The 57671-nt window shown below is 39.7% G+C and carries 56 protein-coding genes (1 of these 56 only partly in view); 19 read left to right on the forward strand and 37 right to left on the reverse strand.

The genetic code is table 11. From position 1 onward, the window contains the following. The 3 genes from RWN13_RS06465 to zapA form a co-directional block, all read right to left on the reverse strand. Nucleotides 1-1096, reverse strand: partial view of an endonuclease MutS2 gene (locus RWN13_RS06465; protein WP_314061648.1) — the 5' end (the start) only. The gene continues 1268 nt to the left of window position 1, outside the view; 1096 of the gene's 2364 nt are visible here — the first part of the coding sequence; its start codon is at nt 1094-1096; its stop codon lies off the left edge, out of view. A 172-nt stretch (nt 1097-1268) separates the two neighbouring features. After that, nucleotides 1269-1814 carry a CvpA family protein gene (locus RWN13_RS06470; protein WP_314061649.1) on the reverse strand — a complete coding sequence of 182 codons (546 nt, stop codon included), beginning with the start codon at nt 1812-1814 and terminating at the stop codon, nt 1269-1271. A gap of 45 nt (nt 1815-1859) precedes the next feature. Next, complete coding sequence (gene zapA / locus RWN13_RS06475; protein WP_314061650.1) at nt 1860-2312, reverse strand: cell division protein ZapA; 453 nt, start codon at nt 2310-2312, stop codon at nt 1860-1862. Nucleotides 2313-2649: 337 nt separating this feature from the next. On the opposite strand from zapA, the gene rnhC reads away from it, so the two are divergent. After that, nucleotides 2650-3567 carry a ribonuclease HIII gene (rnhC, locus tag RWN13_RS06480; protein WP_314061651.1) on the forward strand — a complete coding sequence of 306 codons (918 nt, stop codon included), beginning with the start codon at nt 2650-2652 and terminating at the stop codon, nt 3565-3567. 81 nt (nt 3568-3648) lie between these two features. Here the strand turns inward: rnhC and RWN13_RS06485 are convergent, their stop codons facing one another. The 6 genes from RWN13_RS06485 to RWN13_RS06510 all read right to left on the reverse strand — a co-directional run bounded on the left by RWN13_RS06485 (nt 3649) and on the right by RWN13_RS06510 (nt 6911). Continuing rightward, a complete protein-coding gene (locus RWN13_RS06485; protein WP_314061652.1) occupies nt 3649-3975 on the reverse strand; it encodes a DUF1292 domain-containing protein in 327 nt (108 codons plus the stop codon). An 81-nt stretch (nt 3976-4056) separates the two neighbouring features. Next, complete coding sequence (ruvX, locus tag RWN13_RS06490; protein ID WP_314061653.1) at nt 4057-4479, reverse strand: Holliday junction resolvase RuvX; 423 nt, start codon at nt 4477-4479, stop codon at nt 4057-4059. After that, complete coding sequence (locus tag RWN13_RS06495) at nt 4476-4745, reverse strand: IreB family regulatory phosphoprotein (RefSeq protein WP_314061654.1); 270 nt, start codon at nt 4743-4745, stop codon at nt 4476-4478. Before RWN13_RS06495 ends, ruvX begins: the two co-directional genes overlap by 4 nt. A gap of 181 nt (nt 4746-4926) precedes the next feature. After that, entirely contained in the window at nt 4927-5964 is a 1038-nt protein-coding gene (locus RWN13_RS06500; protein ID WP_314061655.1) for a peptidylprolyl isomerase, read from the reverse strand. 171 nt (nt 5965-6135) lie between these two features. Beyond that, complete coding sequence (locus RWN13_RS06505) at nt 6136-6483, reverse strand: YtxH domain-containing protein (RefSeq protein ID WP_314061656.1); 348 nt, start codon at nt 6481-6483, stop codon at nt 6136-6138. Then, a complete protein-coding gene (locus tag RWN13_RS06510; RefSeq protein WP_314061657.1) occupies nt 6483-6911 on the reverse strand; it encodes an HIT family protein in 429 nt (142 codons plus the stop codon). Before RWN13_RS06510 ends, RWN13_RS06505 begins: the two co-directional genes overlap by 1 nt. A gap of 209 nt (nt 6912-7120) precedes the next feature. Between RWN13_RS06510 and RWN13_RS06515 the strand changes: the two genes are divergently transcribed. The 4 genes from RWN13_RS06515 to trmB all read left to right on the forward strand — a co-directional run bounded on the left by RWN13_RS06515 (nt 7121) and on the right by trmB (nt 10779). Continuing rightward, nucleotides 7121-7861 carry an ABC transporter ATP-binding protein gene (locus tag RWN13_RS06515; protein WP_314061658.1) on the forward strand — a complete coding sequence of 247 codons (741 nt, stop codon included), beginning with the start codon at nt 7121-7123 and terminating at the stop codon, nt 7859-7861. Beyond that, complete coding sequence (locus RWN13_RS06520; protein WP_314061659.1) at nt 7861-9081, forward strand: ABC transporter permease; 1221 nt, start codon at nt 7861-7863, stop codon at nt 9079-9081. Before RWN13_RS06515 ends, RWN13_RS06520 begins: the two co-directional genes overlap by 1 nt. 137 nt (nt 9082-9218) lie before the next feature. After that, on the forward strand, nt 9219-10001 hold the full coding sequence (locus RWN13_RS06525; protein WP_314061661.1) for a phosphotransferase family protein: 783 nt from the start codon (nt 9219-9221) through the stop codon (nt 9999-10001). Nucleotides 10002-10131: 130 nt separating this feature from the next. Further along, nucleotides 10132-10779, forward strand: coding sequence for a tRNA (guanosine(46)-N7)-methyltransferase TrmB (gene trmB / locus RWN13_RS06530; RefSeq protein WP_314061662.1), 648 nt, complete (start codon nt 10132-10134; stop codon nt 10777-10779). A 42-nt stretch (nt 10780-10821) separates the two neighbouring features. Here trmB and RWN13_RS06535 read toward each other — a convergent pair whose 3' ends face one another. Beyond that, on the reverse strand, nt 10822-11157 hold the full coding sequence (locus tag RWN13_RS06535) for a PepSY domain-containing protein (protein WP_314061664.1): 336 nt from the start codon (nt 11155-11157) through the stop codon (nt 10822-10824). A gap of 160 nt (nt 11158-11317) precedes the next feature. Continuing rightward, nucleotides 11318-11875 carry an NUDIX hydrolase gene (locus RWN13_RS06540; protein WP_314061666.1) on the reverse strand — a complete coding sequence of 186 codons (558 nt, stop codon included), beginning with the start codon at nt 11873-11875 and terminating at the stop codon, nt 11318-11320. Nucleotides 11876-12113: 238 nt separating this feature from the next. Between RWN13_RS06540 and pepA the strand changes: the two genes are divergently transcribed. The 4 genes from pepA to ytpR are packed head-to-tail and all read left to right on the forward strand — an operon-like array spanning nt 12114 to nt 14641. Next, entirely contained in the window at nt 12114-13190 is a 1077-nt protein-coding gene (pepA, locus tag RWN13_RS06545) for a glutamyl aminopeptidase (protein ID WP_314061668.1), read from the forward strand. Between the two features lie 8 nt (nt 13191-13198). Next, complete coding sequence (locus RWN13_RS06550; RefSeq protein ID WP_314061670.1) at nt 13199-13510, forward strand: thioredoxin family protein; 312 nt, start codon at nt 13199-13201, stop codon at nt 13508-13510. Nucleotides 13511-13529: 19 nt separating this feature from the next. Then, a complete protein-coding gene (locus RWN13_RS06555) occupies nt 13530-13991 on the forward strand; it encodes a universal stress protein (RefSeq protein ID WP_314061671.1) in 462 nt (153 codons plus the stop codon). Nucleotides 13992-14014: 23 nt separating this feature from the next. Continuing rightward, nucleotides 14015-14641 carry a YtpR family tRNA-binding protein gene (ytpR, locus tag RWN13_RS06560; RefSeq protein ID WP_314061672.1) on the forward strand — a complete coding sequence of 209 codons (627 nt, stop codon included), beginning with the start codon at nt 14015-14017 and terminating at the stop codon, nt 14639-14641. Between the two features lie 44 nt (nt 14642-14685). On the opposite strand, the gene RWN13_RS06565 is transcribed toward ytpR, so the two are convergent. From RWN13_RS06565 to RWN13_RS06585, 5 genes are all read right to left on the reverse strand, one after another. Beyond that, complete coding sequence (locus RWN13_RS06565; RefSeq protein WP_314061673.1) at nt 14686-15435, reverse strand: class II aldolase/adducin family protein; 750 nt, start codon at nt 15433-15435, stop codon at nt 14686-14688. 65 nt (nt 15436-15500) lie between these two features. After that, nucleotides 15501-15752, reverse strand: a complete 252-nt coding sequence (locus tag RWN13_RS06570) for a hypothetical protein (protein ID WP_314061674.1) — start codon at nt 15750-15752, stop codon at nt 15501-15503. A gap of 135 nt (nt 15753-15887) precedes the next feature. Continuing rightward, nucleotides 15888-17258: a PTS transporter subunit IIC gene (locus RWN13_RS06575; RefSeq protein WP_314061676.1), complete on the reverse strand. Its 1371-nt coding sequence runs from the start codon at nt 17256-17258 to the stop codon at nt 15888-15890. A 51-nt stretch (nt 17259-17309) separates the two neighbouring features. Beyond that, nucleotides 17310-17609, reverse strand: a complete 300-nt coding sequence (locus tag RWN13_RS06580) for a PTS sugar transporter subunit IIB (RefSeq protein WP_314061677.1) — start codon at nt 17607-17609, stop codon at nt 17310-17312. Further along, nucleotides 17602-18084, reverse strand: a complete 483-nt coding sequence (locus RWN13_RS06585) for a PTS sugar transporter subunit IIA (protein ID WP_314061679.1) — start codon at nt 18082-18084, stop codon at nt 17602-17604. Before RWN13_RS06585 ends, RWN13_RS06580 begins: the two co-directional genes overlap by 8 nt. 198 nt (nt 18085-18282) lie before the next feature. Here RWN13_RS06585 and RWN13_RS06590 point away from each other — a divergent pair, with 198 nt between their 5' ends. Together RWN13_RS06590 and RWN13_RS06595 are read left to right on the forward strand one after the other, a co-directional pair. Further along, nucleotides 18283-19035, forward strand: a complete 753-nt coding sequence (locus tag RWN13_RS06590) for a DeoR/GlpR family DNA-binding transcription regulator (RefSeq protein WP_314061680.1) — start codon at nt 18283-18285, stop codon at nt 19033-19035. Nucleotides 19036-19050: 15 nt separating this feature from the next. Next, complete coding sequence (locus RWN13_RS06595) at nt 19051-20001, forward strand: 1-phosphofructokinase family hexose kinase (RefSeq protein WP_314061682.1); 951 nt, start codon at nt 19051-19053, stop codon at nt 19999-20001. A gap of 48 nt (nt 20002-20049) precedes the next feature. Here the strand turns inward: RWN13_RS06595 and RWN13_RS06600 are convergent, their stop codons facing one another. The 6 genes from RWN13_RS06600 to RWN13_RS06625 all read right to left on the reverse strand — a co-directional run bounded on the left by RWN13_RS06600 (nt 20050) and on the right by RWN13_RS06625 (nt 28739). After that, a complete protein-coding gene (locus tag RWN13_RS06600) occupies nt 20050-20994 on the reverse strand; it encodes an HD domain-containing protein (RefSeq protein ID WP_314061683.1) in 945 nt (314 codons plus the stop codon). 77 nt (nt 20995-21071) lie between these two features. Next, nucleotides 21072-23750 carry an AAA family ATPase gene (locus RWN13_RS06605; protein ID WP_314061684.1) on the reverse strand — a complete coding sequence of 893 codons (2679 nt, stop codon included), beginning with the start codon at nt 23748-23750 and terminating at the stop codon, nt 21072-21074. Continuing rightward, nucleotides 23740-24972 (reverse strand): DNA repair exonuclease, encoded by a 1233-nt coding sequence (locus RWN13_RS06610; RefSeq protein WP_314061685.1) that lies wholly within the window; start codon nt 24970-24972, stop codon nt 23740-23742. The genes RWN13_RS06605 and RWN13_RS06610 overlap by 11 nt, the downstream gene beginning before the upstream one ends. A 139-nt stretch (nt 24973-25111) precedes the next feature. Further along, a complete protein-coding gene (locus RWN13_RS06615; RefSeq protein WP_314061686.1) occupies nt 25112-25456 on the reverse strand; it encodes a YlbF family regulator in 345 nt (114 codons plus the stop codon). Nucleotides 25457-25547: 91 nt separating this feature from the next. Beyond that, complete coding sequence (locus RWN13_RS06620) at nt 25548-26240, reverse strand: DUF2087 domain-containing protein (RefSeq protein ID WP_314061687.1); 693 nt, start codon at nt 26238-26240, stop codon at nt 25548-25550. A gap of 384 nt (nt 26241-26624) precedes the next feature. Beyond that, complete coding sequence (locus tag RWN13_RS06625; protein WP_314061688.1) at nt 26625-28739, reverse strand: PBP1A family penicillin-binding protein; 2115 nt, start codon at nt 28737-28739, stop codon at nt 26625-26627. Nucleotides 28740-28999: 260 nt separating this feature from the next. Here RWN13_RS06625 and RWN13_RS06630 point away from each other — a divergent pair, with 260 nt between their 5' ends. Continuing rightward, nucleotides 29000-29863, forward strand: a complete 864-nt coding sequence (locus tag RWN13_RS06630) for an RluA family pseudouridine synthase (protein WP_314061689.1) — start codon at nt 29000-29002, stop codon at nt 29861-29863. Between the two features lie 75 nt (nt 29864-29938). On the opposite strand, the gene RWN13_RS06635 is transcribed toward RWN13_RS06630, so the two are convergent. The 3 genes from RWN13_RS06635 to RWN13_RS06645 form a co-directional block, all read right to left on the reverse strand. Further along, nucleotides 29939-31465 carry a phosphomannomutase/phosphoglucomutase gene (locus RWN13_RS06635; protein ID WP_314061690.1) on the reverse strand — a complete coding sequence of 509 codons (1527 nt, stop codon included), beginning with the start codon at nt 31463-31465 and terminating at the stop codon, nt 29939-29941. 10 nt (nt 31466-31475) lie between these two features. Next, a complete protein-coding gene (gene argR, locus RWN13_RS06640; RefSeq protein ID WP_314061691.1) occupies nt 31476-31931 on the reverse strand; it encodes an arginine repressor in 456 nt (151 codons plus the stop codon). A 134-nt stretch (nt 31932-32065) separates the two neighbouring features. Next, a complete protein-coding gene (locus RWN13_RS06645) occupies nt 32066-32740 on the reverse strand; it encodes a hypothetical protein (RefSeq protein WP_314061693.1) in 675 nt (224 codons plus the stop codon). A gap of 332 nt (nt 32741-33072) precedes the next feature. On the opposite strand from RWN13_RS06645, the gene argS reads away from it, so the two are divergent. Beyond that, entirely contained in the window at nt 33073-34764 is a 1692-nt protein-coding gene (argS, locus tag RWN13_RS06650) for an arginine--tRNA ligase (RefSeq protein ID WP_314061695.1), read from the forward strand. A gap of 716 nt (nt 34765-35480) precedes the next feature. Here the strand turns inward: argS and RWN13_RS06655 are convergent. Beyond that, on the reverse strand, nt 35481-35966 hold the full coding sequence (locus RWN13_RS06655; RefSeq protein ID WP_314061697.1) for a QueT transporter family protein: 486 nt from the start codon (nt 35964-35966) through the stop codon (nt 35481-35483). Nucleotides 35967-36286: 320 nt separating this feature from the next. Between RWN13_RS06655 and RWN13_RS06660 the strand changes: the two genes are divergently transcribed. Both RWN13_RS06660 and RWN13_RS06665 read left to right on the forward strand, forming a co-directional pair. Then, entirely contained in the window at nt 36287-38812 is a 2526-nt protein-coding gene (locus RWN13_RS06660) for an AMP-binding protein (protein WP_314061698.1), read from the forward strand. Between the two features lie 136 nt (nt 38813-38948). Beyond that, nucleotides 38949-39911: a diacylglycerol kinase family lipid kinase gene (locus RWN13_RS06665; protein WP_314061699.1), complete on the forward strand. Its 963-nt coding sequence runs from the start codon at nt 38949-38951 to the stop codon at nt 39909-39911. 34 nt (nt 39912-39945) lie between these two features. Here the strand turns inward: RWN13_RS06665 and RWN13_RS06670 are convergent, their stop codons facing one another. The 4 genes from RWN13_RS06670 to RWN13_RS06685 all read right to left on the reverse strand — a co-directional run bounded on the left by RWN13_RS06670 (nt 39946) and on the right by RWN13_RS06685 (nt 45021). After that, the gene (locus RWN13_RS06670; protein ID WP_314061803.1) at nt 39946-42483 is read right to left on the reverse strand and encodes an ATP-dependent RecD-like DNA helicase; all 2538 of its coding nucleotides are present in this window, start codon (nt 42481-42483) and stop codon (nt 39946-39948) included. 249 nt (nt 42484-42732) lie between these two features. After that, entirely contained in the window at nt 42733-43362 is a 630-nt protein-coding gene (locus tag RWN13_RS06675) for a histidine phosphatase family protein (protein WP_314061700.1), read from the reverse strand. A 33-nt stretch (nt 43363-43395) separates the two neighbouring features. Beyond that, the gene (trmL, locus tag RWN13_RS06680) at nt 43396-43902 is read right to left on the reverse strand and encodes a tRNA (uridine(34)/cytosine(34)/5-carboxymethylaminomethyluridine(34)-2'-O)-methyltransferase TrmL (protein ID WP_314061701.1); all 507 of its coding nucleotides are present in this window, start codon (nt 43900-43902) and stop codon (nt 43396-43398) included. A gap of 267 nt (nt 43903-44169) precedes the next feature. Then, nucleotides 44170-45021: a methyltransferase domain-containing protein gene (locus tag RWN13_RS06685; RefSeq protein ID WP_314061804.1), complete on the reverse strand. Its 852-nt coding sequence runs from the start codon at nt 45019-45021 to the stop codon at nt 44170-44172. A 111-nt stretch (nt 45022-45132) separates the two neighbouring features. Here RWN13_RS06685 and RWN13_RS06690 point away from each other — a divergent pair, with 111 nt between their 5' ends. Beyond that, nucleotides 45133-45771, forward strand: coding sequence for a copper homeostasis protein CutC (locus RWN13_RS06690; RefSeq protein ID WP_314061702.1), 639 nt, complete (start codon nt 45133-45135; stop codon nt 45769-45771). Between the two features lie 183 nt (nt 45772-45954). After that, on the forward strand, nt 45955-47466 hold the full coding sequence (locus tag RWN13_RS06695; RefSeq protein ID WP_314061703.1) for a helix-turn-helix domain-containing protein: 1512 nt from the start codon (nt 45955-45957) through the stop codon (nt 47464-47466). 35 nt (nt 47467-47501) lie between these two features. Here the strand turns inward: RWN13_RS06695 and mgtE are convergent, their stop codons facing one another. The 4 genes from mgtE to RWN13_RS06715 are packed head-to-tail and all read right to left on the reverse strand — an operon-like array spanning nt 47502 to nt 51356. Beyond that, entirely contained in the window at nt 47502-48851 is a 1350-nt protein-coding gene (gene mgtE, locus RWN13_RS06700) for a magnesium transporter (RefSeq protein WP_314061805.1), read from the reverse strand. Nucleotides 48852-48881: 30 nt separating this feature from the next. Beyond that, a complete protein-coding gene (locus tag RWN13_RS06705; protein ID WP_314061704.1) occupies nt 48882-49784 on the reverse strand; it encodes an RluA family pseudouridine synthase in 903 nt (300 codons plus the stop codon). Between the two features lies 1 nt (nt 49785). Next, nucleotides 49786-50604, reverse strand: a complete 819-nt coding sequence (locus RWN13_RS06710) for an NAD kinase (RefSeq protein WP_314061705.1) — start codon at nt 50602-50604, stop codon at nt 49786-49788. A gap of 35 nt (nt 50605-50639) precedes the next feature. After that, a complete protein-coding gene (locus RWN13_RS06715; protein WP_314061706.1) occupies nt 50640-51356 on the reverse strand; it encodes a GTP pyrophosphokinase family protein in 717 nt (238 codons plus the stop codon). A gap of 308 nt (nt 51357-51664) precedes the next feature. Between RWN13_RS06715 and RWN13_RS06720 the strand changes: the two genes are divergently transcribed. Continuing rightward, entirely contained in the window at nt 51665-52255 is a 591-nt protein-coding gene (locus RWN13_RS06720; RefSeq protein ID WP_314061707.1) for a CYTH domain-containing protein, read from the forward strand. An 80-nt stretch (nt 52256-52335) separates the two neighbouring features. Then, nucleotides 52336-52986: a DsbA family protein gene (locus RWN13_RS06725; protein WP_314061708.1), complete on the forward strand. Its 651-nt coding sequence runs from the start codon at nt 52336-52338 to the stop codon at nt 52984-52986. Nucleotides 52987-53028: 42 nt separating this feature from the next. On the opposite strand, the gene pepF is transcribed toward RWN13_RS06725, so the two are convergent. The 3 genes from pepF to RWN13_RS06740 all read right to left on the reverse strand — a co-directional run bounded on the left by pepF (nt 53029) and on the right by RWN13_RS06740 (nt 57445). Further along, complete coding sequence (pepF, locus tag RWN13_RS06730; protein ID WP_314061709.1) at nt 53029-54837, reverse strand: oligoendopeptidase F; 1809 nt, start codon at nt 54835-54837, stop codon at nt 53029-53031. Between the two features lie 52 nt (nt 54838-54889). Further along, nucleotides 54890-56080 carry a competence protein CoiA family protein gene (locus tag RWN13_RS06735; RefSeq protein WP_314061710.1) on the reverse strand — a complete coding sequence of 397 codons (1191 nt, stop codon included), beginning with the start codon at nt 56078-56080 and terminating at the stop codon, nt 54890-54892. A 99-nt stretch (nt 56081-56179) separates the two neighbouring features. After that, on the reverse strand, nt 56180-57445 hold the full coding sequence (locus RWN13_RS06740; protein WP_314061711.1) for an NCS2 family permease: 1266 nt from the start codon (nt 57443-57445) through the stop codon (nt 56180-56182). Nucleotides 57446-57671 lie beyond the last annotated feature (226 nt).

Here is a 57671-nt window from a genome sequence, read left to right on the forward strand (position 1 = left end):
TTCCCTCTGCCGCCGTAATCGGCAAGCCAGACTGTCCCATTAACTGCAACAAGCCCAAGGTTTTTAAGGTGATCGTTTTACCACCCGTGTTAGGTCCTGTGATCAGGACCGCCTGGAAACCCTTGCCAATCGTAATATCATTGGCAACTACCTTTTCAATCGGAATCAATGGGTGACGCGCCAAATGAAGGTCAACTTGTTTAACCTCACTTAAGGCTGGCACCACCGCCTCGTACTTTTTACCAAACTCTGCCTTTGCTTGAATAAAATCCAGTTTTCCAAGGACATAAGCGTTATGCAAAATTTCTTGACGATAAGGAGCTAACTCATTAGATAATTCTCCTAAGATTCGCTCAATTTCCTGACGTTCTGCTATTTGATGCTGACGCAATTTATTGTTTAGTTCTACCACTTGTTTTGGTTCCACAAAAACCGTTTGACCGGAGGCACTTTGATCGTGAACGACTCCTCCAAACATGCTGCGGTACTCGGATTTAACTGGAATCACGTAGCGATCATTTCGCATAGTCACAAGAGCATCACTAAGATACTTGGCATTTTTTCCACGAATCAAATTATCCAACTGCTCCCGAATACTTTGTTCACTTCGCCTAATTTGCGAGCGAATGGTTTTTAAATCCGCTGAGGCTTCATCCGTAATCCGCCCATCTTCTTCCACAGACTCACGAATCCTACGAGACAAACTGGGAATCGTCACCATTTGTTCGACCCACTCATAAAGACGATGTAACTCTATTTCAGCGTCCCTTAAGTCTTCAAAAAACCGAGTCAATTCGGAGGTTGTTTGCAAAACACGTCCGACTTGAGCAATTTCAATCCCATTTAACATGGCGCCAATCTCAATTCGTTTCATATGAGGACGAATATTCTCCAGTTTAGGTATCGGAATACCACCACGAAGACGTAAAATCTTAGCGCCGTCCTCAGTTTCCAATAACCAACCAGCAATCGTCTGACGGTCACTAACCGGTTCTAAAGACAAAACTTCCTCTTGTCCAAGTGCTGTTCTGGTCAATTCTTTTAGTAGAGCCTTAATTTTTTCGAACTCCAAGGTTTTTAATATTTTTTGATTCATTTCTTCACTTCCATTTCTTAGGAGGCTGACTTCCTAGTTAATTGACTGAAATCCCCTCAAACACCTGATAAACACTCCTACTTTTATGAGACAAGCTAGCTAGCAGAATAAAGGAAAAAGCCCCACTTTCTCTATCCTAAGAAAAGCCGAACGATTCCCGTTCAGCTTAATATTACCCCACTGCATTCAACCACCAAATAACCACTTGATTTGAAAAATAAGGGGTACTGTCAACAATAAAACGAGCAATTCCACTACTTCTGAACAGATTCTGAATAAAATCTACTGGAATCATTGCTAAAACTGACAGAGCAAAAAAGAGTCCCACATAAACAATGACGAAACTTAAAATACCCCCACCAAGTAAATTAACTTGTTTAACCAATGGAAAAAATGTCAAATTATGGCACAATATACCAATAAAACGAGTGATTAACCAACCGATGAACAAGATCAGCAGAAAAGCCAAACCAGCATAAAAGGCCTCGTCTAACTTAAATAAACTATCTCCTTCAAAGAAAACCAATTTGCTATCGGGAGTGGGTGCCGGATAGGGAACCAACAACTCAATTTTTTTAGCCAAAACTAAATAATACTTTTTAGCCATGGCTAATGACAAGATGTAGCCAACCGTTAAGATAATTTGCATAACTAGACCGCGACGAACACCCGTGTAAAATGCCACCGCTAGAGCGATAATAATAACTATTGTTAACATATATTTAACCTTTTCCTTTTTAAGTCTTTGTTCGGCTCCTTTGTACTACCCTTTTTTATTAGAGAGCTTAGCCGCATTCTGTTGTATCTTTTCAATCACTTGTTGATTCATGATTTTTTGTACATCGACAGGCGAGATGTTCTCTGTTTCTTTTCCCGTACTTGCCAAGGCTTTTCTTGCTTGACTTTCCATTTCATCATAACGCTGCAACCGAGATTCTAACTCTTCAACATGTCTTACTTTTTCACGTAGTTCACTGATTTCTTTTTCTAAATATAAGATTTTTTCTTCTTTTTTCAATTGATCCGAAATTGAGTTAATCGCCAATAATATTGACGCTTGAGCTAAATCCGTATTAGGAGAGAGTGCCATAATTTCTTGCAGCTGATCATTCGCAAGTTCTGTGACAATATCCATATGAGTTTTACTTTCACTGCCAATAATAGTATATGTGTTATTTGCGATTTTCGCTTTATATCTTTTTTTCTCTTGAGACATACCGAATCCTCCATTATTCTATCTATATATCCTGTTATAAAATTGTAAGGCACTTTTCCTTAGCCAACTAACAACTAATTTAGGCACCCCCTACAATTGTTCCCTTTTGTGAGTGGATATATCTGTCCGAATGAGTCAACGGAATCCATATATCCATAGTTTACCATGGATTTTTCCGATAATTACATAAAAAACCCTGATTTACGCTTATTTTAAACCTTTATCTATTATAAATTAGATTAATTGAATTTACAAACCCTATTGACCCATTTGAGATTTCTCTCAAAATTGTTTAGAATAGAAAGAGAGGATACTTAAGGAAAGAAGAGGACATTACATGACAAATTCATGCGTTATTAAAGTTTCTCCTGCTACCATCAAGAAGATGGCCGCTCATTATCAAGGAAGTTTTAAAGCAAAGACACCACCTTACGCTGAATTTTCAGCCAAAATCGGCGGTTTAACAATTACAGCGTACAACTCTGGAAAAGTTATGTTCCAAGGAGCTGGCGCTGAAGCCGAAGCCAGTAAATGGGGAGAGTTGGCTAGTGGCACACCGAAAAAAAATTCGACAAGCACTAGCTTACCAAAAGACTTTGCTAACTGGTCCGTTGTTGGAAGTGATGAAGTCGGCAATGGTAGTTACTTTGGCCCAGTGGTTGTTTGTGCCACCTATGTTGAAAAAAAACAAATGCCTTTATTAAAAGAACTAGGTGTCCGTGATTCCAAAGAATTAACGGATAAACAAATTCGCTTAATCGCCAATGACATTAAACTGGCAGTCCCATATCATGAGTTAATCGTCACCCCAGAAAAGTACAACCAAATTCAGCCGGACTATAATGTTAATCGCATGAAAGTCGCCTTACATAATCAGGCTATTTATCTGTTATTACAAGAAATAGCCCCCATTAAACCCGAAGGCATACTAATCGATCAATTTACACCAGAAAATAACTATCGAAAGCATTTGGCACGAGAAAAAAATCAGGTCAAAGAAAAAATTTACTTCACCACAAAAGGAGAACAGTATCACTTATCCGTTGCTGCTGCCTCAATTATTTGCCGCGCTAGCTTTCTGGATGCCTTGGATCAAGCCAGTAAGGAATTAGGGATGGTTATCCCTTCAGGAGCTGGTCCAAAATCAGATGTGGCTGGTGCTAAACTATTAAAGCGTGGCGGAATGACTTTACTAGGTAAATACGCTAAACTCCATTTTGCCAATACTCAGAAAGCCCAGAGGAAATTAAATTAATTCCTCCCAGTTAACACTCAGACCTTGTCAACATATCAAAGAGACCGCCTACCGATATCGGTAGGCGGTCTCTTCTCTTAATTATGCTTGTTCTTCGTCTTCAATAAATGCGTTAAAGACTTCTTCAATCATGTCCCACTCAGCATCTGTTTCGATGTTACGTAAGTCACCTTCAGTACTGCCTTCAGCTTCGATATACTCATAAGCTAAAAGCTCAACTTCGACTTGCTCATCGTCTTCTTCAACCCCAGCTGGGAAAAGTAAAACGTATTGCTTGTTAGCAAATTCTTCTTCGCCATCAATCGTCAATAAAATTTCAAATAACGATTCAGTACCCTCTTCGTCAATTAATGTAATATACTCGTGGTCATGATCGTGATCATGATCATGGTTATGATCGTGTGACATCTATTTTTTCCTCTTTTCTCGTCATTACTTCAGCTTATATTATAGCCTAACTTAAACCATTTGCCTATTGTTATCAACCGATTAATTGCTATGTTTGTCTAAGTAGTTTTGTAAAATCATGACTGCGGCTAACTTATCAATCACTTTTTTTCGTTTATTGCGAGAAACATTGCCTTGTTCGACTAACATCCGCTCGGCCTCAACTGTTGTTAAACGCTCATCCTGATAAGCGACTGGTAAGCCAGAAAGCTTTTCCAATGAAGCGCCATAAGTCATGGAAGCTTCAGCCCGCGGTCCGATAGAATTGTTCATGTTTTTAGGTAAGCCAATGACAATTTGCGTCACGCGATACTCAGCAATCAACTCCAATACTCGGTCAAAACCGAATTCATCAGCCGCCTCATTAATTCTGATAATCTCTATTCCCTGGGCCGTCCAACCGAGAGGATCACTAACAGCAACTCCAACCGTTTTCGATCCCACATCTAAACCAATCATTCTCATTTAAATTCTATTCCGTGACCGGATAAATAATTTTTTACTAACTCTTCCATAATCTCATCTCGTTCGTGACGACGTATGAGATTTCTGGCGTCTTGATAGCGAGGAATATACGCTGGATCTCCTGATAATAAATACCCTACAATTTGATTAATCGGGTTGTAACCTTTTTCTTCTAATGCACGGTAGACAGTTGATAATGTCTCACTTACTTCTTGCTTACGATGATCATTAAAATCGAAACGCACGGTTTCATCTGTAAAACTCATCCATCTCCACCTCTTTTCTTTAAATAGTCATCTCCATTTTACAAGAAATAACGGCAAACTACAAACAATATCGTGACTTTCAAGCAGTTTGACCAGAACCTTAGTCAAATCTTCAACATTTTTTCATATTTGAAGCTCTTAAGCGTAAAAAGCCAAAGTATATTTCAACTTTGGCTTTACCTTATTTAGATTCTTCAGTTGAGCTTTCTTTGGCAGAACTTTCAGCTGCACTATCTTTAGTTGAGCTTTCTTTGGTTGAGCTCTCTTTAGCTTTACTTTCCTTAGCAGAGCTTTCTGCAGTTGAGCTAGCTTTGGTTTCTTCTTCGATATAGCCAGCAAGAACGCCTTTCAAGGCTTCGTCCTTGATCTTAACGTTAGCAGCCTTTAACTCTTTACTAATAACTTCTTGTTGGAACGCTTGGTCTGATAATTTAGCCGTTGTTGCAATTTCTTTTAATTCTTTTTTAAATGGTTCCATGTCGTTACCTTTGTCTTGTGGTTTAACCATTTTAACAATGTAATACGTCGTTGTTTCAGTCATACCATTGTTACCGACAACTGGAATTAATGCTGATACTTCATCTTTTTTCAATTTAAAAGCAGCTTCTTGCACTTCTGCCGGAACTTCGGTGGTTGTTGAATCAAATGTCACTTTGCCGTTTTCAGTACTTGACGGTGCTGTTGAATTTTCTTTTGCTAATTTACCAAAGTCATCGCCTTTGTTAGCTTTTTCCAAAACTTCTTTCGCTTTTGCTTCATCGTCCATTGCAATCAATTGAACTTCAACTTCTGGATGGAATGTTTTCCATGTTTCTTTTAAGTCAGCATCTGTTATTTTGATATGAGATTTCATCATCGCTTCAAAGGCTAAGCTTTTTTTCAATTGTGCTTTATAGGAAGCTTCGGTCATGCCGGCAGATTTTAATGCATCTTTAAAGGTATCTGCATCTCCATATTGCTCTTGTGATTCTTTATATTTTGCATCAACCTCTTTTTTATCCACTTTGTCACCAAAACCTAATTCAGCCACTTTAAAGATAATTGATGTACTCAACGCTTGTTGATTGGCATCTTGTGTTTTAATCTCATCAAAAAAGGCTTCTTGAGTGATTTTGCCGCCTTTCATTGTTACTAATTCTGTGCCGCTATTAGAGCAGGCTGCTAATGTAATCACGCTGAATAACCCTACAATAGCCAAGGCTAATTTCTTTTTCTTCATTATTGCACTTCCATTTCATTTTAATTTAATCCTAGTAAAAAATAATTCCACCTCAATAACTATACCATAAACGAGTACAGAAACAACTACCTCTCTCGTAGTTTTTAGAATGAAATCAAAGAAAATTCACGAAAAAGCTAAATTTGAATACAATATTCATAAAATAGACTTTCAATTATGACTATCTTCATTTTTTTTTAAGTCTTGATTAAGTTTCTCTAATTGTCTATTAATTTCCGCTAGTCGTGGCTCTGTTTTAAATTTGTAGGTCTCAACTGATTTTTGCGTCTCTTCCTTAAAGGTTGGAATCACCTGAGCCGCAGTATCTTTTAGCGTTGCCAAAGAATCTTGAAACTCCTTTAAGCTGTCGTTTAAATCATAAGTTAAATCGGTGGCTTCATCCACCTCATTGATCAATTTACGACGCGTTTCATTGCCGCTTCTTGGGGCAAATAAGAGACCTAAAGTTCCTCCAACAACTGACCCAAATGCTAACCCCTTAATAAATTTCCCCAGCATTATTGACTCACCTGCCCATTTATTTTTCCAGCCAAAGCAACCATTTCATCTGAAGAATATTGACTACTATTGTCAGCAAACCTCATACTAAAATCATCTTTTTTACTATATCGAGGCAATAGATGAATATGAGAATGGAAGACGGATTGATAGGCCAGCTCTCGATTGTTGTTGACCAGATTTAAGCCTGCCATTTCTGGAAAAGCTTTTTCAATCGCCCGGGCAATCTTCGGCACTCGAGCAAACAACTGACTCGCCACCTCTTCATCATATTCAAAAATATCTGTCACATGTTTCTTAGGAATAACCAAGGTATGACCTTTAGTGGTTTGAGTTAAGTCTAAAAAGGCGTAAACCACCTCATCTTCATACACTTTATAGCTAGGAATCTCTTTGTTGACAATCTTACAAAAAATACAGTTATCCATCAATTCATTCGCTCCTTTTCTACTTTGTTGGCCTTGCTTCAATCAAGTCATAGTCACGTTACCTCCTATAATAAAGGATACTTCTAGTAAAAGTCAAAAGCTAATCCTTATTAGATCATTAATTCCATCTTTATTCACAATAATAACGAACATTTTTCTCAAGGGACTATGTTATAATTGAAACAAGAAAAGTAATCGGAGGCAAATAAATGAGTTTAGTGATTAAAAATTTAACTGGTGGCTATGGCCATATCCCAGTCCTAAAAGATATTAGTTTTGACGTTAGCAAAGGGGAAATGGTTGGCCTAATCGGTTTGAACGGTGCCGGTAAAAGTACTACCATTAAAAATATTATCGGTTTACTGACCCCACAGAAAGGCCGAATTGAAATTGATTCAGAAACCCTTCAGGCCAATCCAGAAAGCTATCGGAAAAAAATCGGCTACATTCCCGAAACACCAGCTCTTTATGAGGAGCTAACCCTGAAAGAACATATTGAAGTTACCGCCATGGCTTATGATATTCCCGTTGAAGAGGCTCATCGCCGAGCAGCGATTTTATTAAAGACCTTCCGCTTGGAAAATAAACTAGAATGGTTTCCTGCTCATTTCTCTAAAGGAATGAAACAAAAAGTGATGGTTCTCTGTGCCTTTTTAATTGAGCCAAGTCTTTATATTATTGATGAGCCCTTTTTGGGGTTGGATCCCCTTGCCATCCACGCCTTGCTGGAATTAATGAATGAGATGCGCCAACAAGGTGCTGCGATTTTGATGTCGACACATATTCTAGCCACAGCTGAAAAATACTGTGACCGCTTCGTGGTTCTTCATGAAGGTAATATTCGAGCTGTCGGCACAATTGATGACTTGCGCCGTGAGTTTAATTTACCTGGCTCCTCCTTAGATGACATCTATGTGGCCCTGACCAACGAAGAAGGAGCTACCGCCTAATGCAACAATTTTATAAAGACCGTTTAAGCCGTCATCAAACCAAGCTTATCCGTTATTTAAAATATGTTTTTAACGACCATGTTGTCTTGATTTCCTCTTTTTTACTGGGAGGATTTGGCCTTTATTATTCTGACTTAGTCAAAACATTGGACAGCCGTTTTATTTTAGGAAAACCCCTAATTGGCTTAATTTGGCTAATGGCTCTCTTTACCGGTCACTTGGCCACCTTGATGAAAGACGCTGACAAGGTCTTTCTTTTACCAAAAGAACGGCAGATGACGGCTTACTTAAAAGCAGCTTACCGCCATTCTCTAGTTTTGCCCTTAAGTTTTCTGCTACTTGCTGCCGGCATCTCCATGCCTTTATTAGTAGCGGTGGCTCGCTCATCAATTTTAGATTTTGCTATATTCGTATTAATGTTATGGTTGCTGAAAGCTAGCCATCTACTACAACAGTTTAACCCTTGCTTTTTAGCCAATCAGAAGACCCAAAAAAAAGAACAACTGATTTGGCTTCTGCTTGCATTAGTCGCTATCATAAGCTCTTTATATCTACATAGTCTCGCTGGTTTGCTGGTGGCCATTGTCTCACTTATTATCCAGTTTTCAGCAACCAAAAAGACCTTTGCCACTAAAAACTTGGACTGGGAAAATATGATTAGCAACGAGCAACAACGAATGAAGCGAATTTATCAATTCATCAACATGTTTACAGATGTGCCAGGTATTTCTGGGAAAGTCAAACGCCGTAGACTATTTGATGGCTTGTTAAATAAAATCAAGAAGACCTCTGAAAACACCTATCTCTACCTCTACAGTCGCAGTTTTGTTCGGGGAGCTGAGTATAGTGGTCTATTTATTCGACTCACCTTAGTCGGAATCATTGTTCTTATTTTTCTAAATGAATTTATGTTAGTTCTGATTGTCTCTTTGGTCATTATCTACTTGATTGGCTTCCAAATGATTCCCATGTATGGTCAATTTGATTACATGGTTATGACTGAACTTTACCCTTTAAATAACCAAGCTAAGAAAAAAGCCGTTAATACGCTAGTCAGATTGTTATTGCTGATTGTCGGTGTTATTTTCAGCCTCCTAGCTTTGATTGTCCTGCCTAATAAACTGGACAGTTTAATGGTTATTGCTGCCATCTTTGTGGAAATTTTGTTATTTACAACCCTTTATCTACCAAGTCGTTTGCGAAAAATCGATCGCTTTTAGTACAAAGAGAGGTCAGAACTTGACGAACGCCACTTAGGGTTTTACAATGAAAGATACTAATAGGAATACTTTCCAATTTTTGGTAGTAAAGTACTTCCTCAAAAACTTATTTGAGACAAATGTTAGGTGGAGAAGATATGGTTGATTTTCAATTTGATAAAAACTGGTCTCTCCAACCGATCAAAGGAGATACTGGCAAAGCGTATATGGGGATTAATGATGAAGCTGAGAAAGTTTTTATCAAACGTAATTCATCGCCTTTTTTAGCCGCACTCTCCCTGGAAGGAATTGCGCCCAAATTAATGTGGACAAAACGAACAGGTAATGGTGATGTCTTAACTGCCCAAGAGTGGCTAGACGGTTACTTATTAAATCCCCAAGACATTGGTCAACGGCAAGATGTTATTCAGATCATGCAGCATCTCCACCAGTCCGAATCGTTAAAAAATATGTTGTACCGGGTAGGTGGTGTTGAAAAGCAGGCGTTTGATTTTTTAAGTGCTTATGCCCAGGAACTCCCTACTGAACTTAAACGAAATCATTACTTGATGCGTGTCTTCCGTTATTTGGAGGACCATCTCCCTGATTCAGTTGAAGTCCAAGCCTGTCATGGCGATCCCATCCATCATAATTGGTTAGTATCAGACAACGGCCGACTTTATCTCGTGGACTGGGATGCGACTATGTTAGCCGATCCGGCGGCGGACCTTGGTGCGATTTTAGGTCGTTACGTCCCTTTTGACGACTGGTCACAATGGTTAGAAACCTACGGCATCAGAGAACCAGCCAAAAGCATTGAGCGTATTTATTGGTACAGTGGCATGGACTTTTTGCAGCGAATCAAAATCAGCTACCTGCAACAAAATTTAAAACAGATGAACCAAGAAATTCTTTTACTCAAGGAACTTTTCAGCTATTAATGAAAAAGATTACCCTTTAACCTCACTCTCTGATATACTATCAGAGAGTTTTTATATGAGATATCATGTCACGAGATGTCTGATTTTCAGCATGAATGACAGAATAAACAGAACAAAGGAGCGTTACATTATGCGTGTTAGAAACAAACCATGGGCCAAAGAACAAATTGAGGCAAACCCGCAGTACGTGGTTTCTGAACCAGCTATTTGGCGTGGTCGCTGGGAAGAACGGTTTGGTAATCGTCATCCCTTACACATTGAAGTTGGGTCTGGTAAAGGCCAATTTATTTATGGAATGGCAAAAGCTCATCCCGAGATTAACTATATCGCCATTGAAATTCAGCAAAGTGTCCTAATCGATATTTTAGACAAACAACTAGCAGAACCCTTAGCTAACTTGCAATTATTACATGTAGATGGTGGCTCAGTGACCGATTATTTTACCCCTCATGAAATTGCCCAAGTCTATTTAAATTTTTCTGATCCCTGGCCAAAAACCCGCCATGCTAAGCGGCGGTTGACTTACCACACTTTCTTAAAAGGGTATCAAGAGATCTTGCCGCCAAATGGCGAGCTTCATTTCAAAACAGATAATCGTGGGTTATTCGAGTATTCATTGGCCAGCTTTTCTCAGTATGGCATGATCTTAAAAGAAGTCTGGCTTGATTTGCACGCCAGTGATTTTGAAGGCAATATCATGACTGAATACGAAGAAAAATTCTCATCTAAAGGCCAGCCTATTTATCGGGTGGAGGCTTATTTTCCAGAAAAAAATTAAAAAAGTGACTAACAAGTGGATTTACTTGTTAGTCACTTTTTGTTATAAACGATAAATATCCAAGACAGTCCCTGTATACGCATCTGCGATAAACTCATATTGGACCATTTCTAAATCTTCCAACCGAGTAATGCCGCCTGTATATGTTTTTGATTTGATGGCAAATTTTTGTAAAGGTTGCTTACTAAATTCAATCCATGAGCCTTCGATTGGACCTTCTTTTAGAAAAGCAGACTTAACATTTTCCAAAATAACATCAGCATTGATTGTCTTATTTTTTTTGATCCACAATGCGCCTACTACGCCACCTATAGTTCCGACAACTACCCCCGCTAATAAACCTGCTCCCAGATAGTCGTATTTTTCATCTTCAAACATCCCTTAAACCTCCTCTATCAATAACCTCAATTTATTACGTTGAGTTTATTGTAGCATAGTTTTAAAGTTTCAACCTCAATCAACTTACTTTTTTAGTGAGATTGATTTTTTTTGAGCACTTTTACCAACAGGCGTAAATCGACTAGCGATTACTAGTAAACTATTTATCAGTAAAGGCCAGTAACTTCTTATAGATGGGGATCATCTCAGCTTCACCACTCATTTCGGCAATTTGCTCAAAAGGGACCCACTTAATCCCATTAGTTTCGACTTTATTTTGAATGAGTGGTTCTTCTTCATCAGCTACAATCACATAGGCGACCGACAAATGCTGGTGAGCTGACACCCATTTTCCCTTTTTCAAATGACCAATAACAGGAATGATGTCCAAACTAGTAATCTCCCTTGACAGAAGTTCTAAATCTGTTAAGCCAGTCTCCTCTTGAGCCTCCTTTAACGCGACCTCACAAAAATCTGGGTTGCCATCCACATGGCCCCCTGTCCAACACCAAGTATTGTAAATCTTATGATGAATAAATAAGGTTTTTGTCCGCTCGCGATTGACAATAAATCCCGAACTGCTAAAATGAGCGATGGTGTTTTCTCGGGTTAACAGATTATCAAAGAGATGACAATAAGCTAAGAGTTGCTTTTTATCCTGTTCTTCTTGAAGACAGGTTGGCTGATATGCCTGGATTAACGCTTCGATTGAATTCATTTTGACCTCCTAAACAATTACTGACTTGATGTCATCTTTAATTTTAACATAGCTTCGTCTTTTCTACGCCACTAAAGGTCAATAACCATTGAAGATTTAATCACAACCAGAGGCTAAACGAAGGTAACTCGATTCTCTATGACTTTAAGAGAAATCCATGAAAAAAAAGACGGCTTGCGTTATAATGGAAAGTAACAAGTGAAAGTGAGGTGGGGCTCTGCAAGTTGCAGAGAATCATATGGAAGAAAAAACATTTCAACTGATTAAAAAAATGACAGAAGCTCAAGGTACTAGTGGTTTTGAAGATGACGTCCGCGATATCATGAAAAAAGAAATGGCCCCTTATGTGGATTCGATTGAATTCGATGGTTTAGGTGGGATTTTTGGCATTAAGAAAAGCAAAATCGAGAAAGCTCCTCGTGTGATGTTAGCAGCACATATGGACGAAGTGGGTTTTATGCTCTCACAAATTACGGAAAATGGGCTGTTTAGAGTCGTGCCTTTAGGTGGTTGGAACCCCTATGTGGTTTCGGCACAGCGCTTTACGTTAAAAACTCGCAAAGGGAACTATCCGGTCATCTCCTCCTCTGTGCCCCCACATTTATTAAGAGGAACAGATGGGCAAGCCAAAGTTGAAGTGACGGACATTCTATTTGATGCTGGTTTTGACTCAAAAGAAGAAGCTGAGCGCTTTGGCGTTCGCCCTGGAGACAGCATCGTTCCAGACGTGGAAACCATTAAAACAGCTAATGGTAAAAATATTATTAGTAAAGCCTGGGATAATCGTTACGGCTGTATCCTTGTCATCGAAACCTTGGCAGCCTTAAAAGATGTGGACCTACCTTTCACCCTGATTGCTGGGGCAAACGTTCAGGAAGAAGTTGGCTTGCGCGGTGCCCGTCCTTCCACTCACAAATTTAAACCAGATTTATTTTTTGCAGTTGACTGTTCGCCTGCCAATGATTTGGAAAGTAAAAAGGACACCTTTGGTCATTTAGGAGAAGGCTTCTTAGTTCGAATTTTTGATCCCGGTATGATCACCTTGGGGAGAATGCGTGAATTTATCTTGGATGTGGCTGAATCAAACAACATTAATCACCAGTACTTTGTCTCTAAAGGCGGCACAGATGCTGGCGCAGCACATATGGTCAACGATGGCATTCCAAGTGCCGTTATCGGCGTTCCTGGCCGTTATATTCACACCCATCAAACCATGTTTAGCATCAGTGACTACGAAGCTGCTAAAGAAATGGCCATTACCACCATGAATACGTTAACCGCAGATAAAATTAATACCATTATTTATGGAAAGTAGGTACCTAGATGATTATTCCAACTTCTCTTGAAGAGTTAGCCAGTTATGTGGAAACAGGAAAAAAAATATTTTTTTTCACCGCTGACTGGTGTGGCGACTGCGTTTATATCAAACCAGCCATGTCAGAAATTGAAGCTGAATTTCCTGATTATACCTTTGTTCAAGTCGACCGCGATGAGTATATCGACTTATGTGCAGAATGGAACATCTTTGGAATTCCCAGCTTTATCGTCATTGAAGATGGCAAAGAAATTGGCCGTCTAGTTAATAAACATCGTAAAACAAAAACAGAAATTGTGACTTTTTTAAACAGTCTCTAACCTAAGGAAGGTGAGTAACATGTTAGAATCACAAGAATATCAAGCCATTTTAGTCGGAATTGATGGCAGTGAACAAGCACGAGAAGCCTTTGATAAGGCCGTCTCTGTGGCCAAACGAAATCAGGCAAAAATAGTCGTTGCCCACATTATTGAAAATCGACTATACGGCAATATGGGATATTCCTTAACCAATGCCGATCTATTGCAACAAGAAACAGACCTTTCAAAAGACATGCTCAACGAATACAAAGATTACGCCCACTCGAAAGGTTATGACAACGTGGAAACTATTTTAGCCTTTGGCTCTCCAAAAGTGTTAATGGCAGAGGAACTACCAGAAAAATACAACATTGATTTAATTATGGTTGGACAATCCGGGCTTAGCGCGGTGGAAAAACTTGTCATGGGAAGTGTCAGTGAATACATCATTCGCCATGCCCCCTGTGACGTCTTAGTGGTCCGTCCGACTGTTAGTGAATAATACATTGATTAAAGGAGCTCAACATGATTTTTAGTTACAATAAAGAAGCCGTCGGCGATACTCTCTTAGTAATTGCCGCAAACGTTAAAGGACAAGAGGTTAATCAAGACTCACGTGGATTAATTACGCGAGTTTTTGTTAAAGAGACAGGCGAAACTGTCGGTTGGAATTTTTTTGATATTTCAACTAAACTGACGGATTTAAAGGGAAATGGTCAAGTTCACTTAACTAATGAGCAACTAGCTCTTTTAAACGAGCTATTAGCTGCTGAGGGCTTTTCAGAGCAAGTGACTGATGATCGTCTGCCAAAGATCGTAACAGGCTTCGTGAAGAGTTGTAAGGTCCATCCTGACTCCGATCACCTTTCCATTACCCAAACAGAAGTTGACAATGGAGACATTTTACAAATTGTCTGTGGCGCCCCAAACATTAAAGCTGGTTTAAAAGTCGTAGTAGCTAAACCTGGTGCTATGATGCCTGACGGTCTAGTTATTTGGCCTGGTGAATTGCGCGGTGAAGTAAGTCACGGCATGATTTGCTCGGCTCGGGAACTGCATGTTCCTAACGCCCCAGTCGCTCGAGGCATTTTAGAATTGCCTTTTGACAATGAAGTCGGCAAAGAGTTTATCGGCAGCAACTATATCTTATAACTAAAAGAGGCGAACTTAGGATACCCTGAGTTCGCCTCTTTTTATTAATCCCCGTCTGAGTCTGCCACAACATTGTTCCAAATTGGTTTGCGATTAACCAAGTCTGATAAATCCCCTACTTTGACCCCTTTAGAATAATAGCCATCCAAAAGGCCCATCTGTTGGAAAATAGTTTGCTTATAGGCAATATCCGCATTCCACTCAACCGTATCCAAAATAGACAATGCCTTATGAAGTGCTACCACACCTGTCTCACCTGGCGTTAAAATTAAAACACCATGGCTGTCTAACAAATATTCTTTAGGCAAACTCAAATCACTTTTTATTTTCCGGCTAACGATTTCAGCTAATTCCGGTGAACAATTGGGTTCAAAATCCAATACTTCAATTTGGGTTACTTTTTGAGTTGCTTCAGTCAAATTTGGTAAGTTCAAGTGGCTTGTTGCCCAAAACATGGCATTTGGCGCATGGGCATGAAACACGCATTTAATGTCTGAGTTAGCCTTATAAGCCGCTGTATGCATGTTGATCTCCCGTGTTAATTCGCCTTCGCCAGTGATAATTTCGCAGGTCTCTGGATTCACAACTAGAATTTGCGAGGGACTCACTTTCCCATGATAAGCCTCTGACATCATCGATGGCGTCATTATCAGGTAGTCCTCCCCGTCTGGGCCTCGAGTTTTAAAGGAAAAATTACCACCTGCTGTATTGGTATTTTTTCGGTAGTAAGTCAGTTCAATCACCTCTGCTAAAGCTTGTCGCTCTCTTTCAAATACAATACGACCATCATTCATTTTACCTTCCTCCTCTGCTCTTACAAAAACAATCTGTTACTATTTAATAACCAGGTTTATCAAAACTAAGACCTATTGGATTTTTCGCAACCCTTTTTTTCTCTAATCCCTTTCATAAGACCTTCTGTTCTTATGCGCTTTGCCTTTTGTTCCTCATCAAATGCTTTAAACAAACTATCGTATCCCTTTTGGCGAATCCAAAAGCTCACTCCTATCGTCACGAAAAAATAGAGTAGCTGTTGCGTATAAAGGCCTAATAAAAATAAGCCGATTGCTACTAGTAAGAGAGCTAACCACATCTTTTTTTTATTACTCATTAATCTAACCACCTGATTCTTGTCCCTCTGTAGTTTCTATTTAATAATCATCCCGTGGAACCTGGTGTCTAATTATTATTAGAATGCCGATAGGACATTTCTCATTTGCGACGACACCCTAAAAACAGGATCTTGCTATTTTCCTGAAGGGTGTGGCGCTTTTTTATAGCGTTGTGACGGCACCTTTGCTTTCATCATCTCTTTGTACAGCCAATAAAATAACCCGATGAAAATGATGGCTCCTCCAACAGCTAAAAAATCACCTTTAAATGCCTCTGCAAATAAGATTCTAAACTCGGGTCCTTCAAGAGAGGACCAAGTAATCTCAGTTCCCTTGGCCACCTCAACTGCCACAGTCTTATTCGCTAATCCCGTTAATATTGGTGCAAAGTAAGTGGCACTGTATAAATAAAGGGGACTGTAAATAATTCCCAGTACAATCATTCGATACAGATTGCCGCCTGTTAAAAGTAACCCACCAACTGCAATCGAATAATTAATTACTCCGGCTAGCGGTAAAACCCCATTGCCAGGTAATACTAAAGCATAACCAATAAATACTGGAACTATGATAATCGCCGTTACCCAGACTTCTGAACGACCAGCCAGTATCGGCCAATCCAAGCCAATATAGACTTCTCTGTCCTTAAAACGTGATTTCATTAACTCAGACATAGCGTCAGCTAAAGGCGAAAGGGCTTGCATAAACATCTTACTAATCATTGGAAAAAGAGTCATGGCCGTTGCCACTTGAATCGCTAAATTTAAGGAACCTGATATTCCGTATGCCCCAGCAAAACCTAACAGCAGTCCAATGATAAATCCCATCACCGAGTTTTCAGAAAAGATACCTATTTTATTTTTCAGCGCAGCCGTATCCGCTTCTTTATTAAAAAAGGGAATCTTATCCATTAATTTATTAACCGGCAACATCAAGACAGCTGAAATGTTCATGAGATGAGTGACCGTTACTAATGGAATACCTGTTAAGTCTTGAATATGCTTTTGAAACATATCTCCCATCTTCAACTCTAAAATGACTTGTACAACTGCTACAATAAATCCGGCAATCAAGCTGCCACTTATAAAATAAACCAAATAGGCGGTCAAGGCTTTTCCCCAGACATTCCACATATCGACGTTTAATGTCTTAGTCAAATTTAAGACCAACATCAAAAAATTGACGCCTAAGACCACACCGAAAAAGACAAAGGCATATGACCATGACCAAGTGATACTGGCTGCTCCCGTCCACCCTAAATCCAATGCCGGTAAAACGATTCCCGTATTGTTGGCTAATGCCTCCGAAGCTGGACTGACAGCATTTGACATAAACCCAATCACCATATTCATTCCCGTAAAAGCAATGCCTAAAGTAATAGCTGACATGAAGGCCCGCTTAAAAGGCATCTTTGCAATCAGCCCTAAAACTAAGATAATCACCGGAACAAAAATAGCCGACCCTAAATCCAAGATATATTGTACAATGGATTGAAATAATTCCATTTTTTCACCTTCTCTTCCTTTTTAACTTTTTCACAAAACAACCTCTCCCATTTAAATCGTCTTGCTCACAATTTCCTGATAAACCTCTTCCATCCCCATCCCGGTTAAAAATGGAACCCCAGGAAAAACGTCAACACCCAGTCGTTCTGCTTCAGCTATGACTTCTGCATCAGGCTGCGCAATATAGACATAGATATCAGTACGAGGCAATTCACTTAGAATCGATTTATAATCAACTGCCTCTATCTGACAATTGACTCGATCCTTTTCAAACAATCCCTTAATTTTTTCTGCAATAGTGGTACTTGTAGCAACACCACTTCCACATGCTACAACTAACCGTTTAGTCATAATTAAGCACTCCTTCTCTTAAATAAACATCTAATACCTCTTTAAGACTGTCTCTACTAGTTGCTTCTTGGTAAGTTTGGACAAACCCTTCATTCATAAACAACATCATTAACGATGACAATAAGCCCACTTGTTTTTTGCCATCAGCCATACCTAAAAAGAAAAAATCCTTTGTTAACAACTCTTGACCGTCCCCCATTTGTTTCACCACTATGGCCTGATCCAGCCTGGTAATAAAAACAAACGGAGTTAAAATATGTTCAGGATTTCCATGTGGCAAAGCGATGTTGAGATACTGTGTTATGAGTCCCGTTGGAAATACTTCCTCTCGTTTAATCAACCCCCCGACATATGACTCTGTGACATAACCTAACTTAGCAAGTTTTTCACCAACGACTTGAAACAATTCACTTTCAGACACAACCTTTAAGTGAAATTCCATTAACTCTGGTTGAAACATCTCTGAAATTTCCAATTTCTCAGCCCTCCCTGTAACTCTTTTATCGATATTGTTTAACTTTGTTGTTCTCAGTTAAATCATACAACGTTAAATTCTAAATGTCAACGTTTTCAGGTTGTTTTTTTTTAAAATAGCAGTATAATAATAGTTAAGTCAAACAAAGTTGGACAAACATAGTCAAAATAATGACTTTTTCGAAAGGAGTACTAGCAAATGTTAAAAGCTGAACGTCAAGATAAAATTCTGGAACTATTAGATCAAGAAACGTTTATGACTGTCATTGATTTGGCAAAATTAATTAATGTCTCTGACATGACTATCAGAAGAGATATTCAAGAACTTGAGAAAAAAAAGAAATTGGTTAGACTATACGGGGGAGCACAAAAACTAAATATTAAAGAGATTGAGTTGCCGACAGACAAAAAAATAACTCTTCATATTGAGAAAAAGGAATACATTGGAAAACTGATGAATACCCTTATCCAAGAGAATGATGTGGTTTACTTAGGTGCGGGAACCACCATCTACTACGCGCTCCCGTTTATTACTAAAAAAAAATTATTAATTGTTACCAATAGCTTAATCACCTTTAATTACTTAATTAATCACACCACCTATAAAATCCTGTTAACCGGTGGAGAATTTTTGCCGACAACCGAAGAATTTATTGGTAAGCATGCTGAAAGTATCTTTGATACGTTAAATATCGATATTTCCTTTGCCGCCACCAATGGCATCTATAATAATAACATCACCACATCCAATTCACTTGAAGGAGAGATTCAACGGGCAGCATTCAGAAGTTCAAAAACAAAAATTATCGTCGCTGATAGTACTAAATTCAACACTTCAGACGTCTTTACCTTTTACAAACTAAGTGATTTGGATGCCGTCATCACAGATAATCAGTTGACTGAGACCCTCTTCAATCACTACAGCGAATTTGGAAAACTAATAAATAAATGAAAGTTGGCCACATATATGATTCTGACAGTTACTCTTAATCCCTCAATTGATTACCTTTATGCCAAAGATACCTTCACTTTAGGGGCTCAAAATCGCTTTACTGCTCCTGTCCGCATGATCGGTGGTAAAGGCATCAACGCAGGCAGAACCGCCACCATTTTAGGGTCTAAGGTCTTTGTTACAGGAGTGTTAGGAGGAACCAATGGTAAAATCGTGGAAAAACTTTTAAGTGCAGAAACATTTAAGCACCATTTTTTTCCTGTACCTGGGGAAACGCGCAACGCGATTACCATCATGCATGATCAAGGAATCCAAACAGAAATTGTTGAAGAAGGCCCGGAAATTGATCCCATAACCGAAAGAGCTCTTTTTGATTATGTCATCACCATGTGTCAACAACACCCTGACATCTCCGTTATCTGTCTGTCAGGCTCAGCTAACTCAACAAATGAGTTACTTTATCATGAATTGATTCAACTCATTTCCCATCATTTTCAAGACAGAATAAAGGTACTGGCGGACATCTCTGGGAACCAATTGAGGAATACCTTAGCCTCTGAAACTTTGCCTTTTTTTATCAAACCCAATTTACCTGAGTTTGGGGAATTGTTAGGAATTCCCCTCCACTCAAAAGCGGAAGTCTTCGATTATCTCAATCATCCCTTAGTTAAGCCGATTCCACTCCTATTAGTCTCCTGCGGCGAAGACGGAGCAGTGGCTAAATACAACGACTGCATTTACGATTTAAAGGTGCCGACCATTGAGCTCGTTAATCCCACTGGATCTGGTGATGCCACTGTTGGCGGTATCGCTTATGCTCTTGATCGTCACTTTGAGATTGAAGAGGTTCTTCGGTATGGCATGGTTAGCGGTGTTGCAAATGCCTTGGAAGAGGCTGTTGGCTTTGTTCAGCCTAACATCATTGCAAAGATGTTAAGCCAAGTTACCATTTCCATTCAATCGTAGACTATTGTCAAAAAAGCTCGAACTCTATTAATAGAGTTCGAGCTTTTCTTATTTAACATTTGGCAGATAGAAACTGCGATTATCCATGCCGAAAATTCGTTCCGTGTATTCTCCTGGCGCAATCGATTTTAAGGAACCTAACATCATTTGAATTGAGGCATCCATATTATCAATTTGATGTAATACTTCAGCTTCCAAAATACGAGGGCGAACTGGTGAACCATATTCCAGTAAGCCATGATGAGCTAAGATCATGTGTTTTAACACAATCACGTCTTCAGATCGCTCATCTAATTTCAAGGTTTGACAAGCTTTGGTAATCTCTTCATCCACAATCACTAAATGACCAATCAAATTACCAGCTAAGGTGTACTCAGTTGAAACGGGACCAGACAATTCAATGACCTTACCTAAATCGTGTAAAATAACACCGGCATAAAGGAGAGAGGCATTCAGATCTGGGTACTCTTTACAGATTGATTTAGCCAAGCGCAACATGGAAACAGTGTGATACGCCAAACCACCAGCAAAGGCATGATGATTTCGTTTAGCCGCCGGGTAATCAAAAAACTCAGATTGATATTGCGTCATTAAATGGCGAACAATGCGATTCCACGTAGCATTGGTAATTTCAAAAATAGTTTGATTGATTTCCTCGACCATCTCATCCCGTTGCATTGGTGCTTTTTCCATGTATAAGTGAGGCTGATTTGGTTCTTCATCCGTAGCTAGGCGCAGATGAATGATCTTGATTTGAGGATTACTTTGATAGACTTCTCGTTTGCCACCTAAAAAAACAACTTTACCAGGGACAAACTTCGAAATTTCATCTTCAGAGGCGTCCCAAAATTTACCATCAATCGAACCCGATGTGTCTTGGAAAGTAAAGGCAATAAATTTCTTTCCATTTTTGGCGATTCTAACATCTGCCTGTTTAACTAAGACAAAAATTTCAAAACTTTCGTCGACGGCTAATTCTCTTAATTTTTTCATACGAGCTCCTCCTATTTTCACACACTCTTAACCTTTGTCCATGATCTTATATCAAAACTGACTCACAAAGGGTTTCGTTATAATTGTTCCACTTGGTACTCTTTTTCATTGGCATATGCCAACAATTCTTGATCTGAGGTAAAACAAATCACTTGAACTGTTTCACTTAAGCGTCCCAATAATTGGAACAAACGCCGCTTGCGATGAGTATCGTAATGCAACCATCCGTCATCTATTATAACAGGCGCAAGCTGATCTTGGCTATGAAGTTGAATAAAGGCCAAGCGAATCGCCATGTAAAGCTGATCTCGCGTCCCCGTTGACAATTCACCCAATTGTAAACTTTCTTCTTCTTTCGTCACAACGATTAATTTGCCAGCGTCCATTTGACATTTATGGTAGGCACCTAAGGTTAATTCCTTGAAATAAGTACTCGTAGTTGCCAGTAAAACAGGCAATTGTTGGGTCGCTAAGAAATCTAATATATCCTGCATAACCGTCTCACTGACGCGATAAGTCATCCAATTTTCCGCTAACTGTCTTAATTCTGACTCGCTATTTTCTTGTTGCTGATACAACTCACTTAGCGTCCCATTGGATTCCTGTTGACGTATGGTAAACTTAACCTCTTGCAAATGCTGAGCAGTATCCTCATTTGCCTGCTTAAGCTCTCTAGTCTTCTGATCCTGTTTATGAGTCTTAGCCAGGACGTCAGGCAAACGGTAATCCGCCTTTAAGTCAAAGACCTCTTGAATTTGTCTCGTCAAATGTCCAACTTCAATTAATTGATTATTGCGTTCCTCTTGGCTGGCGAGAATGACGGGCAGTTCTTCAATCGTCTCCTCAGTAATCTTCGGAATCAACTCATTGATTTCCTGCAGCACCTCAACCTTACGCGCCCTCACGTCATTCAAAGGCTCACGCCAACGATGAATCCCTTGATTTTGCTCCGCTACAATTTGTTGCTTATTTTGCATCTCTTTATTAAATTCAACCAACTTACGAAAGACCGAATCTAACTCTTCTGACTCAACTGGCAACCATTCTGACATAAATTGAATGTCACGGCGATTTTTAGCCAAAGCTTCTCGAACATCACCTAATTCCAATAACGCCGTTTCCCGCTCCTTTTGAACAGCCACTAAGCGATCTCTTAGAGGAAACTCAAATAACCAACTGGCCATAGGTTCCGTCTCTTTAAACTGATACGTTTCGGCTAAAGCCACTTTTTGATACGTAATATTAACTAATAACTTTTGGGTCACTTCCAATTCAGCTGCTAGTTTTTCAATCTGCTCATCTAGCCTTGCAGGTGGTTCACTTACCTCCGCTGTTTCTTTCTGAGCTGCCCTCCAGCCAATCAAGACTGCAATAACACCCGCAACGAGACATACCAACAAGCCTAAAGGTAATTGCTTCATGACCATTAAAACCAATCCGACTGAGGCCACGATCAAAGCCACCATGTAACGCTGAATAATTGGTGGCTGCACCTCAGCTCGAGTTCGCTGACCAATAATAGTTGGATCCGGATGTTGCAACTGATCCAATGTCTTCATCTGCTGATCAAAGGCCGTTTCCTGAATGTGAAGAGCTTCTTCTAACTCTTTTTCTTTCTCAGACAATGCCGTAATATTAACTTTCGTCGGCTCATCTGGCGACCAATTTTCTTCTTCATCTGGCAAGTTTAACTGACTTTTTAATTGGTACAACTCTGCTTCCCTTTTGGCCAAAACCTCAGTTAGCCAACGATGACGGTTAAGAGCACTTTCCACCGTAGCTTGTTTCCCAGTCAAAGCTTGAATCTCCGACTCATTTTTCAAATAGAAAAGTGAGGCCGGACTTTCTTGACTCGCTAATAATTGCTCTGTCTTAAGTTCCTGATAGTGCTTCTCCTGACTAAGTAAAAACAGATAATTCTCATAGGCTTTGGCAGCCTTGGCCATTTTCTCTGCTTCAACTTGATCCTCTTGTCGATAATTAGTGATGCTGATTAACTGTTTGCGCTCTTCGTACAAAGGAAATAACTGTTGCTGTTTTTTTAATCGGTCTAATTCTGCTTCTGATACCTTTAGTTCCTTTTGCCCTGTTGCTAATCGTTCTTCAAAATAGTTAGCCGCTTGCAATTGTTTGCGGTACTCTTTTTCACTCTGTTCTTTCTGATTAACCCGCTGCTTAAGTTCTTGATAATCCGCTAATTTCTGATTAAGCTCTGGCAATCGGCCTGTGGGTTTATACAGTTCTTGCTGACGTTGTTGTAACAATTCTTTTGTTCCTAACAACCGTTTACTGCCAGATAAGCCAACAGCCAACAATAAATTTTGCAACCGCTGCTCACTTAAGTTTTTGATTTCCGTCAACTGCTCTTGTTGCAAGCTAAAGGCTTCATCAAAAACTTCTAAGGTAAGAGGATATAATAACTCCCTTAAGGTATTCTCATCGCCAATCTGCCCTTGATTCAAGTAAACATGTGCTTTTCCACGATTAGTCGTTTTAATCCGCTCCACCATAATTTCACCATGAACCGGGTGCTCAAAAATAACACGTCCACCATACAAACTGTTCCTTTTTGGTGTATAATCCTTAAAATTTTGGCGTTTGTGTGGAAAGCCAAATAAAATTTCTCTAATAAACTGGTAAATCGTTGATTTACCGGCCTCATTATCCCCATGAATTAACTGGAAAGTCTGATCCAATTCAATCACCTTGTCTTGCCATTTACCAAAACCGACGATCTCCAGACGCTTAATGATCATCTTTGCCACCACCTAATTCACGAACTAATAGCTCCTCAGCTTCTACCACCAAGTCCTGTCTTAACTCTTCATCTAACTCCACCAAGCGACTTAAGTCTGCTTGTCGATATAAATCACCCATTAACCCATTAAAGGATTCTTCATTTAAATAACGTCGGCTTAGTTGAGAAATCAACTCACGAGTGACGCCTAAAGGCAGTTCAACTCGCTCTTCATCAAGTTGTCGTTTAATCTCAAAAGGCCAGACTAGCTCTTGACTATCACCTAATTCGGACTGGAGGTAACGCAACAAACCACCATTTCGCAGTTCCATTTCCAGTGACTGCTCCAACTCAGTGTTCATCCCCAATAGAGTAATACTGGTCAGTTGAACCATAGGTGACGCCGCACCTTCTTTTAAGGAACTGGCCAATTGTTGCAACAATTCCTTTGTGGTGGTTAACTGACTTAACTCAACTGTCATAACGTCCCAGCTAACTTGATTTAAAGGATACCACTGATAATGCCAACCCTCTGATCCAGTTTCAATCATCAGAAAGCCTGCACTATTAGCCTCTTTCTTAGTGTGCCCTAAAGGACTGCCAGGATAGATCATCAAGGGATCCTCGCTAATAACCATAGGCTGATGAATATGACCAAGGGCCCAATAATCATAGCCTTTAGCTTTCATCTCACCTAACGTAAAAGGAGCATACTGTTGAGTTGACTGGCTCTTTCCTTGTTGGCCATGATACATGCCAATATGATAAACAGCCTGACTGTCTCTGGTAGGAAACTGAGAGACCTTGCTCTCATTAATCCAGCGTTCTTCATAAGAAAAGCCGGAAATAGCGACTTTTTCCTGTTGTTTCGTCGTTATACAGTGAGTGGTTACCTCTTGCTCTTTTAGCAGCACCACGTTCTCAGGAAACTCAAACCAATAGTTATCCGGTAAATAATAGTCGTGGTTGCCAAAACTCATCACGACCGGTATTTGATGCCTATTTAAGCGATTCATCGCGTTTATCAATAATTGTTGTGTCTGGATAGTCACCACAGAATGATGGAAAGTATCACCTACTATTAAAATAAAATCAACATTTTCCGTAATAGCTTGCTGTACCACTTGTTTAATCATCTTTTCATGTTGTTCCACTAATTCAGCTAATAAGCGAGCTGGGAGCTTTCCTAAGCCTTCAAAAGGTTGATCTAAATGCAAATCTGCTAAATGAATAAATTTCATCAAAAAAACTCCTTTCACTCTTTCAATCATACTGATTTTCAGCCTAAATTACTAGTGTCTATCGAATAAATAGCCAGAAAAATAACAATAAATAAAAAAAGCCCTTGCCAAAATGACAAAAGGGCAACTGACGACTGGACTAGTCAGCGTATAATTCTTGAATTGGTTTCATGATAATGCGATTTAAGTCATTCACAATCATGCTGAAAGTTTGTTCTTTGGTCATCAAATCGTTGATTAAACCTGATTCTTGAACTTTTCCAGCTAATTCTTGTGCTTGTTGAGCATCTTCATCAGAAAATTCTTCACCTTGCATTTGTTTTTGTTGTAACTCAACTTGCAAGTTTTGGAATTGCTTAAATAATGCATAGGCCTCTTCATCGGCTTTAACTACATCAAAGGCTTCTTTCAATGCCAAGAATTCTGGCAATTGGCGAATTTCTCTTTCGATTTGATTCGCACTATCGTAAATATTAACTGTCATAGATGTCATCCTTCTCTCTTCAATTTATCTCCTTAATTGTAACATTCTTTCATTTCAATTCAAATATTTACTTAATATTCTCAGGATTTCTTTAGATTGCCCAATAAACTTGACCATCCTTTGTTCGTCCCAAAAAACCATATTCAACCAAATAACGACGAATGCTAACATAATCATCAAACATTTGACTGGCAAGTTCATTGACTTCTCGTTCGGTGTAATTGCGGTTCAAGGTAAATCTTTTCATTAATTCCTGAAGCAAGACAATTTTCTTTTTTTCTTTACTAGGAATAATCCGTGCCCGCCCATCAGCACCCAAATGATTGTTTAACGTTTCGACACGGAACGACTCACTAATCTCAAATCGTTGATCCCTTTCAGTCATCTGCCCACTCCCTTTCTCTTTATCCAGTAAACTCATCATCGCATTTAAAACCATTCCTTGACGGCACTTTTCACGTAGCTTAAACCGGTGATTACGAACTGTTGCTGGAATCACATTCATGCGCTGAGCAATTTCTTTATCTGTCAGTCCTCGGGCAAACAATTTGAAGACCTCATGTTGAATTTCAGAAAGCCCGGTTTCTTTACGGTCCAGTTCTAACAAAGGCTGTAACGCATTACCATGACTGTTTTTAAGATGGTTGATCATATGGTGCTCTGCCGTTTCGAACAAGTCACCGAAGGGATAAATCACCCCATCTTCATAACGTGCTTCGCAATGCAAACACCTATAAGCCCCATCTTTATGTTGATAACCTCTTTGCAAATCAACATAATCCATCTCCATCGCCTCCATTCACATGATTCGTTTGTTTATATACTAACATTTTTTATTTTGTTTGTAAACAGTCCGATTATTACTATCTTCGAAATGTTCCTGCTAACCTCTTGTGAACGGTCAAAAAGAGGCTGAGATAATAGTCCCAGCCTCCGATATTTTTACAAACATTGTGCGATAGGCGCGCTCAAAAAGACTGCTCTCTTCGATTTCCCTTGTCTCTATTTGCTACCGTTGTTCTTGCGTTTTAATGCGTAGAGACAAAGGACAATGTAGTAAAGCAATAAGAACAACGAAGCTTGCCTAGTGCTCGGAGCATGCGCTTATCTGTGATGAGTTGTCCAACGAGGAAACAAAATGACTTTATGTCCCAGCTTGTTTCCTATCTTATTGTGTAAAGTTATTCCAAAGGTCTTTCAAGCCATCTTTGACTTTACCAGCCCCGTCTTTAATTTGGCCACCCCAATATTCAGCGCCCTCTTTGACTTTTTTGCCGAACTCATCCAAGCCAGCTTTAACCTCGGGTGTTGCTTCTTCTTGAGCTTTGATACTTGCATCTTCTACATTAAAAGGCGTGCCTGGCGAATGAGACAGGATGCGCTGAGTCTGATCTTTAAAGATTGGCGAAATTCCTTGACCGCCCCCACTTTGCAAGAAGTGAATGTCACTGCTTTCGTCAAACCCGATCCAACTGGCAACTACCACATCTGGCGTGTAACCAATTATCCATTGATCTTTCGATTGAGAATCCACGTTAACACTTTCAGTAGTCCCTGTTTTCCCAGCAATGGTATAACCATATGGCTGAGCACTATAGCCTGTTCCAGAACTAAAGACACCTTGCAGCATGCTAGTCATCTCTTCCGAAACTTGTGGCGTAGTGATTTGCTTCTCTTTAGCATCTTCATTATCCCAAACAACTGTACCAGCTGAATCAACAATTTTACGAATAAAGTGAGGGGATTTTTGTTTACCTTGATTAGCAAATACCGTATAAGCACTGGCCATTCTAAGTGGCGAGGTTCCCTTGGTCATACCACCAAGCACAATCCCCGGGTACTGATCTTTGTCGTCTAAAGCAATGCCAAACTTTTCAATTTTTTTCGTTCCTTTTTCCAAGCCAATTTCATTTAGCAACCATACTGAAGAGGCATTTAAACTTTCTGCCAAAGCTTGGTACATAGGGACTTCTCCCCGATAAACTTTATCGTAATTTTCCACGTTATAAAAAGACATGGCTTCGTCTTTTAAGATCGAATCAGGGGAATAACCTGACTCCAAAGCCGCCGTATAAACCAAGGGCTTCATTGTCGAGCCTGGTGATAAACTGGATTGAGTCGCACGGTTAAACCCAAGATAGGTGTGCTCTCCTCGGCCGCCTACTACGGCTTGAACGCCACCTGTTTTAGGATTAATGGCAATTGAAGCTCCTTGGACTATTTCCCCATCAGCCGCATTGGGAGGAAACAACACATCTTGACTAAAGGTGGTATTCATATCCTGCTGATACTGCTGATCTAAGGTTGTATAGATTTTATAGCCCTTATTTAGCAAATCAGCATCTTTGATATTAGCCACACGTTCGGCTTCACGTATTACTTCATCAAAAAAGTAAGGGTACTGATTATCTTTACGAGAATCCATGTAGTTGTCCGTTACAATCAAATCATCCTTCATTAATTGATCGGCTGTTGGCTGATCTAATTTTCCATTATCAACCATCAATTGAAGCACCGTATCTCGACGATCCATGGCATTTTCCTTGTAGTCTATCGGGTTATATATGCCCGGTCCCTTTAACATCCCTACCATCACAGCCGCTTCATCAATCGTTAATTCAGCAGCGGATTTGGCAAAATATCTGTGGGAGGCATCTTCCACTCCCCAAACACCGTTGGCAAAGTAAGAACTATTTAGGTACATCTCCAAAATTTCGTCTTTGGTATACTGCTTCTCAATCTCGATTGCCAAAAAAAGTTCTTTGGCCTTTCTATTCAAAGTTTGATCCAAGGTCAGATAGGCATTTTTAGCCAACTGCTGAGTGATGGTACTCCCACCACCAGTGATTTTTCCTTTAGTTAAAATCCCGACAGCCGCTCGGCCAATCCCTCTAATATCAAAACCGCCATGCTGATAAAAACGTTTGTCCTCTGTTGAAATCAAGGCATCAACAAGATACGGAGACATTTGAGTAAGAGGCACAGAAGTTCCCTTTTGCCCATTCAAGGTTCCCGCTTCATCTCCGTCCTTGTCATAGATCGTCGTGACCTGTGACACCCCTTTTTGCAAAGTTCCCACATCCGAACTTTTTGCTAGATAGAATAAATAAATACTGGTCACTAGTACCACCACTAAACCAACTAACAAGATGATTTTATTTACCTGATATTTTTTCCATATCCGTTTACGCCAATGATGGAATTGGATTAAATATGGTTTTAACCAAATCCAGACTTTTTTGAAAAAGTCGGCAATCGTTACACTTATTTTTTTAAAATCCATTAAATCCCCTCTTTTACTCACTATATTTTAGCATTTTTCTTGAAATTTTCATTAATTAAACCAATCTATTTTCATTTTTAAGCTTAAATTAGTTTCTATCTCTAGTTTAACACAGATTTTCCCCACTGTTATAAGCCCAAGGACTGAATTCATTCTCAGCCTGGTCACAATCATAGCATGAATTTATTAATATTTTATGGTACAATTCATAAGAATTATGTAAATTTAATGATTATTCTTATCAGAATGGGGAAAATACAATGGAAGTAAAGTTAACTTTACCTGACAATACCGAAACAACCGAACTTCGAGAGCTACTGGAAGAAACGTGGCTAGTACCACGTAAAGTCCGTCACTTATTACGCACCCGTAAAAATGTGGCCGTCAATGGCGAAGTCACCCAATTTCATTTGGAAGTTAAAGCGGGAGATACCATCACCTTAACATTTGAAGATAGCGACTACGGTCAACCCGACTTAGAATTGGGCAATGCAGAACTCGTTACGGTGTTATTTGAAGATGAACACATGCTAATTGTCAATAAACCTTACGGCATGAAGACCCATCCCAATCAACCTTCAGAAAACGAAACACTACTCAACCATGTGGCGGCTTATTTAGCGCCTCAAAACCTTTTTCCATATGTGGTTCATCGCCTAGATAAAGAAACCAGCGGCGCTATCTTAATCGCTAAAAATCCCTTTGTCCTACCTATTCTTGGCCGGATGTTAGAGGCCAGAGAAATCAAGCGAACATACCAAGGAATCGCCAGTGGCAGTATGAAACAAACCTATCTCACCATCAATAAAAAGATAGGTCGTGACCGTCACGACAAGCGCAAGCGCTTAGTCAGCGATCATCAAGGACAAACGGCGATCACTCATGTAACAGTTGAAGAAACTAGTAATACTCAAAGTTTTGTTAGCTGTGTTCTTGAAACCGGTCGAACCCACCAAATTCGCGTTCATTTGCAAAGTATCGGCCACCCACTTGTTGGAGACCCTCTTTACAATCCAAGACCTCAAGAAGCCGACAGATTAATGCTTCATGCTAGAAGTCTGTCACTGGTACATCCCTTTACCAAAGAATTAATCGATGTCAAAGCTGAACCTGGACTTTGGTAGACCCAGTTACCTGAAGATTCCTTCCAAGGACTAACCCAAAAAACTCTTAAGGAGATTCCTTAAGAGTTTTTTGGGTTAGTCCGCTATTATTTTTTCTAAAGCCCCCAGATTTAGTCCATCGTAAGCTGCAAAAAAGTGACTAAGGGTCTCAAAGACCAATTTATTTTTACCCAATTGATCATTTTCGACTTGCAGGACAAGCAAAGGTTCATGAAGGCTCATTCTCAAGAGAAACCAGCCTGAACCAAAGTGGCCACGAACATCGCCACGAATTCCCTCTTCATTTTCCGGGTCAATCCTCAAGCCAGGTCTGTCTTCTATAAAAGTCGCCATCCCCTCAATCACTTGTTCTCCATAAGAACGATAGTTTTCTGAGTCTATCTTAAAACGCACTTCCTGAGCTTCCGCTGGCTGTTTCAAACTGCTGATTAATTGGCCCAAGGTTTGACCAGAAGCTGCTAATTTAGGAAGCAACATTACTATTTTAGCAATGACATAGGCCCCATCGTCCAAGAAATAATTTTCTTTAAAGGCAGCGTGACCGCTAGTTTCAATTGCCAGCTCAGTCTGAACCCCTTCTTGATTTAACTTGACAGCCTGATTAATTACATTACGATAACCACTAATATATCGGTATTGCTTGCCGCCTAGCTCTTCAATAAAGGTTTTCAAATGACTGGATGTTGGAGAATTGGTCACAATCGTTGTCCCTGGATAATCGTCGAAAACAATTTTTGCCAAAACTGCAATCAAATTGTTGCGATTTAACACATTTCCATCTTGATCCACAACTGCCGCCCGATCCACATCCGTATCAAAAATAACGCCTAAATCGGCCTTGACCTTTAGGACAGCCGACTGAATACTAGCCATGGCTTCTTTATTGTCAGGGTTTGGCATATGATTAGGAAAATGACCATCGGGGTCTAAAAATTGGCTACCTGTCGTATCAGCACCCAGTACTTCCAAGACTTCCTTCGCGAAATAACCACCTGCACCATTTCCAGCATCAACAATAATATGAAACCCTTTAAGTGGTTGTTGAGCCCCTCCAGGAATGCCCTGTCTAATTTTGGCAACTAAGTCTGCCGCATACAATGGAATCAACTGGCGTTCCTCGACTGACCCTTTCTTTAAAGGCAGATTAAAGTCTTCGGCAAAAGCCACAATCTCATCAATGTCTTCGTGTTCTGCGCCCCCACCCTTAGTAAAAATCTTAATGCCGTTAAAATAATAAGGTAAATGGCTGGCGGTAATCATCACCCCACAATCGCAAAGATAATCGGTAAACTGTGTGGCCATAAACATGGCCGGTGTTGTGGCTAAGCCGACATCAATCACATGTACACCCACACTTTCAAAGCCATTAATCATCGCTTCTTTCAATTCAACTGCCGATAAGCGACTATCATGACCGATGGCGATTTTTAACTGACCTTCCATCAGTTTTGTCGACAATTCCTTGTTAACTGCTAACCACTTAACCATCCCCAAAGCGATTTTTTTAGCTTCAACTGCCGTTAAATTTGCTTCCTCCCTTGCTGTTGAAATGGCGATGCCACGAATATCTGATCCATTTTTTAATGTTTGCAACTGACTCATACTATTCCTCCTAGTCTTCCATATAAGTTAATATAAGGTCATGCAGTTCAGTAGCTGCCTGATTACTCTGAGTGATGATCGCAATCGTATCAGCCCCAGCAATGGTTCCAGCCACCCCATCCAATTGAAGCTCATCAATAATCGCTGCTAACATATTGGCTGAGCCTAAAGACGTTTGAATCACCACGATAAATTGAGCTAAAGTCACACGTTCAACAGAATCGGCCACCATTTCTTTAAAGCGCTCACCATTGACCGGTTGATTTTGTTCGATGATAACGTATTTAACTTCGCCACGACTCCCATGACCTTTAACAATTCCCAACTCGCGGATATCTCGAGAAACAGTCGCTTGAGTGGCTTGAATACCTTCCTGATTAAGTCTGGCAATTAGCTCCTCTTGAGTTTCAATATCATGGGTTTGGATAAGTTTTTTGATAATGCCTTGTCGGCTACTCTTCTTCATAGTTCACCCCACCTATAATTTGTCAATTTTATTATAGCAAACTTAAAGCTTCCACGCCCCTATTTACTGAATTTAACACAAAACAACAAAAAAAAGACCATTATTCATGCTGAGCAATAATAATCTTTTGTTTTTTAATTTTCAGTTAAAATATGGGATTCTTTCATGTTGTCATAAAAATCTGAAAAATAGCGTAATTCCTTTTTTACTTTAATATCGATAAAAACAAACAATCCCATATCCCAATAAAAATCATTAATATGATCTAAAATTATATCGCAATCGTTGATTTTTTCAAACCAGTCAATCGTATGTTCCGTTGTGTAAGTTAGTTGCTCAATCGTATCTCGAGTAATTAATAATTTTTGATAAAGGCGATTAAATTCTTTTTTATCCATAAAGCTTTTTCTAGAAACGTATTTTTTAAATGACTGTTCTTTCATAATCCTAGCTGAATAGCCATTAAAAATAGTTAATAAGCGATTATTTTCCATTACCTCAAATTCTTCCAAGTTGTTCACTCCAACAAATCCAATGTAAGATAAATAATTAATAAAAGTTTCTTCTGAAACAGGCATCATCATTTGACGGTTAGGTTGGCAAATAAACTCATACGAGTAAAGGGACGGTTTATGAATGTTAATTTTCTCAAAAATGAATTTTTCTTTCAATGTGTCACCGTACTTGGACATCGTCTTCTCAACTATGCGACGATCAAGCGCTTCGCTTATACTGACTTCAATGTTAATCGAACCAATTTTATTTTTCTGTCGCTCTGGCTTAGCCGAGAAACTAATACTAATTTTCATTAATTACCTCCTGAAGGTCTAAAATTTAACACTATGAGTCCCCACTCATAACCTTCTTTTAATTCATCCCTTTTTCGAAAAACATGGATAATAAAAAGCATTCCTGTGAGATATAATACCACTGATTTACCAGATAATCAATCAACAACACTCGGTTTTCTTAATTTATCTTTACACGCAAGAGATAGTATTTCCCCCTTATTTTTGTTATAATGTCAATGTCTATTATTAAAGTTTCAGAAACTTAATGAAAGCAACTCATTTCCCCCTTATTTCAAGGGAAATATCTGACTGCTTTTTTATAAATGTACAACTACTTGGAGGTTTAACTGATGAATGAAAGAAATGTAGTAGCAAATGCCTTACACCAAGTCCTAGCTGACCATCTAACCCTTGATGAGATTCTAACTCTCTTGGAAAATCCTAAATCCAGCCAACATGGGGACGTGGCTTTCCCAGTTTTTTCACTTGCTAAAGTGTTACGCAAAGCACCTCAAGCAATCGCAACTGATTTAGTTGCTAAAATCCCTGCCGACAGTTTTGAAAAAGTTGAAGTGGTTGGCCCATATATCAACTTCTTCCTAAATAAAGGACTGGTCAGCCAAGGGACACTGAAAAATATCATTACTGAACAAGAACACTACGGTGATGCAGCAATTGGTGAAGGCCGTAACATTCCCATCGACATGTCCTCACCTAACATTGCCAAACCAATGTCCATGGGTCACTTACGCTCAACTGTCATTGGAAATTCCCTTGCCAATATCCTAACGAAGATTGACTATGCGCCAATCCGCATTAATTACATCGGCGATTGGGGCACACAGTTTGGCAAATTAATCGTGGCCTATAAAAAATGGGGAAGCGAAGACGCCGTCAAAGAGGCGCCAATCAAAGAATTATTACGACTATATGTAGATTTCCATGAAGAAGCTGAAAAACATCCTGAACTGGAAGATGACGCCCGTTTGTGGTTTAAAAAATTAGAAGATGGCGATCAAGAAGCAACCGCTCTTTGGAAATGGTTCCGCGAAGAATCACTGAAAGAATTCCAACGTATTTATGACATTCTGGAAATCGGCTTTGATTCTTATAATGGTGAATCTTTCTACAATGATAAGATGGATCAAGCCGTGGCTATTTTGGAAGACAAACAATTATTGGAAACCAATGAAGGCGCGGAAATTGTTGATTTAGAAAAATACAATTTAAATCCTGCTCTGATTCGCAAGTCTGACGGTGCCACCCTTTACATCACTCGCGACTTAGCATCTGCTCTTTACCGTAAAAAAGAATACGACTTTGCTCAAGCCCTTTACGTGGTCGGCAATGAGCAGTCCACTCATTTCAAACAATTAAAAGCTGTTTTAACAGAAATGGGCTATGATTGGTCTGAGGATATTCACCACGTTCCATTCGGTTTAATTACTAAAGACGGGAAAAAATTATCTACCCGTAAAGGCAAGATTATCTTACTTGAAGAAGTTTTGGAAGAAGCCATCAGCTTAGCTAAAACACAAATAGAAGAAAAAAACCCAGACTTAGCTAACAAAGACGAAGTGGCAAGACAAGTAGGGGTTGGAGCAGTTATATTCCATGATTTAAAGAATGACCGTTTAAATAACTTTGATTTCTCACTAGAAGAAGTCGTTCGTTTTGAAGGCGAAACGGGGCCATACGTCCAGTATACCCATGCTCGCTGCTCATCTATCTTGCGCAAAACGAACTGGGCACCTCAGAAGGATGCCGACTATACACTAAATGACACGGAAAGTTGGGAAGTCATTAAATTATTACAAACTTTCCCACAAATCGTTCAACGTGCCGCAACAAAATATGAGCCTTCAGTTATTGCAAAATATGTCATTCAGTTAGCTCAATCTTTTAATAAATACTACGCCCACGTTAAAATTGTCAACGACGATGGCCAACAAGATGCTCGTTTAGCACTTGTTTTCTCTGTTAAGACCGTTTTAAAAGAGGGGTTAAGATTACTTGGCTTAAAAGCACCTGAAGAAATGTAAATAAAAGCAGGAAGGAATAAAGAGCATCGTTGCTCACGGATTCCTTCCTACTTTTTTATTCCAATTAATTTCGGTTCGTTCTCTACAAGTGATAACTGATAGAATGTTTCCACCACCTCATCAGGGTCCGGCTAATAATTAAATAATGAAACTTAAAGAGATATTTTGTCACTGGTAGTCTCACTATTTTTTTGATTGTTGCTGACCTAAACGTGGCGTTTACGTAAAAAATAAAATTTTGATTTAATCACTAGAACTTCCCTACTAACAACTAACATAACTGCCCCTAAAAAAACTCATCAATCTTATTATTCGTTATTTAACCCATGTCGTCTGGGTGTGTACATCGTTTTTCCCTCAAGATTAGATGGCTCATAAAAAAAACACGCTAACACTTTTTGACGTCCTTTGATCAATTAATCTTAGGGAACCAATCCATTAACAACTTGGATCCTTCCACCTACTAACTTTCAGACTGATACCATGTAGTCAGTATAAAAAAATTAAAAGGGATTGAAAAAGCAAGATTAGCCACTATTTAGTGTAATCCACTCTAAATAGTGGTTAATCACAAAAAAATGGTGAACTTTGGGGTGAAAATGTCAATCTTACCTTTTAGTTAGCTTCTGTTTAGAAGTCCCTTTCCAGCAAACATCACAGATAGAGAATCAAAAAGCCTAAGACGAAATGTCTTAAGCTTTTTTGATTGATAGCCACTATGTTAAATCAATTTGCTGACCGATTAAGTACATAATGGGTGCTGAAATACTCATAATTACGAGTTCACTAAGAGCTGTTGTACCGAAAGTCAGCCAAAAAGGAACCTCTATCGCAATATGGAGCATCCATGCAATCATAAACATACTGATCGTAAAGAAAATCGTGTTGAAGATCATCCGTTTTTTGATGTCAGTGACATACTTGCTAATAATAGCTGTTAGTCCCAGTGCCAGAAAACTCTGACCGCCTCCAAATACGACATCCAGCCAGCCAAACTCTGAAAATAGCATGTTATAAAGGACAACGCCCCCTAAAACACCCCACATAAGTTTTTTGTTAAAGACGACTAGATGATTCAAACTCTCTGACACTCTAAATTGAATAGGACCTTGCGCAAAGGGCGTAATCATCGATAACGCCAAATACATCGCAGCCACTATGCCATTTAACACCAGTATTTTTGTTTTTTTACTACTTATCATTTTTCTACCTCCTCCGAGTTTTGATGACGCGGGATGGTTGACGAACCGCGATACTACAAAAAAGTAGTACTTCAATATATTACACTAATTAAGCCAAATAAGCTACCTTGGATCTCAGCCTTCTTTTTACTTATCAATCCTGCTTCTTTAGTAAACTTTTCTTAAATCACCTCATAAATCCCCCTCGAAATCAAAATTAGGTTGCTGACTTGAGAAATATGACGCATAATGAAACGACTACTAGATTTCCTATGCCCACATAACTGATATGGTTGGGGAATTATAATGGGATTGATAGAGAAAAGGACGAGACTATACATATGAATATCTATTCACTAATAGCACAAAATAATGCAAACAACTTACAAAAAATTGCCTGCACATTTTCACAAGACAAGGGCACTTGCCATCTTACCTACCAAGAACTATTAAATCAAGCGGACTTATTCGCGAAGATATTAACTGATAGCGGTATCTTGCCAGGAGATCGAGTAGCACTTGTCTCGGAAAACGCACCAGAGTGGAATGTGGCTTTTCTAGCTATTCTAAAATTAAATGCAACAGCAGTCCTAATTGACGCTTCACTGACGGGAAGTGAAATTACCAACCTGATCGAACATTCAGATGTGAGTGCGGCCTACACGTCCCCAAAGATCATGGAAAAATTAAAGGAGCATCTGGGAACCATTCACCCTGTCTTTGACTTGATGAATCAGAGTCAAGTTTACTCTGGTTTTCCCAGTCAGTCGCCAGAGTTGGTTAGTGAGGGTGACCCAGAAGTTGCCACGATTATTTTTTCTTCTGGTACCACACGCTCGGCAAAAGGAATTATGCATACCCACGATGCATTGATAAACTCAACAATGATGTGTGCAACCAGTAATCAGTTGGACCGAGAGGGTCGCTATTTATCCGTCATTCCTAACAGCCATGTCTATGGATTAGTCTGTCTGGTTCTAGCACCCATGCTCTTAGGTGCTGACAGTTTTTACATTGAATCAATGACTGCCCCAGCTATTAGAGTCGCTTTTGACAGCTATCAGCCAACTGTTTTCCCCTGTGTCCCGAAGGTCTTTGATTTATTTAAGACCCAGGCACTTATGACGATTAACAGCAAAAAAGTGACCAAGTTAATGTTTAAATTATTGTTTCCACTCTGTCTATTTGCCCGCAAGCGTGGCCTTAACTTGGGGAAAGTCATCTTTAAAAGCATCCATCAAGCTTTTGGTGGTGAGATTGACATCTTGTGTTCCGCTGGGGCCCCAATGCCTCAAGAAACTGCCGACTTTTATTTAGGCACAGGCTTTAATTTGCTGATTACTTACGGAGCCACTGAAACAAACATACCGACAATTGGCAATCGTGGGAATAATTTAACCGCTGAGACGTGTGGCAAACCTTACGATGAGGTGGAAGTAAAACTTAGCCCTCAGGGTGAACTGCTGATTCGATCTCCTTATATGATGAAAGGCTATTTCCGTGATCCAGTAGCGACAGCTAAAGCTTTTGAGGATGGGTGGTTAAAGACAGGTGATATTGGCGCCATCGATTCAAAAGGGAATTACCGAATCGTCGGCCGTTCCAAGGAAAATATCATCCTAGGGACAGGTAAAAAATTAACGCCAGACGATGTTGAAGCCGCCTATTGTAACATTTTAGGCATTTCGGAACTAGTCATTACTGGTGTTCCCTCTCCTAATGGTTATGACGAAATTCACGCCTTTGTTGTCAGAGATCACAGCGAACTACCCAAAGAGCGTATCTTAGAGGGAATCGCTGAAAAAACTGCCGAAGCTTCCCTTCACGTGAAGTTAACGAAAGTTCATTTTATTGAGGCCATACCCAAAACCTCCTTGCAAAAACCAAAGCGTTATTTATTAAAAAAAATAGCATTAGACGAAGTAGCTAACGAAACTCAACCCACAGAAAAAATAGTTACCTCCCAAGACATTCAGCAAAAAGTCATTCAACTAATTGCTCAATTGGGAGAAATTGATGCCAGTGTCATTTCCGCCACATCCAAACCATTTTCAGAGTTAGGTATGGACTCCCTAGCTGCCATCAATCTTGCCTTGGAGTTAGAGGACAACTATCACCTTAATGTGGAAGACGCCTTTCACCCTGAAATGTCCGTCGCCGATTTAGTCGGCTTTATTCAACACCCTAAGGACAAGCATAAACAAGTCAAAGAACCTGGCTCTGAACCGAAAGTCAAACGGAAAATCGACTACATCTTATTTAGATCAGCCTGTGTCTTAGCCCGTGTTTTTTACAAGGTGACAGTCAAAAATGACCACACCATTCCTAATAATACTGGTTATATTATTTGTGCCAACCATGTATCCAACTTAGATTATTTGTGGTTAACCGTTAATTTTAAAAAAGAACAGTTTCAAACCTTTTATTGTATGGCTAAACAAGAAGTCGTCAATAAAGCCGCCATTAGCCAATTATTGACTCGGATTTGTGGCATGATTCCGATTAACCGCGATCAAGCTGGCTCTGATTCTCTCCATCATTGCAAGGTTACCTTAAAAGCCAATAACGGCTTGCTGATTCATCCAGAAGGGACCCGCAGTAAAAGTGGACAACTTGGTTCCCTAAAAAAAGGAGCTGCCATGTTGGCGATTGATTCGGGAGTTCCGATTATTCCTGCCTATATTCATGGTGCCTATGAAATCTATCCACGGGGTAATAAATTGCCAAAGTGGTTCAATTTTTCTGAAATGCGCAAATACCCTGTCAACGTGGTTTACGGCAAACCAATTATGCCAACTGGCCTAACAGCTAAAGAATTAACCAAACAAGTGGAGGCAGCCATGATGGCCTTAGCCATTCAACCTTAAGTAAGAAAAGCACGATTCGTTGCAAGCGTCGTGCTTTTTCTATTCCTTAACTCTTATTTAATTTTCCCCCCCAAAAAAACTATTTTACTTAGCCTAAGTCTGATTGATTTGGTATAATATAACTCTGTGAAAGGAGTTGGACATCATTCAACTTGAACTGCATCTGATTATTAACCGAAACGCAGCTAGTGGCAATGCCGCTAAATCAGCAGATCAGGTCTTATCTGCTTTAAATGAAAAAAATATGCCTTACAAAACTTATACAACTGACTATCACGGTCATGCCATTGATATTGCTCAAACACTTTTAGAAACAACCTTACTCCCTTGGACTAAGACGCCTCCTCAATTATTTCCGCTTCTAGTGGTCTTAGGCGGCGATGGCACTCTTCACGAAGTCGTGAATGCCCTAGGAAATCGAGTCGATATTCCCATCGCTTACATTCCTTGTGGCTCTGGCAATGATTTTGCTCGGGGTGTTTCTCTTAGTCGCAATCCTCTGATTGCCTTAGACCATTTATTGGAAACCTTGGAACCCCAACCTTATCATACCCTTCACTATGTGGAAAACATTCAAGAAGAAGAAGGATACGCAACTAATAATGTGGGAATCGGCATCGATGCGGCCATCGTTGCCCGTTCATCTGCCTCAGCTTCAAAACAGACCTTAAATAAAGTTAAATTAGGCTCTTTGACCTATCTCTATGCAGCCATTCAAGTCTTGACCAAACAAAAAGGCTTCCCTCTAATGGTTGAAGTTAATGGCCAATCAATTGGCTTTGATAATGCCTTTCTCTGCACCACTACCAAGCATCCTTTTTTTGGTGGCGGCATTGCGATTGCCCCAGAAGCTGATGCTAAATCTAAAACGATCGACCTTGTGATTGTGGAGCGGATTCATCTCCTTAAACTCATTCGCTTAGTCATCCAACTCCTACAAAAAAAACACATGGCTTCTCCTCATGTTCATCATTTCAAAAGCCAACAGGTACGGATCGTATCTACCACCTCTCAATTTGGTCAAGCCGATGGTGAAGAACTAGGGTCTCGCCCCTTCGATATCCACTTTACAACTGTCCAACGCCTCTTCTGGTTGTAACAAAAAAACAGTCTGCTTAGCAAACTGTTTTTTGTTACATATAATCATAGGGCGATGCCTCATTCATACCGATTAACGGGTCGATTTCCAGTCCGACCACTTGTGACAGTTTTAAGATAAAGTTAGTTGGCTCTGAGGTACCTTCTGTTGTCTCCTCCTCAACACTAAAGAGGGAAAGCTCCTCCACCTCTGGTTTTGCTTGACGGGTGACGGCAATCTCTGTCAGCTTTTGCGGAGACTTTTCTTTGGTTGCAACAGGACTCGTTTGATACGCCACTTCTTCTTCCTTAACAAATCCTGCTTCAAAAGCTTCTAACTGGGTTTTGACGGTTAAAGTCATCATTTCAGCCGAGGTAATTCGTTCCTTCAAACTGGTCTTGCGGTTAATCCCTTCATTGTTGACACAGTCACGAAAGGCACTAACTTCTCCCATTAATATTAAAATATCCTTACTTCGAGTCAAGGCAGTATACAAGAGATTTCGTTGAAGCATGCGTTGATATTGCCGAACCATTGGCAATATCACCATCTTAAATTCGCTCCCTTGAGATTTATGAATGGAACAACAATAAGAGAGGGTGATTTTATTCCACTCATTCCGTTTATAGGAAACTTCGTTACTATCAAAGTGAATGACCAGTTCATCCACTTTGTCTTCCGATTCCTTGGCATAAATGATACCTACAATTTCTCCCATATCCCCGTTAAAGACATTGGTTTCCGGGCTGTTTACCAATTGCAATACTTTATCGCCAATTCGGTAAACTTTGTCATTCCATGCCACTTCTTTCCGTTGGCCATCCTCATTAGGATTAAAAATCTCCTGCATCATCTCGTTCAACTTATCAATACCGGCTACCCCGCGATACATGGGTGCCAACACTTGAATATCCTGAGCCGTAAAGCCTTTTTCTTTTGCCTTGGTCACGATTTGTCGAATCGTCTGCTCAATTTGATAAGCATTGGCGTTAAAAAAAGAACGATCTTTATGATTATTAGTAAAATCACCTGGCAACTGACCGTTTTTAATGCTGTGCGCTAGTGGAATAATACTGGAACCATCTTCCTGTCGGTAAATTTCAATCAGTTCTCGACTCGGAATTTCATTAATGCCCAATAAATCATGTAAAACCTGACCAGGTCCTACAGATGGCAGTTGGTCTTTATCGCCAACAAAAATAATTTGCATATTTGTTGGGATAGCTTTTAACAAGGTATTGGCCAACCAAGTGTCAACCATCGACATTTCATCGACAATCAACAAACCACCCTCTAATTCTTTGGCAGAGACGCTTGTATTCTTTTCTCGACCCGTAAGACCTAAAAGCCGATGAATCGTGCTAGCGGGCAAACCAGTGGTCTCATTCATCCGTTTAGCCGCTCGCCCAGTAGGTGCTGCTAATAAAATCGGAAAAATATCATTTTGATAGTCATCTATGTCCAAGGACAAGCCATTTAATTCAGCAAATAAGGTCACAATTCCGTTAATAACCGTGGTTTTACCTGTTCCCGGCCCCCCCGTTAAGATAAACATCGGAGATTTAACAGCCGCTCTCATGGCATCAATCTGTGAATCGCCATAACTAATCCCCAAATTCTTTTCCAATAGCTCAATTGCCGTCGTAATATCCTCATCAGCATATTTAATTTCCTTTTTTCGAGACAATAAACGTTGAACCGCTGTGCCAATCCCCCATTCAGCAAAAAACAAAGAATTTTCATAGAGTCGCGTACCCTCTTGTTGAATTTTACCTTCTTCTACTAAACGGATGATTTCATCTGCTGCTAAATCAGGCCCTATTTCAAAAGGACGGCTGTTCTCTAGGGTGCGGATTGCTTTACCTAACAACTCCTCCGCTTCAATATAAGTATTTCCTGTATCCAAGCAACTAGCCAGTAGTTCATGTAAAATAGCCGCCCGAATCCGTTGAGGAGAACTAGCTGCATACCCCATGTGCTCAGCTAGATTATCGGCTCGCTTAAACCCAATCCCCTCAATATCTTCCGTTAGTCGATAGGGATTTTCCTGAATAATTTCTAGTGTTTCCTCTTTGTATAATTGATAGATTGCCATGGCTAACTGGCTACCAAAACCATATTGATTAAGGCCAATCACAATCTGCTCCATGCCGTAATTCAAGCGAATCGTATCAGCAATCATTTGCCGCTTGGCTTGTGTCAGTCCTTTGACTTCCGCTAAACGTTCAGGCTGAGACATAATGACATCAATCGCTTCTTCACCTAAGACTGCCACCATGTTCTCTGCAGTCTTTTTACCAATCCCTGGAAAATTTTCTCCCGATAAATAGGCCACCAAGCCACTAGCTGATGTTGGCTTATCTTGTTGATAGGTTTCTACTTGAAACTGTTTACCATATCTCGGATGATCGACTAAATGACCACTAAAGCGATAAGTCTCCTCTTCTTGAATTTGGCCAAAGTTTCCTGTCACCACTATTTCATTTTCCAAGTAGGCGGTATTTGTTTCAAGGACTTTGACTAAAATGACCTTGTAAAAATTAGTGTCGTTTTGAAAAAAGATTGCGGCTACTTTTCCGCTGATAAAAGGCATGTCGTTCACTGTATCTGTCTTGGTCACTTAATCACCTACTTTCCAATTTCGTTCTCATACTATGATAATCCTTTGACTTTTGAAAGTAAAGAAACTCTCGCCCCACTTAAAGAATTGTCACCAAACAAAAATAGCCGTCTCAGCCAACAGGCTTGATCGACATGGACTATCCATTCTGCTAACAATGGAGATCAGCTCTTAAGTACCTTCCACTAGAAAATGGAAGGCCTCAGTCTGATCACCATTAGCCTACTTACTTAGATGACGGTCATCATTCCACAGCTTAAGTGTAAACGGCAACTCTTTTGTTGGATTCATCTTTAAAATACTCAGGGTATTATTGCCCAATCCGCCCATCTTTCGTGCATTTGCAACACTGGCACCGGCCAGTGTTTGGATACAGCCAGTCAATGTCGCTCCATGACTGACAAATAAAAGCGGCCCCTGTTCTTTTTCAGCAGCCTCTAAAATCAGCTTTTTTCCTCGTGCCAGCATCGCCTCATAAGGTTCACCACCAAAAGCGCTAGGGTCATAACGATTGGGGGCATAACGAAGCGCATCAAGGGTCTCACCATAGATATGGTGAGCTTCCATAATAGACGCCCCTTCCAAGTCTCCCATGCCAATTTCTCTTAAATCGTCTGAATATATAATTTCCGCTGGCACTTTGAGATAGCGCTGAATGCCCATAGCAGTATCTTTTGCCCGCTTTTGAGGACTAGCATAAATCCGCACAAAAGGAATCTCTGACAGATGTTTTCCCAAGCGTGCAATTTCCTCATAACTTTCAGGCAATAGGGGAGAGTCCCCTTCCCGACCTTGAAATCGCAAGGCCTGATTCCATTCCGTTCGTCCGTGACGAGTAAAATATAATTCCATTGACTTGCCCCCTCTCACTTGATTTAAGGAAATCTAATCTAATTTATCATTCTCATAGTGGTGAGCTACTTCTAAATTAGGAAACTCTTGCTGACGCAGGGCTTCATACACAACCAACGCTGCTGTATTTGATAAATTCAACGAACGAACGTGCTGATCATTCATCGGAATACGCAGACAATCCTCTTCTCGACTGCGCATAAATTCCTCAGGCAGTCCGGTAGTCTCTTTGCCAAACATAAAGTAGTGATCCTTACCATCATTATACGCCACTTCACTGTATATTCGATGCCCAAATTTAGTGATTAAATGCAACTCAATCTCAGGATTTTTTTCAAGAAAATCCAATAGATTTTCATAATATCGGATATCAACATCCTGCCAATAGTCCAACCCTGCTCGTTTGAGCTGTTTATCATCTGTTGAAAAGCCTAATGGTTCGATTAAATGCAGAGGGCTATTCGTTGCTGCACAGGTTCTGGCGATATTCCCTGTATTAGCAGGTATTTGTGGTTCAAATAGTACAATGTGATTTGTCATGATTGGTCTCCTTTAACAGCATCAAGCTGCCTTTGTTTCATTTGTCTGTCTTCTATATTAAGGTATATTCCTATTTTAGGCAAAAAAAAGAACGTATCGGCTCGGTGTCAATTCACTGCGAGTCGCTACGTTAGTGAAGCTTTTTTCACTAACTTTTATCAGAACAGGAATCTGATAAAAACTATCGAAAAATAACTTTAAAACTACTATAACAAAAGGATTTCCCTTTTGCAACCTTATTTTGTAATTTTCAGAATTGTAAACGTTTTATTTGCTACCAACTAGAATTAAGAGATCAATTGTGATTTTTTCAATTAACTGTGACTCAGTTTTTTGAAGCGATTCCGCTGAGGCTCCCCATTGAAGTGGAGACATTTTAACTAAATCCTCCTGTAATTTTTCAGAAACATCAAAAGTATACGTCAAACGCTCTTCTGAAATCAACGTCATTTCTTCTGAAAACTTTCTGACTACCTTCTCATTTGAATAGGATTGTTTAGCCACATCATCTGCGTAAAAAGCCTGCCTCAATTCCAATAAATAATTGGCTTCCGGTACAATTTTAATCAACTTGCCGCCATCTTTTAAGACCCGGCGAAACTCTCTGTAATGGCTTGGGGAAAATATGTTCAACAGATGACTTAAACTGTCATCATTAAAAGGTAGATTCGTGATATCCGCCACACACCAAAAGGCCTCTCCCCTTTGTTCGGTGGCTAAAGCAACACCATCTTTCGAAATATCAAAGCCAATTTTAGTTCCAGGAACCATTAAGCTAGCCAGCTCATTTAAGAAACTCCCTTCCCCACACCCCATGTCTACAATCGTACTGATCTGGTCCTCAGCTAAAATGGTCTCTAGTTTAGCTAATAGTGGGCCATATAAACCTGCTTGAATCATTTTTTGTCGATGGCTTAGCATCTCTTTATCGTAATCTGTTTTAACATGGTGATCCAAAAAGTGCAGCGTCCCTTTTTTTGATAGATCATAGTGGTGGCCCTGCTCACAACTCAATTGATAATTGCTTGCGCTAATCATCTTCTGCTGGCATTTTGGGCAACGAAACAAATTCAAATGGTCCTTTAAAAATAATTGACCACGATCGATTTTTTTTAACAACATTTCACTCGTTCCTTTCCTCGAAGATCCTTACCAATCATAACATAACTTCTCAAAGATATATGATACAATTAACCGTAAGACTAATTTATTTATAGGAGGAACATAACGATGCTAATCAAAGAATTTTGTGCTGAAAATTTCACTAATATACCTGCCGCTATCACAGCAGGCGCTAAGCGCATTGAACTGTGCGATAATTTAACCGTTGGAGGAACAACCGTTAGCCCCGGTGTGATGGAAGAGTCAATTAATTATTGTCACGAGCGGAATGTCACGGTCATGACTATCATTCGCCCTCGTGGCGGAAACTTTGTCTACAACGACACTGAATTAAAAATCATGCACACCGATCTTATCGAAGCAAAAAAACTAGGGACAGATGGTGTCGTAATTGGCTGTTTAACCGCCGACAACGAACTAGACGAAGAAGCCATGGAGCTTTTGTTGGACACTGCTGATGGCTTACAAATCACCTTTCACATGGCCTTTGATCAGTTGCCATTGCCAAAACAACTGGCAGCCATTGATTGGCTGGCAGAACGAGGCGTTACACGAATCCTGACTCACGGAGGCCCAGCAGGCACTCCTATTGAGGACAACTTTGATCATTTGCAAACCTTGATTGACCACAGCCAAAATAAATTAACAATTTTACCTGGTGGTGGCATAAACTATCAAAATGAGGAAACGGTCAGAGATGTTCTTAAAGTCCTTGAAGTCCATGGAACTAAAATCGTCGACCTTTAATTTATTACGACTTACCCTAATGGCAAACAGTCAAAGGCTTTTCGCTTGTTAACTTAACCCTTTTCCGCTAAGCTAAAGACATCATTTAATCAGGTACGACTAAAGCCTAAACAAAGTGTAGTGCCCCGTACTTCAAGTTCTAAGAAATATGAGGTGGACCTTTAAGTAAAAGGAGGGAAAAAAATGGATCAACTATTAGAGAAACGGGAACGGCGAGATCTCAAAATTCTGTCTTTACTTTATTCAGAAGAACGTTGGTGGAGTGCTGAAGAACTGGCGCAAAAAAGCGATTGTTCTGTCGGGAGTGCCAACAAATCTGTTAGTTCTCTTAGCCAAATGGCTGAAAATTTCGACAATGCCTTTGAAATAATCAGTCAAAAAAATCGCGGAATTATCTTGCTCGCTTCATCGAACTATTCGATTTCTCGTTTAGAAGGTCTCTATTACCAGGAGACCACCAGTTATCAAATTATTGACAAGATCTTCCAAGGCAATGACTTAACAATCGAGAAGTTAATGGACGATTTATTTTTATCTAAAAGTACCCTCTACCGCAAACTAAAATCGATTGATTTTGTTTTCAATAAAAATAACTTGCAACTAGATAAAAACAACTTAAAATTGATTGGCTCAGAAATGAACATTCGAGAATTTTTCTTTATCTTTTATTGGTCCATTGTCCGCTCCGAAAAATGGCCATTCACACATGTCAAAGAAGAGCTTTTTAGTTACCGCTTAAAGGAACTGAATCAAGAGACAGGCTTAACCTTGTCATCAGTTGAATTCCTGCAAATGCAATATCGAATGGCCATCAATTTTATTCAACATCAAAAAAAACAATTTATTACTGAATTGCCTGATAATGTCCTACTGGATCCTTATCGTTTGGCTTTTTTTAACAATATCGGTGAGGCCATGATTGCCAATGTCCCTCCTGCTTACAAAAAAAATGAATTCAACTATCTAGGGTTGATCTTCGCTACCTACCCTTATATGCCTGATACGCCAGATGAAGGCTACCTTCAGAAAATCGTGGACTGGTATAAAGAAACAAACAGTATGACTTATGCAGTCACCAACGAGTTATTAACCCAAGTTATGGAACGTTATCCAGATAATTCGCTAATTAAGCCCTTAAAACAACCAAAAGTAATGTTTATGCTATTTTCTACAGCTAGTTACGCCTTGCTTTTTCCAAATTTATATATGCAAGATGAACTGACCAACACTTGGCGCAAACAATTGAAACACTTTGAGCAACAAACGCCTCATTTTTATCACATTATAAAAGAGATTGTTTATGGCATTCAGCAGTCTGATCCTTATAAGGGAAGACTGATGCACCCGTTTTACAGTTTGTACTCTATTTTAAGTATTTTTTCTCAGAATTTTGATTTATATGCCTTTGAAAATACAGTTAAAATCAAATTGATCTGTGCCGCTGACCCAATAAGTGAAGTTTCCTTAAGTGACATGCTTCGTTCCCGAGTCAGCCATAACGTTATTATTGCCAAAAGTAATATGCGAGATGACACTAAGATCAAGTACGACTTATTACTGTCTGACATTAAATTCCCTCAGGGTCAAGGACCATTAGCCAACCACTCTTACATTTGGGATTTCCCACCTTCCGACCGTGATTGGAACAACTTGGACATTATTTTAGACGACATTATCAAAGAAAAAAACCATTAAAAAATGAGACTTGGAAAATATCCAAGTCTCATTTTTTAGATAAAATACTGCATAAACAAACTGGCAATATTAAAATAGATTAGCACACTGGTTAAATCACTTAAGGTCGTAATAAAAGGACCACTAGCCACAGCCGGATCAAAGCCCAGCTTATCCATCAACATAGGAATTAAACTACCAGCCAAATTAGCCACGGTAATCGCGCAAATCATCGCCATTCCGATCACAAATCCTAAGGGAAAATTCTGTTGCCAGATGCCCACCACCACGAAAATAGTAACTCCTGTAACCACACCTGTAATTAACCCCGTTAAAACCTCACTGAGAATCAAACTAAAAAAACCACTGTCTTTATCATCTTTTACAGCTAAACGACGAACAGCTACAGCCAAAGACTGGGTCCCAGCATTACCAGCCGTCCCAGTAATTAAGGAGATAAAGACAGCCAAAATACTGGCTTCACTCACCATCTCTTCATAACGCCCAATCAAGGTGGCCGTTGACATCCCTAAAAATAACAAGGTGATTAACCAAGGCAACCGTTTGGATGCCGCTTTAAAAGGATTTTCACTTGACTCCTCAACGTCAACCCCTGCCAAACCAGAATAATCACTAGCCGCTTCATCATCGATAACATCGATAATATCATCAACCGTTACAATTCCCAGTAAATGATCCTCGTAGTCGGTAACCGGCACAGCCAGGAAGTCGTAATCACGAATCGTTCGTGCCACATCTTCTTGATCATCCCCTACTTTTACCGAAATTACCCGTTCACTCATCAAGTCAGAGATCATCACATCGTCATCATTGACAATTAAATCTCGCAGGGAAATAACCCCTACTAAGACGTTTTCCTGATTGACTACAAACACATAATAAATGGTTTCCGCAGCTTTTGCTTCATTCTTAAGCAAATACATAGCCGATCGGACAGTCTGATTAGCAACAATCGAGACATATTCCGTCGTCATAATTGACCCAGCTGTCTCATCTTCATAATGAAGCAATTCTTTAATTTCTCTGGCACTTTCCGGATTCATCAAACTTAAATACTTAGCAACGCTTGTTTTATCCAACTGATTTAATGTATCCACTGCATTATCCGTGTACATCTCAGCCAGCATGTCAGCCACATAACTAGGCTTCATCTCAGTCAGATATTCCTCAACATCTTCTTCATCCTCTTCAATGACATCGAACATGTCCGCCATCTCTTTAGGTGAAAGATAGGTATAAAGTCGTTGACGTTCCGTTTCATTCAGAGATAAATAAAATTGGCCCTGTTCATAAATATGTAAATCAAAAAACAATTCACGAAACTCATTTAATCGATCGGCTTGAAGATCTTGTAGTAATTGAGCGTATTGTTCTTCAATGGTCATTTGATTATCACTCACAATTTCTCCTCCAATCTATCGGCTAATTTGTGCCTCGTAAACATTTTCCATGTCTTCTGGTAAAGGTAAGCGCAAATCAATTAACTCCTGAGTAAAAGGGTGCTCAAAGACTAACTGAGCACAGTGGAGTGCCTGTCGTTGAATCCCCTTGGTCAAATCACCATGGTACATCTCATCCCCTAACAAAGGGCAACCTATGGCTTCAAAATGAACCCTAATTTGATGAGTACGGCCTGTGTGCAGCTGAATATCCACTAAGGCCACATCCTCAGATCTGGCTTGCAACCAATACTCGGTCTTAGAAGCCAAACCAGTCGGTCCTGTTTGCCGTTTTAAAATCGAGGTTACATCACGTTCAATTGGCAAGTTAATGATAGCATGCTTTTCCAGATTAGCTAATTCGCCGCCCACTAAGGCTTGGTATTTTTTTAAAATCCTTTTTTCCCGTAAAGCTTTATCCAACATGGCATGGGCAAAACCGTGCTTAGCGAATAACATTAACCCAGTAGTGTCTCGGTCTAAACGTGTCACCACATGAATCACCCGATTTACTGATTTTTTTTCCGTGACATAATGCTTCACCCGATTCGCCATTGTGCCATTAGGGTGATACTGAGCCGGAATAGAGGCCACATCTGTAGGTTTATTGACGACTAAAAAATGCTCGTCTTCGAAAATAACTTCAATGGGTGTAGCATCCAAGAGCAAGGTTTCATGCTCACCTTCATCGGGAATCCGAATACTCAGGACATCCCCTTTTTGAAGTTGATACAACACATTTTCAACCTGCTGGTTCACCATGATCGTTCCGCCTTGAAACTTAATCTTTGCCAGCAACCCACGTGATACGCCTTTTGTTCTAATGTACTCTTTAATCTGTTGACTGTCTTCTAATTCATAGGACCACGAAAACTGCATGTTATGCTTCTCCTTGCCTTTCAGGACTCTCTTCAATAAAGGCATCTTTCACACGGCGCCAAAAATGAGTATGGCGATACGACGTAAAATGAATCCGCTCATCGGCAATCCGATATTGAATACTAGTAATACTTGATTGAGGCAAATTAAGTTGATCTACTGATAACAAATAATCATCTGCCGCCTGTAAATCAATCGTAATCCACTCATTATTGGCAATAATAATCGGTGACCCCAGAGAGCGGTACACCCGATTATTCAGTGAGGCAATCTGAGTCATCTGCAAAGCATTCACTCGTGGATGAAGGACCGCCCCTCCAACACTTTTATTGTAACCTGTCGAGCCCGTTGGTGTAGCAACAGACAGTCCATCTCCACGGAATCGTTCAAAAATCTCCTCTTTGATAAATATATCTGCTACCATGGTCCGATTGATTCGTTTAATCGTGCATTCGTTTAGAGCCAAAAAGTGTTGCGTTTCTTTTTGATCATCGAAGAAAATCGTGACATCAAGCAAGGGATAACTGACACTGCTGCCTTCGTCCTTCAGCAGACTCTCAACTAATTCTTCCAATTCATAATCTCGCCAATCCGTGTAAAAACCTAAATGACCCGTATGGATACCAACAAAACGGATATCATCCAGCATATGGGCATAACGGTGAAACGCCGACAAAAGAGTCCCATCGCCACCAATTGAAATCACAATATCCGGTTTTTTTTCTTCCAACTCTATCTCTGTCTCAGCAATCAAAGCCTTTAATCGCTCTGTGACTAGTTGGGATTTCTCCGAATGATTGGCTATTATTGACACTTTCATCTAGTTCACCTCCAAGTATTCTGGTTACTTTCTAACTATTCAGGTGTCTCATCCGACCCCCTCTGTTCTTTTAATTCCTCTAACAACTTATTTTCATGAAGCTTTAAGAAATCCTGATAATATAAATCATCCTGCTTGCCACGACCGTGAGAGAACAAGTGCTGAGCTTCTTGAATTTCTTCACGAATTTTCGACATTTCTTCATCCAATAGATTAGCCGCTTCTGAGGCATTGCGCAATCGTTCATTAATTTCTTGAGGGAACTCTCCCTGGTATTTATAATTCAAGGAATGTTCAATCGTTGCCCAAAAATTCATAGCCAAGGTTCTGATTTGAATTTCTGCGTAAATCTTTTTCTCCCCAGTAATAATCTGCACCGGGTATTCAATAATTAAATGATATGAACGATAACCACTCTCTTTCATGTTGGTAATATAATCTCGTTCCTGCACGACAGTCATGTCCTTGCGACTGCGAATTAAGCGAACCACTTCATAGATATCATCAACAAATTGACACATGATTCGCAATCCTGCGATATCTTGCATCTCACTCTCTAATTTGTCCATCGGGATGCCCCGTAACTTTGACTTGATTTTAATACTATCCGCCGGTTTAACACGCCCCGTCACAAATTCAATTGGTGCATGTTGATTTCTTTCTCTAAATTGCTTGCGGATTCCTTTTAATTTGATTTTCATTTCCGATACCGCTTGTTCGTACGGCGCTAAAAACAATTCCCATTTTTCCATCCTAGCAACCTCATTTTCATTCTTAATAAACTTTTTAAAACCACTTTATCAGTAAGGGATTTAACGCCCACTTACCTAAATCAACATAGCTAGACTAAAAATAGCGGCTTATTGCCACAAGCTTTATTCTAGCATAAAATCAAAAAAAAAGTTAGTTAACTGGCAGTGATTCCAATAAAAAGAGTCTCAATTAGATAGTTATTATTTGACGCTAGCCCGATTTTAAGGCAAACTATAAAGAAACGGATACACTTTACTGTTTAAATATAAATATAACGAAGGTTAATAATACAAAGAAGAAGGTAACCATGAGCGAAGTCATAGAAATCGAATATAAAAGCCTCTTAACTCAAGAGGAGTATCAACAACTGTGGCAACAATACATTGCTGATTCAACTACTAGCTTTACCCAAACTAATGTCTATTACGACACTGAGGATTTCCATTTAAAGGACCTTGGCATGGGCTTGCGAATTCGTCTATTATCAACTAAAGCCGAGCTTACCTTAAAGTCACCCTTAATAACTGGTGAGGGATTACTAGAAACGACAGATGAATTAGCCCTGCCCATAGCCCAACAACTGGTGACAAAGCAAATAATTCCAGCAGAGGGTGCTGTAGCCGAGAAACTAAAAAGCCTTGGCATTAACCGCCACCAATTAACTGTCCATGGTCAACTGACCACAAAGCGAGTGGAAGCTCAACTAGAGCCAACCATTCTACTTGTATTAGACGAAAGCTGGTACCATGGGAAACATGATTATGAGCTAGAAATGGAAGTCAGTGATCCACACCTCGGGAAGGAATACTTTGTGAATTTCCTCAAAGAAAACGCGATCGACTATAAGGTTGCCAAAAATAAAATTGTACGTACATTTGAATCGAAAATGTCTAATTAAGCCGTTTCATTTCAAATTTGCTTAATTTTCTGATACATTAGGAGTACGAAAGAAAGAAATGGAATTATGGGGGAATGGCTATGATTGAAATCTATTTGTTTATCCACCCTCTCTGCTCAGAAAGCTTAGCATCTGAAAAGAGAATCTTACAAATGATTCAAACTGAGCACAAGAAAGTACAATTTAAGTTTCTACCATTGCTCAACTTGCAAAGTTTTCAACAATATCTACAGGATCATCACTTAGAAGCTATCGGCATTCATGAGCGCAATCGCTTGTTTGAAGCCTCTTACTCAGCCGCTTTGGACTACAAAGCCATGCAGTTACAAGGAAAGAAAAAAGGACGAGCTTTTCTTTTGAAACTTCAAGAGAAAATTTGCATACAAAACGCCAGCTATTCAGACTCACTAGTTGATGGGATTGTAACAAAAATTGGAGGAGATTTGTCGATGTTTCGCGCCGACCGGTCGTCAGCAATCGTTCACGATTCATTTATATCCGACCAGGAGACGGCAAAAGAAATGAAGGTTTGTAAAAACACTTCTGCCGTTGTTTTTAACTACGCCTGTGACCGCGATTTTGGCGTCTTAATCGAAGAGGAACCGACCTCGGAAATTTTGCATGAACTTTTCAAAACAAATGAAAAAACCTGTTTTGATACGTATGTAGAGACTGGGCAAATCAAACCGCCCAAACTAAACGATTATTGTTTACGACTAATTGAAAATTAAAAAAGAGTGACATTCTCAGAATTTGAGAATGTCACTCTTTTTTTACAAGGCCTCGATCAATGCTTCAAACTCCTCAAGACGTGCTTCAAAAACCGCCATGGCTTCTTCAAGATAAACCGGCTGAGTCATATCGACACCAGCTTTTTTCATCACTTCGATTGGGAAGTCGCTGCTGCCTGATTTCAAATAAGTCAAGTAATCTTCCAGAGCATGGGGTTCCTGCTTGATGATTTTATTCGCCAACGTCGAGGCAGCTGAAAAACCTGTTGAGTATTGATACACGTAATAATTATAATAAAAATGAGGAATTCGCGCCCATTCAACCGCAATCTCAGGATCACGAGCAACAGCATCACCATAATATTCTGCATTTAAATTCCCATAATAATCACTGAGGTATTCACTCGTTAAAGGCACTCCTTTAGCATCTTCGGTGTGAATAAAATGTTCAAATTCAGCAAATTGTGTTTGACGGAAAATAGTCCCTTTAAACCCATCCAAATAACGATTTAAAACAAACGCCCGCACCTTTGGATCTGTTTCAGTTGCCAATAAGTGCTCCGTCAGAATGTTTTCATTGGTCGTTGATGCTATCTCTGCCAAGAAAATGGAATAATCCCCATAAATATAAGGCTGATTTTTTCTAGTAAAGTAGCTGTGAACACTGTGGCCCATCTCATGTACTAAGGTATACAGCTGATCCAAACTATTGTGCCAGTTCATTAAAATATAAGGGGCAGTGTCATAACAACCAGATGAGTAAGCTCCACTGCGTTTTCCTTGGTTCTCAACAACATCGATCCAACGGCTGTCAAAGGCCTCTTCAACCACTGCCATATATTCAAGTCCAAGGGGTTGTAGAGCAACCAAGGCCTTCCCTTTAGCCTCTTCATAGGAATAACGAATCGGTGCATCGCCTAAAATAGGCGTATACAAATCATACATATGCAAGGTTTCAAGCCCTAATACTTTTTTGCGCAATGCCACATAACGATGCAACAATGGGAGGTTTTCCTTCACCACTTCAAGTAAGCTGTCATATACAGCTTCCGGAATATGATTGCTGGCCAAGGCAGCCTCGCGAGCTGAGCTATAATTGCGGATTGTGGCTTTAAAATTATGGGTTTTAACGTGATTGGACAAGGTTGTGGCAAAGGTATTCTGAAATTGTTGATAAACACTGTACATGCCCTTAAAGGCTTCTTCACGGACTTCTGGGGTCGTACTTTCCAATAACTGCCCATATAAGCCATGTGACAATTGAACCCTTTCACCTTTTTCATTTTTAATCGTTGGAAACTTCAAATCTGAATTATTTAAAATCGAAAAGGTTTTACTTGAAGCCCCAAAAATTTCACCGGCTCCTGCCAATAAGGCTTCTTCTTTTTCCGATAAGATATGAGGGCGTTCCCTTAGGACATTGGCTATAAAATGACGATAGGGGTCTAATTCCGGTTTCTCGTCTACATAAGACCAAATGGTTTCATCCCTAATTTGCAGAAGTTCAGGTTCAAACCAAGAGATGGCTTCACTAACTTGAGCCGCTAAACTACTGGATTTAGCATGTAAACCTTGGTAAATTGAGTCCGTCGTATCCTGATCGTTTTTCAAATGAGAATAAACATAAATCACTTCAAATTGACGGGTTATTTCACCGATAAACTCAATTGCTCGATACAGTTCGTCTGGGCCCTTTCCTAAGGTCCCTTTATAGATAACTACCTCTTTTAATTTTTTAGAGACATCTTGCAAGGCCTGTTCAAATGCCTGATCATCTGCAAAAATCTTCCTTAAGTCCCATGTCTGCGCGACCTCAAGTTCCGAGCGCTTTGGTAATTGTTGTGCTTCCATTCTTAATCTGCCCCTCTCACATCTTACTTAGGTTTTATAGTTAGTTACTTATTCATGATAGCATATTTTTCCGAGGAGTTACCGAAATATGATTGTAGCTTGCCAAGCTTTTTGTCACAGCTAACTCTCGCTCTCGATTATCCTTAAAAACCTTAGGCCGCTGTCTTACAAAAAAATACCCCTCCTTAAACGTCACATACCCCAACTGATATAAGGCTCGCAAATAATCTGTCAGAAAAAGATTCAAATTCGTTTCCAGAGAAATCATGGGCATCTCATAAAGCTCAAGTTCACCCTGAATAACCTGGGCATAGAAGGTCTGAAAAATTGTCGAAAACGTCCCTTTGCCTGTCGTTTCAATAATTGTCCAGACTAATAATCGCCAGATAAAAACCGAACCTCTCATTACTATCGGGTGGGTAACAGGTAAGAAGAAGCAGACATCTAACCCTCTGAGATGTACGCCTTGCTGATAGAGCTGTTCTTGAATTAACAAGGTCTGGCGATCCCTTCGACATAACCACTCCTCAATTTTTTCAAAATATGCTAATAAAATGGAACGTTCCTTGAACTGACGCCTTATAAAAAGCTGATTTTCTTGGGGAAAATGGAGTATCTTCAATAAGCTGTCACTTTCTACTTGCCAGCTTTTTCTTGAGTAATACACCCTTCGCTCACCTGTAACTTCTTCAACGTGAAGTACACAGCTCAAGGCTTCTAACTCCACATCTAACTCCCACAAATAAAAACCGATTTTTTGATGGTAGTTCAAGCAGGCACGCTGAAATGCCGTCAGTCGATTCTCCACAAAAAATTGTTTACCTAACACCCAAATAACTTGATAGCCGTGGCGCTGGTAAGTTTCTGTTCGCTCAACCAAACGAGCTAAAGGTAATTGACTACATTGAAACTCGATGGCAATCCGCCCTAAAAGAACATCAGGTCGCTGTTTAAGCTCTGGTAAATAAGCTTCCAGTTGATACGTCAGATTAAAGGTGTCACACCATTGAGCTAATAACCGTTTCCCTTTCAAATGTTCCTCGGTTTCACCTTCTGTCACCCTTTGGCAGGCATTATTTTTTTGATGAGCAAAATGAGACTGCTTGATTGAACCATTTTTGATGGTTAGAGCCAAACCGCAACTGGAACACCACCATTTTTGACGAGTCAGCTCTCTAATCTCTTCCTTGGTCTTAAACAACAAATTAATCAACTCCCCATCCTGATTCATTGCAATAAACATCGCCATTCCCCCCTTTATAACTAAGTACGTTTTTCAGGAGGTATCTCGTTAAAAAAACTCAACAGTTTTCACCGTCGAGTTTCCGATATTATAAATGAATTAAATCCAAACTTTGGCAAGGAGATACAATAAAAATAAAGCTGAAATCACCCACATTGGAAAGGAAATACTTTGACGTTTCCCTGCAAATGTTTTGACTACGGGGTATGCCACAAAACCAAAAGCTAATCCATCGGAAATACTCATGGAAAAAGCCATCATCACAATCATTAAAAAGGCAGGAAACCACTCGCTTAAATCAGCCAAATCAATGTGGCGGATATTTTCCATCATCATACAACCTGTAATGATGATAACCGGCGACAAAGCCGAGCTAGGTATGAAGGATAGTAAGGGAATGGCAAAGACAGCTGCTAAAAACAGCAAACCAACAGTTACAGCCGTCGCCCCAGTCTTACCACCTTGCTGAATCCCCGTTGAGCTTTCCGCAGCTGGAATCGTCGGACTAGTCCCCAAGACACTGGATAACAACATGATAATACCATTTACCCGAAAAACCTTTTTAAATCCTTGAGGAGTTAAACCAGTCAATAAGCCATTAAACAATCCCATGGATTCAAAAATCAAAATCATCGCCAGAGAAAAGGTTCCAAGAATAAATTCTGTCGTAAAAATTCTTGAAAAATCTAATTGACCGATAATACTCGGATAATGCTGAATGGCTGAAAGTGAAAATAAACTTTCAGTCTTCGGCACGATTTGAAATAAATTAGCGACAATAGTTGTTAAGATAATGCCGATAAAAAAACTGCCCTGAACATTCTTAAAAAGCAGGAACAAGGTTACCACTAAGGAAGCCAAGGTTAATAGTAAAACAGGTGATTGAAAGGAATTCAGACTCATAAAAGTATGCTCTCCTCGAACAATGATCCCACCATTCTCTAACCCCACGATAACTAAGAAAATGCCAATACCAGCTGTAATACCATGTTTCAAACTTTCTGGAACAGCTTCAATTAATATCTCAGTGAGAGGCGTATAGGCGACGATCAGATAAACTAAACTAGCGCAGAAGCTGACAGCCAATGCCTCTTGCCAACTCATTTTCAGTGCGTACACTAAGGTATAAGTAAAAAAAGAATTAACCCCCATGCCCGTCGTAATGACAATCGGAACTTTGCCAATCAGTCCAATAGCTAAACAGCCAATAATCGAGATAAAGATCGTACCAAAAACACTCAGCTCAGGTGGAATTCCCGCCTCAGCTAAAATCATTGAATTAACCACGATGACATAGGAAATAGCAAAGAAAGAGGTTAAGCCTGCTAATATTTCTTTTTTTAGATCTACCTTTTTTTCAATCATTATCACTTGCTCCTTTTTTTATTAGAAAATCATTTAGAAAAGACCACAGCTAGTCCCACAGACTAAAACTGGACACAAAAAAAGTATAGACGGGTAGCTTGTTGCCCACCCACCTATACATAAAGACGTTCTATATGAAGTTGTTAACCGATATCTAATGTATCATCAAATCATACGGAAAGCAAGCGCTAATCACTAGTTTCAGTAAAATAAACCTAAAAGAGTA

Origin of the sequence: uncultured Vagococcus sp. (assembly GCF_963518325.1) — a bacterium.
GTDB lineage: Bacteria > Bacillota > Bacilli > Lactobacillales > Vagococcaceae > Vagococcus_D.

Bases quoted from the DNA above. Each gene is read 5' to 3' on its own strand.
- RWN13_RS06470 (WP_314061649.1), bottom strand. From the start codon at position 1,814: ATGTTAACAATAGTTATTATTATCGCTCTAGCGGTGGCATTTTACACG.
- zapA (WP_314061650.1), bottom strand. From the start codon at position 2,312: ATGTCTCAAGAGAAAAAAAGATATAAAGCGAAAATCGCAAATAACACA.
- rnhC (WP_314061651.1), top strand. From the start codon at position 2,650: ATGACAAATTCATGCGTTATTAAAGTTTCTCCTGCTACCATCAAGAAG.
- RWN13_RS06485 (WP_314061652.1), bottom strand. From the start codon at position 3,975: ATGTCACACGATCATAACCATGATCATGATCACGATCATGACCACGAG.
- ruvX (WP_314061653.1), bottom strand. From the start codon at position 4,479: ATGAGAATGATTGGTTTAGATGTGGGATCGAAAACGGTTGGAGTTGCT.
- RWN13_RS06495 (WP_314061654.1), bottom strand. From the start codon at position 4,745: ATGAGTTTTACAGATGAAACCGTGCGTTTCGATTTTAATGATCATCGT.
- RWN13_RS06500 (WP_314061655.1), bottom strand. From the start codon at position 5,964: ATGAAGAAAAAGAAATTAGCCTTGGCTATTGTAGGGTTATTCAGCGTG.
- RWN13_RS06505 (WP_314061656.1), bottom strand. From the start codon at position 6,483: ATGCTGGGGAAATTTATTAAGGGGTTAGCATTTGGGTCAGTTGTTGGA.
- RWN13_RS06510 (WP_314061657.1), bottom strand. From the start codon at position 6,911: ATGGATAACTGTATTTTTTGTAAGATTGTCAACAAAGAGATTCCTAGC.
- RWN13_RS06515 (WP_314061658.1), top strand. From the start codon at position 7,121: ATGAGTTTAGTGATTAAAAATTTAACTGGTGGCTATGGCCATATCCCA.
- RWN13_RS06520 (WP_314061659.1), top strand. From the start codon at position 7,861: ATGCAACAATTTTATAAAGACCGTTTAAGCCGTCATCAAACCAAGCTT.
- RWN13_RS06525 (WP_314061661.1), top strand. From the start codon at position 9,219: ATGGTTGATTTTCAATTTGATAAAAACTGGTCTCTCCAACCGATCAAA.
- trmB (WP_314061662.1), top strand. From the start codon at position 10,132: ATGCGTGTTAGAAACAAACCATGGGCCAAAGAACAAATTGAGGCAAAC.
- RWN13_RS06535 (WP_314061664.1), bottom strand. From the start codon at position 11,157: ATGTTTGAAGATGAAAAATACGACTATCTGGGAGCAGGTTTATTAGCG.
- RWN13_RS06540 (WP_314061666.1), bottom strand. From the start codon at position 11,875: ATGAATTCAATCGAAGCGTTAATCCAGGCATATCAGCCAACCTGTCTT.
- pepA (WP_314061668.1), top strand. From the start codon at position 12,114: ATGGAAGAAAAAACATTTCAACTGATTAAAAAAATGACAGAAGCTCAA.
- RWN13_RS06550 (WP_314061670.1), top strand. From the start codon at position 13,199: ATGATTATTCCAACTTCTCTTGAAGAGTTAGCCAGTTATGTGGAAACA.
- RWN13_RS06555 (WP_314061671.1), top strand. From the start codon at position 13,530: ATGTTAGAATCACAAGAATATCAAGCCATTTTAGTCGGAATTGATGGC.
- ytpR (WP_314061672.1), top strand. From the start codon at position 14,015: ATGATTTTTAGTTACAATAAAGAAGCCGTCGGCGATACTCTCTTAGTA.
- RWN13_RS06565 (WP_314061673.1), bottom strand. From the start codon at position 15,435: ATGAATGATGGTCGTATTGTATTTGAAAGAGAGCGACAAGCTTTAGCA.
- RWN13_RS06570 (WP_314061674.1), bottom strand. From the start codon at position 15,752: ATGAGTAATAAAAAAAAGATGTGGTTAGCTCTCTTACTAGTAGCAATC.
- RWN13_RS06575 (WP_314061676.1), bottom strand. From the start codon at position 17,258: ATGGAATTATTTCAATCCATTGTACAATATATCTTGGATTTAGGGTCG.
- RWN13_RS06580 (WP_314061677.1), bottom strand. From the start codon at position 17,609: ATGACTAAACGGTTAGTTGTAGCATGTGGAAGTGGTGTTGCTACAAGT.
- RWN13_RS06590 (WP_314061680.1), top strand. From the start codon at position 18,283: ATGTTAAAAGCTGAACGTCAAGATAAAATTCTGGAACTATTAGATCAA.
- RWN13_RS06595 (WP_314061682.1), top strand. From the start codon at position 19,051: ATGATTCTGACAGTTACTCTTAATCCCTCAATTGATTACCTTTATGCC.
- RWN13_RS06600 (WP_314061683.1), bottom strand. From the start codon at position 20,994: ATGAAAAAATTAAGAGAATTAGCCGTCGACGAAAGTTTTGAAATTTTT.
- RWN13_RS06605 (WP_314061684.1), bottom strand. From the start codon at position 23,750: ATGATCATTAAGCGTCTGGAGATCGTCGGTTTTGGTAAATGGCAAGAC.
- RWN13_RS06610 (WP_314061685.1), bottom strand. From the start codon at position 24,972: ATGAAATTTATTCATTTAGCAGATTTGCATTTAGATCAACCTTTTGAA.
- RWN13_RS06615 (WP_314061686.1), bottom strand. From the start codon at position 25,456: ATGACAGTTAATATTTACGATAGTGCGAATCAAATCGAAAGAGAAATT.
- RWN13_RS06620 (WP_314061687.1), bottom strand. From the start codon at position 26,240: ATGGATTATGTTGATTTGCAAAGAGGTTATCAACATAAAGATGGGGCT.
- RWN13_RS06625 (WP_314061688.1), bottom strand. From the start codon at position 28,739: ATGGATTTTAAAAAAATAAGTGTAACGATTGCCGACTTTTTCAAAAAA.
- RWN13_RS06630 (WP_314061689.1), top strand. From the start codon at position 29,000: ATGGAAGTAAAGTTAACTTTACCTGACAATACCGAAACAACCGAACTT.
- RWN13_RS06635 (WP_314061690.1), bottom strand. From the start codon at position 31,465: ATGAGTCAGTTGCAAACATTAAAAAATGGATCAGATATTCGTGGCATC.
- argR (WP_314061691.1), bottom strand. From the start codon at position 31,931: ATGAAGAAGAGTAGCCGACAAGGCATTATCAAAAAACTTATCCAAACC.
- RWN13_RS06645 (WP_314061693.1), bottom strand. From the start codon at position 32,740: ATGAAAATTAGTATTAGTTTCTCGGCTAAGCCAGAGCGACAGAAAAAT.
- argS (WP_314061695.1), top strand. From the start codon at position 33,073: ATGAATGAAAGAAATGTAGTAGCAAATGCCTTACACCAAGTCCTAGCT.
- RWN13_RS06655 (WP_314061697.1), bottom strand. From the start codon at position 35,966: ATGATAAGTAGTAAAAAAACAAAAATACTGGTGTTAAATGGCATAGTG.
- RWN13_RS06660 (WP_314061698.1), top strand. From the start codon at position 36,287: ATGAATATCTATTCACTAATAGCACAAAATAATGCAAACAACTTACAA.
- RWN13_RS06670 (WP_314061803.1), bottom strand. From the start codon at position 42,483: ATGCCTTTTATCAGCGGAAAAGTAGCCGCAATCTTTTTTCAAAACGAC.
- RWN13_RS06675 (WP_314061700.1), bottom strand. From the start codon at position 43,362: ATGGAATTATATTTTACTCGTCACGGACGAACGGAATGGAATCAGGCC.
- trmL (WP_314061701.1), bottom strand. From the start codon at position 43,902: ATGACAAATCACATTGTACTATTTGAACCACAAATACCTGCTAATACA.
- RWN13_RS06690 (WP_314061702.1), top strand. From the start codon at position 45,133: ATGCTAATCAAAGAATTTTGTGCTGAAAATTTCACTAATATACCTGCC.
- RWN13_RS06695 (WP_314061703.1), top strand. From the start codon at position 45,955: ATGGATCAACTATTAGAGAAACGGGAACGGCGAGATCTCAAAATTCTG.
- mgtE (WP_314061805.1), bottom strand. From the start codon at position 48,851: ATGACCATTGAAGAACAATACGCTCAATTACTACAAGATCTTCAAGCC.
- RWN13_RS06705 (WP_314061704.1), bottom strand. From the start codon at position 49,784: ATGCAGTTTTCGTGGTCCTATGAATTAGAAGACAGTCAACAGATTAAA.
- RWN13_RS06710 (WP_314061705.1), bottom strand. From the start codon at position 50,604: ATGAAAGTGTCAATAATAGCCAATCATTCGGAGAAATCCCAACTAGTC.
- RWN13_RS06715 (WP_314061706.1), bottom strand. From the start codon at position 51,356: ATGGAAAAATGGGAATTGTTTTTAGCGCCGTACGAACAAGCGGTATCG.
- RWN13_RS06720 (WP_314061707.1), top strand. From the start codon at position 51,665: ATGAGCGAAGTCATAGAAATCGAATATAAAAGCCTCTTAACTCAAGAG.
- RWN13_RS06725 (WP_314061708.1), top strand. From the start codon at position 52,336: ATGATTGAAATCTATTTGTTTATCCACCCTCTCTGCTCAGAAAGCTTA.
- pepF (WP_314061709.1), bottom strand. From the start codon at position 54,837: ATGGAAGCACAACAATTACCAAAGCGCTCGGAACTTGAGGTCGCGCAG.
- RWN13_RS06735 (WP_314061710.1), bottom strand. From the start codon at position 56,080: ATGTTTATTGCAATGAATCAGGATGGGGAGTTGATTAATTTGTTGTTT.
- RWN13_RS06740 (WP_314061711.1), bottom strand. From the start codon at position 57,445: ATGATTGAAAAAAAGGTAGATCTAAAAAAAGAAATATTAGCAGGCTTA.